At 70.7% G+C, this 53,491-nt stretch carries 60 protein-coding genes; 30 read left to right on the plus strand and 30 right to left on the minus strand.

What is annotated here, in order from left to right; all coding sequences use genetic code 11:
• Positions 1-455 precede the first annotated feature (455 nt).
• The 4 genes from QRN49_RS16155 to QRN49_RS16170 all read right to left on the minus strand — a co-directional run bounded on the left by QRN49_RS16155 (position 456) and on the right by QRN49_RS16170 (position 3,295).
• On the minus strand, positions 456-665 hold the full coding sequence (locus tag QRN49_RS16155) for a cold-shock protein (protein WP_071405807.1): 210 nt from the start codon (positions 663-665) through the stop codon (positions 456-458).
• 16 nt (positions 666-681) lie between these two features.
• On the minus strand, positions 682-1,791 hold the full coding sequence (locus QRN49_RS16160; protein WP_110864824.1) for a fatty acid desaturase family protein: 1,110 nt from the start codon (positions 1,789-1,791) through the stop codon (positions 682-684).
• 134 nt (positions 1,792-1,925) lie between these two features.
• Complete coding sequence (locus QRN49_RS16165) at positions 1,926-2,969, minus strand: AraC family transcriptional regulator (protein WP_284756664.1); 1,044 nt, start codon at positions 2,967-2,969, stop codon at positions 1,926-1,928.
• Complete coding sequence (locus QRN49_RS16170) at positions 2,963-3,295, minus strand: hypothetical protein (protein ID WP_209082355.1); 333 nt, start codon at positions 3,293-3,295, stop codon at positions 2,963-2,965. Before QRN49_RS16170 ends, QRN49_RS16165 begins: the two co-directional genes overlap by 7 nt.
• A gap of 182 nt (positions 3,296-3,477) precedes the next feature.
• Between QRN49_RS16170 and QRN49_RS16175 the strand changes: the two genes are divergently transcribed.
• The 4 genes from QRN49_RS16175 to QRN49_RS16190 all read left to right on the plus strand — a co-directional run bounded on the left by QRN49_RS16175 (position 3,478) and on the right by QRN49_RS16190 (position 6,797).
• Positions 3,478-4,266, plus strand: coding sequence for a helix-turn-helix domain-containing protein (locus QRN49_RS16175; protein ID WP_284756665.1), 789 nt, complete (start codon positions 3,478-3,480; stop codon positions 4,264-4,266).
• Positions 4,259-4,972: a GAF and ANTAR domain-containing protein gene (locus tag QRN49_RS16180; protein ID WP_284756666.1), complete on the plus strand. Its 714-nt coding sequence runs from the start codon at positions 4,259-4,261 to the stop codon at positions 4,970-4,972. The genes QRN49_RS16175 and QRN49_RS16180 overlap by 8 nt, the downstream gene beginning before the upstream one ends.
• A gap of 2 nt (positions 4,973-4,974) precedes the next feature.
• Positions 4,975-5,682 carry a GAF and ANTAR domain-containing protein gene (locus QRN49_RS16185; RefSeq protein WP_284756667.1) on the plus strand — a complete coding sequence of 236 codons (708 nt, stop codon included), beginning with the start codon at positions 4,975-4,977 and terminating at the stop codon, positions 5,680-5,682.
• 68 nt (positions 5,683-5,750) lie between these two features.
• The gene (locus tag QRN49_RS16190; RefSeq protein ID WP_284756668.1) at positions 5,751-6,797 is read left to right on the plus strand and encodes a LacI family DNA-binding transcriptional regulator; all 1,047 of its coding nucleotides are present in this window, start codon (positions 5,751-5,753) and stop codon (positions 6,795-6,797) included.
• A gap of 71 nt (positions 6,798-6,868) precedes the next feature.
• Here the strand turns inward: QRN49_RS16190 and QRN49_RS16195 are convergent, their stop codons facing one another.
• Genes QRN49_RS16195 through QRN49_RS16210 form a run of 4 tightly spaced genes read right to left on the minus strand, consistent with a single transcriptional unit; the run spans position 6,869 to position 12,563 of the window.
• Positions 6,869-9,379 (minus strand): glycoside hydrolase family 31 protein, encoded by a 2,511-nt coding sequence (locus tag QRN49_RS16195; RefSeq protein WP_284756669.1) that lies wholly within the window; start codon positions 9,377-9,379, stop codon positions 6,869-6,871.
• A 10-nt stretch (positions 9,380-9,389) separates the two neighbouring features.
• Complete coding sequence (locus QRN49_RS16200) at positions 9,390-10,298, minus strand: carbohydrate ABC transporter permease (RefSeq protein WP_284756670.1); 909 nt, start codon at positions 10,296-10,298, stop codon at positions 9,390-9,392.
• The gene (locus QRN49_RS16205) at positions 10,295-11,266 is read right to left on the minus strand and encodes a carbohydrate ABC transporter permease (protein WP_111087471.1); all 972 of its coding nucleotides are present in this window, start codon (positions 11,264-11,266) and stop codon (positions 10,295-10,297) included. The genes QRN49_RS16200 and QRN49_RS16205 overlap by 4 nt, the downstream gene beginning before the upstream one ends.
• A 25-nt stretch (positions 11,267-11,291) precedes the next feature.
• Entirely contained in the window at positions 11,292-12,563 is a 1,272-nt protein-coding gene (locus QRN49_RS16210; protein WP_284756671.1) for an ABC transporter substrate-binding protein, read from the minus strand.
• 366 nt (positions 12,564-12,929) lie between these two features.
• Here QRN49_RS16210 and QRN49_RS16215 point away from each other — a divergent pair, with 366 nt between their 5' ends.
• On the plus strand, positions 12,930-13,214 hold the full coding sequence (locus QRN49_RS16215) for a YrhK family protein (protein WP_282819514.1): 285 nt from the start codon (positions 12,930-12,932) through the stop codon (positions 13,212-13,214).
• Positions 13,215-13,268: 54 nt separating this feature from the next.
• Positions 13,269-15,098, plus strand: coding sequence for a BCCT family transporter (locus tag QRN49_RS16220; RefSeq protein WP_284756672.1), 1,830 nt, complete (start codon positions 13,269-13,271; stop codon positions 15,096-15,098).
• Between the two features lie 169 nt (positions 15,099-15,267).
• Here QRN49_RS16220 and QRN49_RS16225 read toward each other — a convergent pair whose 3' ends face one another.
• A complete protein-coding gene (locus tag QRN49_RS16225; RefSeq protein ID WP_209130567.1) occupies positions 15,268-16,422 on the minus strand; it encodes a low temperature requirement protein A in 1,155 nt (384 codons plus the stop codon).
• Positions 16,423-16,590: 168 nt separating this feature from the next.
• Between QRN49_RS16225 and QRN49_RS16230 the strand changes: the two genes are divergently transcribed.
• The 3 genes from QRN49_RS16230 to QRN49_RS16240 all read left to right on the plus strand — a co-directional run bounded on the left by QRN49_RS16230 (position 16,591) and on the right by QRN49_RS16240 (position 17,711).
• A complete protein-coding gene (locus QRN49_RS16230) occupies positions 16,591-16,947 on the plus strand; it encodes a nuclear transport factor 2 family protein (protein WP_071252423.1) in 357 nt (118 codons plus the stop codon).
• Between the two features lie 180 nt (positions 16,948-17,127).
• On the plus strand, positions 17,128-17,397 hold the full coding sequence (locus QRN49_RS16235) for a hypothetical protein (RefSeq protein WP_284756673.1): 270 nt from the start codon (positions 17,128-17,130) through the stop codon (positions 17,395-17,397).
• Positions 17,394-17,711 carry a hypothetical protein gene (locus QRN49_RS16240; RefSeq protein ID WP_284756674.1) on the plus strand — a complete coding sequence of 106 codons (318 nt, stop codon included), beginning with the start codon at positions 17,394-17,396 and terminating at the stop codon, positions 17,709-17,711. The genes QRN49_RS16235 and QRN49_RS16240 overlap by 4 nt, the downstream gene beginning before the upstream one ends.
• On the opposite strand, the gene QRN49_RS16245 is transcribed toward QRN49_RS16240, so the two are convergent.
• A complete protein-coding gene (locus QRN49_RS16245; RefSeq protein WP_284756675.1) occupies positions 17,680-18,600 on the minus strand; it encodes an NmrA family NAD(P)-binding protein in 921 nt (306 codons plus the stop codon). The two genes, QRN49_RS16240 and QRN49_RS16245, sit on opposite strands and share 32 nt — an antisense overlap.
• Positions 18,597-19,190 (minus strand): MarR family winged helix-turn-helix transcriptional regulator, encoded by a 594-nt coding sequence (locus QRN49_RS16250; RefSeq protein ID WP_284756676.1) that lies wholly within the window; start codon positions 19,188-19,190, stop codon positions 18,597-18,599. Before QRN49_RS16250 ends, QRN49_RS16245 begins: the two co-directional genes overlap by 4 nt.
• Positions 19,191-19,283: 93 nt before the next feature.
• Between QRN49_RS16250 and QRN49_RS16255 the strand changes: the two genes are divergently transcribed.
• Positions 19,284-20,465, plus strand: coding sequence for an epoxide hydrolase family protein (locus tag QRN49_RS16255; RefSeq protein WP_284756677.1), 1,182 nt, complete (start codon positions 19,284-19,286; stop codon positions 20,463-20,465).
• On the opposite strand, the gene QRN49_RS16260 is transcribed toward QRN49_RS16255, so the two are convergent.
• Genes QRN49_RS16260 through QRN49_RS16275 form a run of 4 tightly spaced genes read right to left on the minus strand, consistent with a single transcriptional unit; the run spans position 20,371 to position 23,436 of the window.
• Positions 20,371-21,030, minus strand: a complete 660-nt coding sequence (locus QRN49_RS16260) for a signal peptidase I (RefSeq protein ID WP_284756678.1) — start codon at positions 21,028-21,030, stop codon at positions 20,371-20,373. The two genes, QRN49_RS16255 and QRN49_RS16260, sit on opposite strands and share 95 nt — an antisense overlap.
• Entirely contained in the window at positions 21,027-22,295 is a 1,269-nt protein-coding gene (locus QRN49_RS16265; protein ID WP_284756679.1) for an RICIN domain-containing protein, read from the minus strand. Before QRN49_RS16265 ends, QRN49_RS16260 begins: the two co-directional genes overlap by 4 nt.
• The gene (locus QRN49_RS16270) at positions 22,292-22,843 is read right to left on the minus strand and encodes a hypothetical protein (RefSeq protein WP_284756680.1); all 552 of its coding nucleotides are present in this window, start codon (positions 22,841-22,843) and stop codon (positions 22,292-22,294) included. Before QRN49_RS16270 ends, QRN49_RS16265 begins: the two co-directional genes overlap by 4 nt.
• Positions 22,844-22,866: 23 nt before the next feature.
• A complete protein-coding gene (locus QRN49_RS16275) occupies positions 22,867-23,436 on the minus strand; it encodes an alternate-type signal peptide domain-containing protein (protein WP_111033128.1) in 570 nt (189 codons plus the stop codon).
• A 339-nt stretch (positions 23,437-23,775) separates the two neighbouring features.
• Here QRN49_RS16275 and QRN49_RS16280 point away from each other — a divergent pair, with 339 nt between their 5' ends.
• Genes QRN49_RS16280 through QRN49_RS16290 form a run of 3 tightly spaced genes read left to right on the plus strand, consistent with a single transcriptional unit; the run spans position 23,776 to position 26,338 of the window.
• On the plus strand, positions 23,776-24,423 hold the full coding sequence (locus QRN49_RS16280) for a MerR family transcriptional regulator (RefSeq protein ID WP_284756682.1): 648 nt from the start codon (positions 23,776-23,778) through the stop codon (positions 24,421-24,423).
• Positions 24,420-25,382 (plus strand): NAD-dependent epimerase/dehydratase family protein, encoded by a 963-nt coding sequence (locus QRN49_RS16285; protein WP_284756683.1) that lies wholly within the window; start codon positions 24,420-24,422, stop codon positions 25,380-25,382. Before QRN49_RS16280 ends, QRN49_RS16285 begins: the two co-directional genes overlap by 4 nt.
• Entirely contained in the window at positions 25,379-26,338 is a 960-nt protein-coding gene (locus QRN49_RS16290) for a hypothetical protein (protein WP_284756684.1), read from the plus strand. Before QRN49_RS16285 ends, QRN49_RS16290 begins: the two co-directional genes overlap by 4 nt.
• 4 nt (positions 26,339-26,342) lie before the next feature.
• Here the strand turns inward: QRN49_RS16290 and QRN49_RS16295 are convergent, their stop codons facing one another.
• The gene (locus QRN49_RS16295; protein ID WP_284756685.1) at positions 26,343-26,909 is read right to left on the minus strand and encodes a TetR/AcrR family transcriptional regulator; all 567 of its coding nucleotides are present in this window, start codon (positions 26,907-26,909) and stop codon (positions 26,343-26,345) included.
• Between the two features lie 78 nt (positions 26,910-26,987).
• Here QRN49_RS16295 and QRN49_RS16300 point away from each other — a divergent pair, with 78 nt between their 5' ends.
• The 5 genes from QRN49_RS16300 (at position 26,988) to QRN49_RS16320 (ending at position 32,693) form a co-directional block, all read left to right on the plus strand.
• Positions 26,988-27,923, plus strand: a complete 936-nt coding sequence (locus QRN49_RS16300) for a ketopantoate reductase family protein (RefSeq protein WP_284756686.1) — start codon at positions 26,988-26,990, stop codon at positions 27,921-27,923.
• A 116-nt stretch (positions 27,924-28,039) separates the two neighbouring features.
• On the plus strand, positions 28,040-29,212 hold the full coding sequence (locus tag QRN49_RS16305; RefSeq protein ID WP_260689640.1) for an ROK family transcriptional regulator: 1,173 nt from the start codon (positions 28,040-28,042) through the stop codon (positions 29,210-29,212).
• Between the two features lie 206 nt (positions 29,213-29,418).
• Positions 29,419-30,534, plus strand: coding sequence for a sugar ABC transporter substrate-binding protein (locus QRN49_RS16310; RefSeq protein WP_110864793.1), 1,116 nt, complete (start codon positions 29,419-29,421; stop codon positions 30,532-30,534).
• Positions 30,535-30,663: 129 nt separating this feature from the next.
• On the plus strand, positions 30,664-31,428 hold the full coding sequence (locus tag QRN49_RS16315; protein ID WP_111038920.1) for an ATP-binding cassette domain-containing protein: 765 nt from the start codon (positions 30,664-30,666) through the stop codon (positions 31,426-31,428).
• On the plus strand, positions 31,425-32,693 hold the full coding sequence (locus tag QRN49_RS16320) for a sugar ABC transporter permease (RefSeq protein WP_035807698.1): 1,269 nt from the start codon (positions 31,425-31,427) through the stop codon (positions 32,691-32,693). The genes QRN49_RS16315 and QRN49_RS16320 overlap by 4 nt, the downstream gene beginning before the upstream one ends.
• A 188-nt stretch (positions 32,694-32,881) precedes the next feature.
• Here the strand turns inward: QRN49_RS16320 and QRN49_RS16325 are convergent, their stop codons facing one another.
• The 5 genes from QRN49_RS16325 to QRN49_RS16345 all read right to left on the minus strand — a co-directional run bounded on the left by QRN49_RS16325 (position 32,882) and on the right by QRN49_RS16345 (position 36,935).
• Positions 32,882-33,889, minus strand: a complete 1,008-nt coding sequence (locus QRN49_RS16325; RefSeq protein ID WP_152377666.1) for an SPFH domain-containing protein — start codon at positions 33,887-33,889, stop codon at positions 32,882-32,884.
• 225 nt (positions 33,890-34,114) lie between these two features.
• Complete coding sequence (locus QRN49_RS16330) at positions 34,115-35,032, minus strand: phosphotransferase (RefSeq protein WP_284756687.1); 918 nt, start codon at positions 35,030-35,032, stop codon at positions 34,115-34,117.
• Positions 35,033-35,054: 22 nt separating this feature from the next.
• Entirely contained in the window at positions 35,055-35,423 is a 369-nt protein-coding gene (locus QRN49_RS16335) for an SdpI family protein (RefSeq protein ID WP_284756688.1), read from the minus strand.
• A gap of 49 nt (positions 35,424-35,472) precedes the next feature.
• Positions 35,473-36,072: a hypothetical protein gene (locus QRN49_RS16340; protein ID WP_284756690.1), complete on the minus strand. Its 600-nt coding sequence runs from the start codon at positions 36,070-36,072 to the stop codon at positions 35,473-35,475.
• Positions 36,069-36,935 carry an SMP-30/gluconolactonase/LRE family protein gene (locus QRN49_RS16345; RefSeq protein WP_284756691.1) on the minus strand — a complete coding sequence of 289 codons (867 nt, stop codon included), beginning with the start codon at positions 36,933-36,935 and terminating at the stop codon, positions 36,069-36,071. Before QRN49_RS16345 ends, QRN49_RS16340 begins: the two co-directional genes overlap by 4 nt.
• 70 nt (positions 36,936-37,005) lie before the next feature.
• On the opposite strand from QRN49_RS16345, the gene QRN49_RS16350 reads away from it, so the two are divergent.
• The 3 genes from QRN49_RS16350 (at position 37,006) to QRN49_RS16360 (ending at position 38,807) form a co-directional block, all read left to right on the plus strand.
• Positions 37,006-37,398 (plus strand): VOC family protein, encoded by a 393-nt coding sequence (locus QRN49_RS16350; RefSeq protein WP_284756692.1) that lies wholly within the window; start codon positions 37,006-37,008, stop codon positions 37,396-37,398.
• A gap of 63 nt (positions 37,399-37,461) precedes the next feature.
• Positions 37,462-38,511 carry an LLM class flavin-dependent oxidoreductase gene (locus tag QRN49_RS16355; RefSeq protein WP_284756693.1) on the plus strand — a complete coding sequence of 350 codons (1,050 nt, stop codon included), beginning with the start codon at positions 37,462-37,464 and terminating at the stop codon, positions 38,509-38,511.
• 95 nt (positions 38,512-38,606) lie between these two features.
• Positions 38,607-38,807 carry a hypothetical protein gene (locus tag QRN49_RS16360; protein WP_110864786.1) on the plus strand — a complete coding sequence of 67 codons (201 nt, stop codon included), beginning with the start codon at positions 38,607-38,609 and terminating at the stop codon, positions 38,805-38,807.
• 406 nt (positions 38,808-39,213) lie between these two features.
• Here QRN49_RS16360 and QRN49_RS16365 read toward each other — a convergent pair whose 3' ends face one another.
• On the minus strand, positions 39,214-40,428 hold the full coding sequence (locus QRN49_RS16365; RefSeq protein ID WP_027464806.1) for a glycosyltransferase family protein: 1,215 nt from the start codon (positions 40,426-40,428) through the stop codon (positions 39,214-39,216).
• Complete coding sequence (locus tag QRN49_RS16370) at positions 40,425-41,237, minus strand: HAD-IIB family hydrolase (protein WP_284756695.1); 813 nt, start codon at positions 41,235-41,237, stop codon at positions 40,425-40,427. The genes QRN49_RS16365 and QRN49_RS16370 overlap by 4 nt, the downstream gene beginning before the upstream one ends.
• A gap of 318 nt (positions 41,238-41,555) precedes the next feature.
• Here QRN49_RS16370 and QRN49_RS16375 point away from each other — a divergent pair, with 318 nt between their 5' ends.
• Together QRN49_RS16375 and QRN49_RS16380 are read left to right on the plus strand one after the other, a co-directional pair.
• Positions 41,556-42,095, plus strand: coding sequence for an RNA polymerase sigma factor (locus tag QRN49_RS16375; protein ID WP_083389453.1), 540 nt, complete (start codon positions 41,556-41,558; stop codon positions 42,093-42,095).
• Between the two features lie 25 nt (positions 42,096-42,120).
• Complete coding sequence (locus tag QRN49_RS16380; RefSeq protein WP_284756696.1) at positions 42,121-42,900, plus strand: hypothetical protein; 780 nt, start codon at positions 42,121-42,123, stop codon at positions 42,898-42,900.
• A gap of 61 nt (positions 42,901-42,961) precedes the next feature.
• Here the strand turns inward: QRN49_RS16380 and QRN49_RS16385 are convergent, their stop codons facing one another.
• Positions 42,962-44,032 carry a magnesium and cobalt transport protein CorA gene (locus tag QRN49_RS16385; RefSeq protein ID WP_111102966.1) on the minus strand — a complete coding sequence of 357 codons (1,071 nt, stop codon included), beginning with the start codon at positions 44,030-44,032 and terminating at the stop codon, positions 42,962-42,964.
• Between the two features lie 239 nt (positions 44,033-44,271).
• Positions 44,272-44,835, minus strand: a complete 564-nt coding sequence (locus QRN49_RS16390; protein ID WP_262132427.1) for a hypothetical protein — start codon at positions 44,833-44,835, stop codon at positions 44,272-44,274.
• Between the two features lie 100 nt (positions 44,836-44,935).
• On the opposite strand from QRN49_RS16390, the gene QRN49_RS16395 reads away from it, so the two are divergent.
• Positions 44,936-45,631, plus strand: a complete 696-nt coding sequence (locus tag QRN49_RS16395) for a helix-turn-helix transcriptional regulator (protein WP_284756697.1) — start codon at positions 44,936-44,938, stop codon at positions 45,629-45,631.
• A 131-nt stretch (positions 45,632-45,762) separates the two neighbouring features.
• The gene (locus QRN49_RS16400; RefSeq protein WP_128781368.1) at positions 45,763-46,137 is read left to right on the plus strand and encodes a VOC family protein; all 375 of its coding nucleotides are present in this window, start codon (positions 45,763-45,765) and stop codon (positions 46,135-46,137) included.
• Between the two features lie 9 nt (positions 46,138-46,146).
• Here the strand turns inward: QRN49_RS16400 and QRN49_RS16405 are convergent, their stop codons facing one another.
• Positions 46,147-46,542 carry a MerR family transcriptional regulator gene (locus QRN49_RS16405; RefSeq protein ID WP_110864779.1) on the minus strand — a complete coding sequence of 132 codons (396 nt, stop codon included), beginning with the start codon at positions 46,540-46,542 and terminating at the stop codon, positions 46,147-46,149.
• Between the two features lie 56 nt (positions 46,543-46,598).
• On the opposite strand from QRN49_RS16405, the gene QRN49_RS16410 reads away from it, so the two are divergent.
• The gene (locus QRN49_RS16410; protein ID WP_214523984.1) at positions 46,599-47,309 is read left to right on the plus strand and encodes an SDR family oxidoreductase; all 711 of its coding nucleotides are present in this window, start codon (positions 46,599-46,601) and stop codon (positions 47,307-47,309) included.
• Positions 47,310-47,679: 370 nt separating this feature from the next.
• Here QRN49_RS16410 and QRN49_RS16415 read toward each other — a convergent pair whose 3' ends face one another.
• Positions 47,680-48,162: a MarR family winged helix-turn-helix transcriptional regulator gene (locus tag QRN49_RS16415; protein WP_111030429.1), complete on the minus strand. Its 483-nt coding sequence runs from the start codon at positions 48,160-48,162 to the stop codon at positions 47,680-47,682.
• A gap of 55 nt (positions 48,163-48,217) precedes the next feature.
• Between QRN49_RS16415 and QRN49_RS16420 the strand changes: the two genes are divergently transcribed.
• From QRN49_RS16420 to QRN49_RS16430, 3 genes are read left to right on the plus strand one after another with little or no spacing between them, the layout of a single operon-like run.
• Complete coding sequence (locus QRN49_RS16420) at positions 48,218-49,408, plus strand: FAD-dependent monooxygenase (RefSeq protein WP_284756700.1); 1,191 nt, start codon at positions 48,218-48,220, stop codon at positions 49,406-49,408.
• A gap of 55 nt (positions 49,409-49,463) precedes the next feature.
• Positions 49,464-49,802 (plus strand): ASCH domain-containing protein, encoded by a 339-nt coding sequence (locus tag QRN49_RS16425; protein ID WP_284756701.1) that lies wholly within the window; start codon positions 49,464-49,466, stop codon positions 49,800-49,802.
• 52 nt (positions 49,803-49,854) lie between these two features.
• Positions 49,855-50,451 (plus strand): TlpA family protein disulfide reductase, encoded by a 597-nt coding sequence (locus QRN49_RS16430; protein ID WP_111038906.1) that lies wholly within the window; start codon positions 49,855-49,857, stop codon positions 50,449-50,451.
• Between the two features lie 113 nt (positions 50,452-50,564).
• Here QRN49_RS16430 and QRN49_RS16435 read toward each other — a convergent pair whose 3' ends face one another.
• Positions 50,565-50,705, minus strand: coding sequence for a hypothetical protein (locus QRN49_RS16435; RefSeq protein ID WP_284756702.1), 141 nt, complete (start codon positions 50,703-50,705; stop codon positions 50,565-50,567).
• A 473-nt stretch (positions 50,706-51,178) separates the two neighbouring features.
• Positions 51,179-51,523, minus strand: coding sequence for a DUF2750 domain-containing protein (locus QRN49_RS16440; RefSeq protein ID WP_111030434.1), 345 nt, complete (start codon positions 51,521-51,523; stop codon positions 51,179-51,181).
• An 87-nt stretch (positions 51,524-51,610) separates the two neighbouring features.
• On the opposite strand from QRN49_RS16440, the gene QRN49_RS16445 reads away from it, so the two are divergent.
• On the plus strand, positions 51,611-51,826 hold the full coding sequence (locus QRN49_RS16445) for a hypothetical protein (protein ID WP_111054302.1): 216 nt from the start codon (positions 51,611-51,613) through the stop codon (positions 51,824-51,826).
• A gap of 159 nt (positions 51,827-51,985) precedes the next feature.
• On the opposite strand, the gene QRN49_RS16450 is transcribed toward QRN49_RS16445, so the two are convergent.
• On the minus strand, positions 51,986-53,425 hold the full coding sequence (locus QRN49_RS16450) for a PepSY-associated TM helix domain-containing protein (protein ID WP_259588199.1): 1,440 nt from the start codon (positions 53,423-53,425) through the stop codon (positions 51,986-51,988).
• Between the last annotated feature and the right edge of the window lie 66 nt (positions 53,426-53,491).

The raw sequence follows: 53,491 nt of genomic DNA on the forward strand, positions 1-53,491 counted from the left end.
ACGGCCGTGCCGGGAGGGACGGTGCCAGCTGGCACCGGGCCTCCCGTCCGTCTCGTCGCGCGCCGGGCCGGCGGCCGCCGTCGTCACGGGCTGGGCGACACCTCACGCGCTCACGTCCGCGTGGACTGTCGCTCAGCGCGAAACACAGCCCAGCCCGCAGCCGTGGGCCGCGCGCAGGCGGACGGGAGGGGGCCCCTTCCACCGGTTCCGGCGTGACGCGCCAGCGACACGACGGCCGTGCCGGGAGGGTCGGTGCCAGCTGGCACCGGGCCTCCCGTCCGTCATGTGGGTGCGCCGGGCCGGCGGCTCCTGCCGAGACTCGGTTCCGCGGACAGGTTGCGGGTGCCGGGACGCGCGGTTCGTCCGGCGGAGCGAGGCTCGGCCAGCGACGGCGACGCGCACAACGAGCAACGCCCCGACCGGACCGGTCGGGGCGTTGCTCGTGGTTGTGCCGATCAGCGGATGATCGAGATGTTGTCCGCCTGCGGGCCCTTCTTGCCGGGTCCGATCTCGTACTGCACGTGGTCGTCCTGGGCGAGCGGCCGGGAGCCGGTCGCCGCGACGATGCTGGAAAAGTGGGCGAACAGGTCCTGGGACCCGTCGTCGGGGTGGATGAAGCCGAACCCCTTGCTGTGGTCGAACCACTTGACGGTGCCCGTGGGCATGGCGGTCAGCACGGCGTCAGTGGATGCGCAGCTGCGCGACCATGGGGCACGCGAAGGGGTCGCGGGCGGCGAGGCCGACGCGGTTGAGGTACCGGACGACGATCCCGTACGAGCGCAGCAGCGTGGTCTCGGTGTAGGGCACGTCGAGGGTGTCGCAGTGGTCGCGGACGAGCAGGCGGGCCTGCTTCAGCGCCGGACGCGGCATCGACGGGAACAGGTGGTGCTCGACCTGGTAGTTCAGGCCGCCCATCAGGAACGAGACCCACCAGCCGCCACGGATGTTGCGCGAGGTGCGCACCTGGCGGGAGAAGAAGTCGACCTTCGCGTCGTGGGCGATGGTCGGCATGCCCTTGTGGTTCGGGGCGAACGAAGCGCCCATCATCACGCCGAACACGGCCAGCTGCACCCCGAGGAACGCACACGCCATCCCGAACGGCAGGAACCAGAACACCACCGTCAGGTAGATCGCGAAACGGGCAACGAGCAGGGCGCCTTCGATGAGGCGGTGCTTCTTGTCGGCCTTGGTGCCGTTGCCGGTGACGATGGACATCACGGCGTAGCGGTGCAGGTTCAGACCCTCGAGCGTGAGGAGGGGGAAGAACAGCCACCCCTGGAAGCGCATGAAGGTCTTCATCGCGCCACCCTTGACGGCGGCGGCGTCCTCCGGCAGGAACCGGATGCCGTCGGGGGCGATGTCGGGGTCCTTGCCGACGGTGTTCGGGTTGCCGTGGTGGCGGGTGTGCTTGTTCATCCACCACGAGTAGCTGAGGCCCACGAGGAACGTGCCGAGCCAGCGGCCCGCGCGGTCGTTCCACTTCTGGGACTCGAACACCTGACGGTGCGCGGCCTCGTGCGACAGGAACGCGAACTGCGTGAACAGCACGCCCAGCGCGCCGGCCACGATGAGCTGGAACCACGAGTCGCCCAGGAACGCGAACGCGACCCAGGTGAGGGCGAGGCTGCCGACGAGTGCGCCGAACAGTGCCCAGTAGAAACCGGTACGACGGCGCAGGAGGCCGTTCTCCTTCACCTGCGCCAGGAGCGCGGAGTAGGTCGAGGTGCCCTTGCGGGCCCCCGTAGCGGGACGAGTGCGGGTGTAACCCGGAGCGAGCGGAGTGGTGGTCATGTGGACCGCCTTCCGGTACGGATCGGTCCTTCAACCGGTTCGAGGGAGTTCACGCGATTGCGCTTGCGGCGACCCTAGGGGCCCAACTTGCGTGTTCACCGTGGTGTCCGGAACACGTTGCGCACTGCACGAACTCAGCCCGCGTGGCGCTCCGGACCGTCTGCGCACCGGCCGGACGATGCACGCAACGTCTGCCCCGGGTACTCCCCGAACCGGCGGAAGTACGTGCCCGAGAACCGCCCCAGGTGCCGGAACCCCCAGGCCATCGCGGCCTCGCTCACACTCGTCTCGTGCCGACTGCTGGACTCCAGTGCCGCGCGCACCCGATCGAGCCGCATCCGCAGCAGGAACGTCATCGGCGAGACCCCGTGCTCCCGCATGAACGCCGTCTGCAGGGTCCGCGGACTCACGCCCACGGCGTCGCAGATGTCGGCGAGGCAGAGCACCTGATCGCAGTGTCCGTCGAGGTAGGCCTCGGCGAGCTCGACCGTCGACGGCGTCACCGCACGGCGGAGGACCGCGGGTGTCCGCACCCCGAAGGCTCCGAGCACGGCCTCGACCAGCGCGAGCTGGGCGGCGCTCCGAGTGCCCGAGGTGAACCCGTCGCGCGTCGCCGTGACCGCCACCTGCTCGACGCACCGGCGCAGGTGTTCGAGGGCCGCGACGGCGGGCTCGGCGCCCTGGGTCGGCAGGTCGGGCGCTGCTGCTCCCAGCGACGAACACACCTGGTCGAGGAGCGTCCGGTCGATGCTCACGAGCTGCAGCGTGCCCTTCGGGGCGTGCACGGAGAACTCCCCCGACGTCGGCATCAGGACGGGCGTGCCGGGTCGGGTCTCGAGGACGACGCCGTCCTCGACGGCGATGCGGACACCGCCGGTGCTCGACCACCCGACGACGATGCGGTCGAGGGGCTCGAAGACCCCGGAGAAGCCGGAGGTCGCCGACGCTGTGACGAGACTCACGCAACCGTCGCGGCGGGTCCGGTAGCGGAACCGGAACGGCAGCCGGAAGGCGTCGTCCTCGACGTCGAAGCGCACGTCACGACCGTGCCCGGCCTGGGCGAGCACGCGTGCGGCGAAGGTGCGGTCGGTCCCGGATCGTTCGGTGCGCCGGCGCCGGTCGTCGATCCGCGCGGTGACGGTCCGGGCGGCGTCGGTCCCGTGGACCGCGGTCAGCACGGTGCCTCGTCGACGGGCTGTCCGCAGCGGTGTTCGAACCAGGCGCGGGCGTCCTGCAGGCTCGCGCGCCGGTCGTGCTCGTGCAGCGTCGCCATGAGCGTGCAGTCGAAACCGTCCACCGTGCGCTCGATGAAGCCGAGGAGCATGTCGGGGTCGCCCCAGGCGGCCGCCGCGTCGACGACGCGCCAGCACCCGGCGTCGACCGGCTGCACCCGGATGTCGGTCGGGTCCGTTGCGGCGAGCGCACGGATCCGGTCGGTGTGGACGATCTGCTGCCAGACGGCGGCCTCGGTCATCACGGCCGTGGATCCCTGGCGGTGTCCCATCGCGCCTCCCTGTCGGTTCGATGTGGCGCACTGCTCCACCGCAGTGCGCGAGACACTTTCAGTATCGGCAGGACGATTCCGGTCATGTCAGGGGTTGACTTCGTACCGCGCAAGGTGGACCATTCGTGGCCTCGATCGGAGCCCTGGGAGCGCGCCATCGGCGGGTCCCGTACGGTCGGCACATGAGCGACGGGAGCAGCGCGACCCAGGACGGCCCGTCCCGACTCTCGCGCGCGGTCCGGGATGCGATGCGGTTCGTCCACGAGCAGGCTGCGACCCACGTCACCGTCGCCGATGTCGCTGCGGCCGTGCAGCTGTCGCCGCGGAGCCTGCAAAAGCGGTTCCAGGCGGAGGTGGGGCAGTCCCCGGGAGCCTTCCTGCGCGCCGTGCGCCTGGAGGGGGTCCGACGCGACCTGCAGGCAGCCTCCGGCGCGACGGACCGGCGGACCATCGCGGAGATCGCCGAGCGCTGGCAGTTCAGCAACGCGGGCCGCATGGCTGCGGCGTTCCGCGCGGCGTACGGCATCGCGCCGTCGGCGGCGGTGCGGTCCTTCGTGCCCGAGGACGACGAGGACGGTGCACCGAGCCTGTCGGACCGGAACCAGCGGCGGTTCCGCCTGGTGCTCGACTGCGAGGTCGACATCGACGACACGAAGGCGGTGCTCGCCGGTGCGCTGCAGCGAGCGGGGGCCGGTCCGTGGCGGGACTACCGGCCGGACGGCGGCAGCGAGGACCTGATGGCGTTCCTGCTCGGCAACGCCGTGCGGACGGCGGTGCGGGAGACCCCGGGCGTGAACCTCGTCGCCCTCGACGCGATGCTCCGGGTGCAGGACGAGCAGGGGTCCTACCCGCCCGCAGAGCTCCCGGCCTGGCGCGCCGGCCCGCCGCCGAACACGCCTGCGCCGTCCGGATCGTCCGACACCGCCCAGCGCGTAGGATCGAGAGACGGCAGGGAAGGCGCCCATGGATGACGCATTCGAGCGTGCACTCCGTGCGCTCCGGTCGGCGGAGATCGCCGACGACGAACTCAGTCGGCCGTTCGCGCTCGCGCTGCCGATGGGCGGCGTCTCGATCTCGACGTTCGGCGAACTGTGCCCGAGCGAGACCGTGTCCGCGACGGACGAGGTCGCCACCCGGGTCGACGAGATCCAGTTCGACCTGTCCGAAGGACCCTGCTGGGCCGCGCTCGCGACCGATGCCCCGGTGCTGGAGACGGATCTCGTGCAGCGTCCGAACGCCGCGTGGCCCGCGTTCAACGAAGCCGTCCGGAGCGAACCCGTCGGCGCGGTCTTCGCGTTCCCGGTCGCGTTCGGGCCGTTCCCGCTCGGCGCGATCGACGTGTACGTGCCGGAGCCCGCGACGATCGAGGACGACACCGTGCGGCAGGCCATGGCCCTCGCCTCGGCCGTCAGCCGCCGGGTCCTGCGCCGGGCGCTGCGCTCCATCGCGGACGAGGACGACGCCCTGCTCGACCGCAGCCCGTCGTCGCGGCGCGTGGTGCACCAGGCCACCGGGGTCGTGCTCGCGCAGCTCGACATCAGCCCCGAGGACGCCTACCTGCTGCTGCAGGGCCACGCCTTCGCCCGCCGGACGACGATGCGGCGGGTGGCGGAGGAGATCCTCGACGGCACGGTCCGGTTCGAGAAGCGAGGCGACCTGATCGAGGAGGTCCAGTGACGATGGCAGGCAGAGAAGCCCGGATCCTGGAGACGTTCACGTCGCTCGCCGACACCCTGGTGGACGCCTACGACGTCGTGGAACTGCTGCAGACCCTGGTCGAGACGTGCGCCGACGTGCTCGGCATCGACGCCGCGGGCATCCTGCTGGCGAACGACGACCAGGAGCTCGAGGTCGTGGCCTCCACCTCCGAGGCGACCCGGCTCGTCGAGGTCCTGCAGCTCGACGCCGAGGCCGGCCCCTGCATGACCTCGTTCGCGACCGGACGGGTCGTGACGTGCCCGGACATCGAGGTCGCGCCGGCGGAGTGGGCGATGTTCCGCACGGGTGCGCTCGCGCTCGGGTTCCGCTCCGTGCACGCCGTCCCGCTCCGGCTGGGGAGCAACGTCATCGGCACGCTCAACCTGTTCGGGGCCGGCGTCGGTGCCCTCGCGGAGTCGGACCTGCGCGTCGCCCGGGCCCTGGCGGACGTGGCCACGATCGGCATCCTGCACGAACGGTCGCTGCGCGAGCACGACGTCGTCCGCGCGCAACTGCAGCGGACCATCGGGTCGCGCGAGGTCATCGAGCAGGCCAAGGGCGTCGTGTCGTACCTGCGCGGCGTCTCGATCGAGGACGCCTTCGCGGTGATCCGCGGGTACGCGCTCGAGCACCACGAGCCGCTCTCCGAGGTCGCCCGCGCGATCGTGCAGCGCCGACTCGTCCCCTGACGACCACGAGCGAGCACGGCCCGGCCGGTCCGACGCGTCCGGCGAGTCCCGCCCGCTACGGTGAGCGGATGGGCAAGGTCACGCTGCAGGACGTCGCCGCGCACGCCGGCGTCTCGATGAAGACCGTGTCCAACGTCGTCCGCGGCTACCAGCACGTCAGCGACCCGATGCGCAGCCGGGTGCAGGCCGCGATCGACGAGCTCGGCTACCGCCCGAACGTCTCGGGCCGGTCCCTGGCGACCGGACGCTCGAACATGCTCGCCTTCGCGTTCCCCGACCTGCGGCGTCCGTACTTCGCCGAACTGGCCCACGTGTTCTCGCGGGTGTGCGCCGACCGCGGCTACCAGCTCCTGCTCGAGGAGACCGGCGGCGACCCCGACGGTGAACGCTCGGCGGTGCGGGGACGCGAGGCCGGTGTGGTCGACGGGGTCGTGATCCACCCGCAGGTGCTCACGCCCGAGGCGATCGACCGGATCCGCGGCGACACCGCCGTGGTGTTCCTCGGCGAGGACGTCCGGCCCCCGCACGCCGACCAGGTCGTGATCGACAACGCCGGGGCCGCCACCGAGGCCGTCTCGCACCTCGTGGCGCTCGGCTGCCGCCGCATCGGGTTCTTCGGGCACGAGACCGGCCCGTCGTCGCGCACGTCCAGACTGCGTCTGGACGGCTACCGTGCCGGACTCGTCGCCGCGGGCCTGCCGCTCGACGACGCGCTGCTGGTCCCCCGCGAGGTCGGCGACGCCGCCGGTGCCGAGGTCGCCTTCGGCGCCGCGCTCGACGCCGGACTCCGCGTCGACGGGCTGCTCTGCCGCGACGACCTGGCCGCGCTCGGGGCGCTCCGGGCGATGCGCCTGCGCGGCCTGGACGCCCCCGGCGACGTCGCCGTCGTCGGGTGGGACGCGGTCGGCCTCGGGTCGAGCCTGGTGCCGAGCCTGACCTCCGTCGCGCCCGACACGGTCGCCCTCGCCGACACCGCGCTCGACCTGCTGGTCGAGCGGATGGACGGCTCCGACGTGCCCGGCCGGCTGGTCACGGTCGGCCACCGCCTGCTCGTCGGCGAGAGCGCGCCGTACGCGGACGGCACGTCCGACCGGGAGGCGCACCAGGGCGCGTGAAGGGCGGACGGGAGGCACGGCGCGCGCCCGGCCACGAGCCTCCAGTCCGCCTCTTCCCCCGTCGCGTGCCGTCAGCGACCTGCGGGAGCCGACTCCCCCGGGTGCACGCTGCCGAGCAGCTCGACGACGACGTCCCGCAGGGCGTCGGGCAGGCCGACGGTGCCGAGCTCGACGATGCGGTCCGCACGCGGCAGGTCCTTCGCCACGACCTCCCACGCCTCGAGCTTCTCCGGGTTGCCGGTTTGCGCGCCCTCGAGGACCCGCCGCACGGCCTCCCGCGCGTCGACGCCGACGACCGGAGCGCCGACCAGCGTGACCGATCCGCCCGACGCCGAGTCGACGGACAGGTCGACCGAGAACCGGTCGGCCGAGCGTGCCGACGTCGGTTGCCCGTCGGCCGGCGCGGCGAGGAACGTGACCCGCCAGTCGCGGTGGGCGGGGACGACGTCGAGGGCCCCGGTGGTGGCGTGCACCCGGAACTCGGCGTGCTCTGGGTCCCAGGTCAGGCGGGTCCGGGCGGTGCGGCTGCCCTCGCCCTCGTAGTCCTCGACCAGGGTGAAGTCACCCGCCGCACCCGGCGCGACGAGGACCTCGAACACCGTCGGGTTGACGGTGGCGTCGAGCTGGTCGGCCGCCGCGAGCGGCAGGATCCCACCGGCGCGCAGCAGGACCGGCACCGTGTCGAGCGTGCGGTGCAGGTCGACGAAGCGGTCGCCCGCGTACACCGTGCCGGTGAAGACGTCGGTCCAGGTGCCCGGCGGCAGCCACGCCCGGGCGACCCCGTGCCGGCTGACCGGGTTGCGCGGCGCGACGATCGGGGCGACGAGCAGCTCCGAGCCGAACGCGTAGGTGTTCGGCACCCGGTACGCCTCGTCGCGGCGCGGCTCCAGGTGGTAGAGCGGCCGGACCAACGCGGTGCCCTCGGCGGTGCCGTGGTTCATCGTGTGCAGGTACGGCACCAGGCGGTGACGGAAGCGGAGTGCCTCGCCCATCGCGGCGCGTGCCTCGGCCGGGAACGCCCACGGCTCCTTGCGGATGAAGGGGTTGTTCGCGGAGTGCAGGCGCATGATCGGCGAGAACACCCCGAACTGCACCCAGCGGGTGGCGAGCTCGTCGTCACGGACGCCACGGGTGTGGCCACCGATGTCGTGGCTCCACCAGGGGTAGCCGATGTTCGCCGCAGTGGCGGTGAACTCGGGCTGGAACGCCAGGGACGCCCACGACACGACGGCATCACCGGAGAACCCGACGGCGTACCGGTGGCTGCCGGGGCCGGCGTAGCGCGAGAAGGTCATGCCGTCGACGGGCGCCGGGACTGCGGTTGCGTCGGTGTCTGTGTCCGCGGTCGTGTCGGCGGTTGCGTCGCCGGACGCCGCGTGTCGCGCCGAGTCGAGCAGGTGGAAGTGGTTGAGCAGCCACAGCGGGTCGACCCCGGGCAGCCCGGTCTCACGACCCTGCTGCCAGTCGATCCACCAGAAGTCGACGCCCTGCTCCTCGAGCGGGCGGTGCAGCTGCTCGAAGTAGGCCTGCAGGAACCGCCGGTCCGTCGGGTCGAACGGGATCGGCTGCTCGGTCTCCGGATCGACGCCCATCGCCCGGGCCACCGCGGGGTAGGCGTCCTCGAACGCCCGCACGCCGTCGGCCGGGTGCAGGTTCAGCGTCGTGCGCATCCCCCGGCGGTGGAGTTCGGCGAGGAACGCCTCGGGGTCCGGGAACAGCGACGGCTCCCACGAGTAGCCCGTCCAGCCGTTGCCGAAGCGCGGCGGGACCGAGTCCACCCGGTGCCAGTCCATGTCGATGACGGCGACCGAGAACGGCAGGTGTTCGTCGGCGAAGCGGTCCAGCAGCTCGAGGTACGAGGTGTCGCTGTACGGGTGGTACCGGCTCCACCAGTTGCCGAGTGCCCACCGAGGCATCCGCGACGGCGGCCCGGAGACGGCGTGGTACGTCCGGAGTGCAGCGTCGTAGTCGCGGCCGTACGCGAAGACCATGACGTCGCGGCGCCCGGGGACCCGCGTGCCGATCCAACCGTCGTCGGCGAACAGGAACGACTCGCTGTCGTCGAGCGCGGTGATGCCGTCGCGGGCCAGGATCCCCGGTTCGAGCGGCATCCGGCCGTCGACATCGTCGAGGGTGCGGCCGGTGCCGCCGAGGTCGCGCGGCTCCTGCCCCCAGCGCCAGCGGTTGGCGTCGGGGCCGGTGGTCTCGACCACCAGGCCGCTCGGGCTGAAAGGACGGCCGTCGTAGCGCAGGCGGGCGCGGTCGGTGGTGACGACGACGCCGGCGGTGGTGCCGGTGCCGGGGCCGTCGGCGCTGGCCGTCCGCTCCACGGTGAACGCCGGCACGGGCAGGCGGCGGCGCATCGCGAAGGTCGACGCGCGGTCCTCGAACCCGCCGTCGTCGCTCCACTCGATGCGGAACGCCCCGGCGTCGAGCACGGTGATGCGCCAGTGGTCGCCGCTGACGACGGCCGCGGGGTCGGCGACCGGGTCCGACCCCGGGAACGGACGGATGGTGGGCAGGACGGCGCCGGCGGTGCCGGTGGTGCCGGTCGTGCTGCTGCCGGTGGTGCTGCTGCTCACGTGGTGCCTCTCAGCTCTTGACCGCACCCTGCGTCACGCCGCTGATGACCCAGCGCTGCGCGAACAGGTAGACGATGATCGTGGGCGCCATCGCCATCAGGTACGAGGCGAAGGCGACGTTGTAGTTGGTGCCGAACTGACTCTGGAAGATGTTCTGCACCACGGGCAGGGTCTGCAACCCCGGATCCGCCGTGATGAGCGACGGCATCATGAAGTCGTTCCACGATGCCAGGAACGCGAAGATGCCGACCGTCGCGTTCATCGGGCCGAGGAGCGGCAGGATGATCCGCCAGAAGATCTGCCACGTGGACGCCCCGTCGATGCGGGCGCTCTCCTCGAGTTCGACCGGGATCGACCGCAGGTACGCCGAGTAGAGCAGCACGCTGAACGACAGTTGGAACATGGCGTGCAGGATCCCGACGCCGATCGGGTTGTCGAGGCCGATCTCGGCGGTCAGCTTGATCTGCGGCAGCGCCACCACCGGGAACGGCAGGAACATCGCCGCGAGCAGGTAGACGAACGAGTACCGGAAGAACCGCTTGTGCCAGTTCCGGACGATCGCGTACGAGGCGAACGAGCTGAGCAGCAGCGTCGCGACGACGGTGAGCGCCGCGACGCCCAGGGACACCGAGAAGGACACCGGGAACCGGGTCAGCTGCCAGGCCTCGGCGAACGAGCCCGGGTTGAACGGGAACGGCAGCGAGAGCGCGTTGCCGTCGACGGACTGCTCGGTCGTCTTGAACGCCATCGAGAGCGTCACGTACAGCGGGATGAGCACGGTCAGCGACGCGAGGCCGAGGACCACGGTCAGCGTCCAGTTCGTGCCGCCCAGCCGTCGGCGGGGGCCGCGGGCGGAACGTCCGCCGCCGGTGGTCACGGCGCGGGTGTCGGTCGGGGGTCGTGTGTCGGTGGCGGTCATGCGAGTCGCAGGTTCCTTCCGCGGGTCGCCGCGAGCTGCAGCACGGAGATGAGGACGGTGATGATGAAGAACACGGTCGCGTTCGCCATCTGGTAGGCGTAGTCGCCGCCGGTGAAGCCGCCGAAGATGGTCATCGCGACGCTGCTCGTCGCGCTGCCGGGGCCGCCGTTCGTCAGACCGACGATCACGTCGTAGGCGCCGAGGTAGCCCTTCACACCGAGCACGGTGTTGATGACGATGAAGCCGCCGAGCAGCGGGAGCGTGATCGAGCGGAGCTGCTTCCAGCCGGTCGCGCCGTCGAGCGCACTGGCCTCGTACAGCTCCTCGGGGATGGACGTCAGGCCCGCCGTGTAGATGAGGAGCGCACCCGGCACGGTCTGCCAGGCGGACACGATCACGATCGCGAGCCAGGCGAGGTTCGGGTCGCCGAGGATGCTCTGCTCGAGCGGGCCGAACCCGACGCTCGTGGCCAGGGCCGGCACAGTGTTCGAGAACAGGAAGTTGAACACGTAGGCGACGATGATCCCCGAGATCACCATCGGGATGACGAACACCGACCGCAACCCGGCGGCGAACCGGATCTTCTTCGCCAGGGCGATCGCCAGGGACAGCGCGACGACCTGCGTCACGACGACGGTGACGGCCGCGAAGCCGAGCGTGAAGCCGTACGACGCCAGGATCGCCGGGTCGGAGACGAGCGCCTTGTAGTTCTCGACGCCGATGAAGTCCCACTGCCCGAACCCGAGGTAGTCCGTGAAGCTGTAGAAGACGCCGACGCAGGCGGGGGCGACGACGAACGCCGTGAACAGCACGAGTGCCGGCACGAGGAACAGGTAGTACATGCCCTCGGTGCGGCTGAGTGAACCGACACCGCGGGAACCCACACGCCGGTGTGTGCGGGCTGCGTCGGTCGCCGGCCCGGAGGTCTCCGGGTCGGTGTCGCGGGAGAGCGGGGTCTGCATGGTCATGGTGACTCCTGTGTCCTGGTCCGGCTCAGACCGTCGCGGAACGGCCGGCGAGCCGCCGCCAGTCCGAGTCGAGCCGCTGCAGCATCGAGGTGAAGTCCCCGCTCCGGATCGCCGACTGCAGGTAGTTGCCGAGCGGGATCGACGTGGGGATGAAGGTGCCGGCACCCTGGTAGAACGCGGCGTCGTCGACGTACTGCTGCAGGCCGGCGAGGCGCTCGTCCTGCTGCGGGGGTGCGTCGATGCGGGGCGAGTACGCCAGGTTGTCGCGGTTGTAGGCGTCGATGACGTCGGGCTGCATGAGGAACTCGACGAGCTCCTTCGCCTGCTCCGGGTGCTCGGACGCCGTGGGGATCCAGAGCCCGAGGTCGATGTTGACCCGGGCCTTGCGGTCGGCCGGGTCGTTCGACACCGGAAGGGCGAAGGTGCCGACGGGCAGCTTGTCGTCGATCAGCGCGATCTGCCCGAGCGCCCACGGGCCCTGCAGGTACATCGCGGCCTCGCCCTTGCCGAACGCCAGGTTGCCGTCGGCGTAGGCCCGGGTGGCGTGGTCGCGGTTGAAGAACGACGAGATGGTCTTCGCGCGCTCCATCGGCACCGCGAAGTCCTTCTCGAACGACACCTCGGAGTCGGGGCCGACGTCGGCGCCGAGGGCCTTCATCTTGCGGAAGAACGAGCCGGTGTCGACGAGGCTGCCCACCGAGTAGTCGAACAGGCCTTGCCAGAGCGTCCACGTGTCGCGGTCGGTGGCGTAGATCGGCGTGATGCCGGCCTTCTGCAGTGTCCGACAGACCTCGACGAACTCGTCCCACGTCGTCGGGACCGGCAGGTCGTGCTCGGCGAAGATCCGCTTGTTGTAGATCACCCCGGCTGCGGCGAGCGAGTACGGCAGCACGCTCGTGCGGTCCTCGAACTTCGCGTACTGGTTCGTCAGGGTGTCGATGTCCGGTCGGACCCGCGCTGCCGACGGCAGGTCGCTGAGGTCGCTGAGCACGCCGCGTGAGATGTACCGGGCGAGCTCGAGGTTGTCGTTGAAGCACCCGACGTCCGCCGGTTCACCGCGGACGAACTGCGGGGCGATGGCCGCCGTGCTGTCGTGCACGACCGACAAGCCGGCGTGCTCCCCCTCGAACTTCCGCAGCAGCTTGTCGAAGTACCCGATGACCTCCTGCTTCTGTTCGTAGAAGCGGAGCGTCGTGGCACCACCGGCGGCACGCCCCGGGGTCGCGCACCCGGCGAGCGCCATCGTGCCGAGTGCGATGCCACCGGCCGCGCCCGCGAGGAACCCCCGCCGACTCACCGCCGCCTGGAGTGTTGCGGTCCTGCTTCCCACCATCGGGTCTCTCCCTCGTTGCGCATCGTCGCGCAGGCTCCTGTTTACAGCGCTGTAAAGCGTACGTCAACGTTGTAATCGCATGTGGCAGTGGTCGGTGGCCCCACGGACGGGAGGCACGGTGCCAGCCCGCCCCGCGCCTCCCGTCCGCCGTGCAGCGCGTCCACCGCCGCGCGCCGCCACTTGGTGCGAGGTTGCGCACTCCGTGCGAGGGCCGGAGCGCCGCACGGAATGCGGAACCTCGCACGGGGCGTGCCGCACGCATGACGCGAGCACGGCCGCGCGCCGCCGCCCACCGGGACGGACACGGCACGGAGCTGGCAGGATCGTCTGATGGCTGAGGACGAACGGGACATCGCACTCCGGGTGGGGCACGAGGAGCTCCGCATCCGCGGGGTCTACGAGACCATCAGCATCATCAACGACGTGATGGTGGCGCTCTGGTTCATCGTCGGCAGCGTCCTCTTCTTCTCCGAGAGCACCACGACGGCCGGCACCTGGCTGTTCCTGATCGGGAGCATCCAGCTGCTCATCCGTCCCGTCATCCGGCTGTCACGGAGACTGCACCTGGGGCGGGTCGGCCGGGGGAACCCCACGGATTCCGCGCGCGATTTCTGAACCACGACACGCCTGGGCGAACACACAGGAACGCGAGCAGGCACCATGGACTGCATGGCAAGCACCACTCCTCCCCTGCCCGGACCCGTGACCGCGACACCGCAGTTGCGGCGGTGGGTGTTCTGGCCCGCCGCCGTCATCGTGCTGGGGTTCGTGGCGTTCACCCTGATCTCCCCCTCGACCGCCGAGGCGCTGTTCCTCGGTCTGCAGGACGGGATCGTCAAGAACTTCAGCTGGTACTACGTGCTGATCGCCGCGTTCTTCGTCGGCTTCTCGCTGTTCGTCGGCTTCAGCCGCTTCGGTGACATCAAGCTCGGCAAGGACCAGGACGAGCCCGAGTTCTCGACCGGTTCCTGGTTCGCACTGCTCTTCGCCGCCGGCATGGGCATCGGCCTCGTGTTCTACGGCGTCTCCGAGCCCCTCAGCCACTTCGCCTCCCCGCGCCCCGGCGTCACCGGCACCGAGAAGGAGCTCGCGCAGCAGGCACTGACCCAGACGTTCCTGCACTGGGGCCTGCACGCATGGGCGATCTACGTCGTCCTCGGCCTGGCCCTGGCGTACGCGATCCACCGCCGGGGTCGCCCGGTGTCGATCCGCTGGGCCCTCGAACCGCTGCTCGGCAACCGCGTGCGCGGCGGCTGGGGCAACCTGATCGACGTGATCGCCCTGGTCGGCACGCTGTTCGGTGTCGCGACCTCGCTCGGCCTCGGGGTCATCCAGATCGGTGCCGGACTCGAGAGCGCCGGCATCGCCGACAGCAGCATCGTCAGCCAGATCGCGATCATCGCGGTGATCACCGCCGTCACGATCGTCTCGCTCGTCACCGGTGTGACCAAGGGCATGAAGATCCTGTCGAACTTCAACCTGCTGCTCGCCGCCGCACTGCTGCTGTTCGTGCTCATCGTCGGCCCGACGCAGTTCCTGCTGCGTGACTTCGTGCAGTCGATCGGCTCCTACCTGCAGAACATCGTCGGCCTGTCGTTCAACGTCACCGCACAGCAGGGCGCCGAGGGCGAGGCCTGGCAGGGTGCCTGGACCACCTTCTACTGGGGCTGGTGGATGTCGTGGGCGCCGTTCGTCGGTGTCTTCATCGCCCGCATCTCCAAGGGCCGCACGGTCCGCCAGTTCGTGTTCGGCGTCCTCCTGGTGCCGACCGCGCTCACGTTCCTGTGGTTCGCCGTCCTCGGTGGCACCGCGATCCACCGCCAGACCGACGGCTCAGGTGGCCTGATCGGCGCGGACGGGTCGGTCGACATCGAGGGCTCGCTGTTCGCGGTCCTCGGCGACCTGCCCGCCGGCATGGTCCTGACCTACGGCGCGATCCTGCTCATCGGCGTGTTCTTCGTGACCTCGTCGGACTCCGGGTCGCTCGTGATGGCGATGATCGCGTCGGGCGGTGACATCGAGCCGAAGAACTGGCTGCGGGTCTTCTTCGCCGGTGTCGCTGCACTGCTCGCCGTCGCCCTGCTGCTCAGCGGTGGACTGAACGCGCTGAAGACAGCGGCCATCACGACCGCGTTGCCGTTCAGCATCGTCCTGCTGCTCACCTGTTGGTCGACGATCATCGCCTTCACCCGTGAGCGCCGTGCCTACGACAAGGCCGAGCGCGAGGTGTTGCTCGAGCACGTCGGCGCCTACTACGGCCTCGAGGTCGAGGCACCGACCGAACGTCCGGCACGGTCCGGCCTCGGCCGTCCGTGGGCCGCGGTGAAGAACCGCGTCCGCGGCGGCCGCGGAACCGCGGCCCCGACGGTGGGCGCGGGAGCGCTCGAGGACTTCCCGGTGCGGCCCGAGTCGATCTCGGCCGACCCGGCGGTCGACCCGAGCCTCGACGCACGTCCGGCGTCGGCCGACGGGCCCGCGACGGAGCAGCCCGAGCGCTGACGGGCCGCGCGCCACGGGCCACGCGCGCCGTGTGGTGCGAGGTTCCGTAGTCGGTTCGACCAACGCGCCCTCGCACCAGAGACGGAACCGCGCACGGGCGGTCGACGCGACCACCTGACGGACGGGAGGCACGGTGCCAGCTGGCACCGTGCCTCCCGTCCGTCGTCCGTCAGGTGTCGGTCCGTGCGGACGCGACCTCGAGGGTCACGACGACCGCCACCACGGCGAGCGCCGTGACCGGCAGCGACACCGCCGGCACCGCGATCGACGCGAGGACCACGAGCACCAGGGCCACCACGACGGCGTTGGCCCGTGCCGACAACGACGGCCGGATCGCGAGCGCCCAGATCGACAGCACGAACACCGCGACCGGCACCGCGACGGTCGCGGCGACCGAGGCGGACGACAGCGCGACGTGTCCGGCGTCGGCGCTGACCGCGACCTCGATGCCGGCGGGCAGGGCACCGGCGGCGGCGAAGACGAAGTAGTGGCCGTAGCCGAAGACGAGCGCGGTGGGCAGCGAGCGGATGTGCGCGTGCTGCTCGCGGGAGAAGTAGATCCACCACATCCCGACGGTGATCACCAGCCCGCACCCGGCGAGCGCCAGCAGCGCTCCGAGGTGCTCGGTGTGCGCGAGGGCGTCGATCACCGCGCCGGCCGAGGCCACCAGCCCCTCGCCCAGGACGATGAGGGTGAACAGGGAGAACCGCTCGGCCAGGTGCCGGGTGTGCCACGGGGCCGTCCCCGTCGAGGTCTGCGCCCAGATCGGCACGGACAGCTCGGCGAGCACGAGGAACGGTGCCGCGTACGACCAGACGTCGTCGGGCAGGGCCAGGGAGACGACCCAGAGCACCTGCACGACCGTGATGCCGACCGCATGCAGGACGGCGGTCCGGCGGTAGCGGGTGGAGGACGCGGCGGCGCGGATCCACTGCGCGACCAGGGCCAGCCGCATGACGACGTAGCCGATGACGCCGATCGTGAAGTCGTTCTCGACCATGGCCGCGTGCACCCCGGCGGCGAGGACGAGCACCCCGGCCATCTGCACGAAGGTCATCACCCGGTAGAGCCAGTCATCGGTGTCGAACGACGTGGCGAACCAGGTGAAGTTCATCCACGCCCACCAGATCGAGAAGAACACCAGCCCGTAGGCCAGGACGGCGGAGGTGACGTGTCCCTCGAGCTCGATCTCGTGCAGGTTCGTCGCAGCGAAGCCCACCGCGACGACGAACACCAGGTCGAACAGGAGCTCCAGCGGGCTCGCGGCGCGGTGTCGCTGGTCGGGGTCACGCGGCACCATCCGGCGCAGTCCGATGGTCGGCATGGGGCCAACGGTAGGGCCCGGCCCGACGACGTGCCAACGCGCGTGTCGCGGGTCGGTCGAAGCCCGTCGGCACGGGTCGGGTCCGGCCGGGTCCCGCCGACGATCCGTCGCAGCGAACCGGTGTTTGCCACACACTTGACCGAACAGCCGACCACCGACGGAGACACGATGTCGCAACCGCTCGAATCGCTCATGCACGCCAACCTGTTCGAAGTGTTCGGGGAGCGGGACCCGGAGCGTCGCCGCGCCGCGATCGAGCGGACGTACGCCCCGGACGTCGAGTTCCTGGACCCCGACGAGGTCGTCACCGGCCACGACGCCCTGCACGCCAAGGCGCAGCGCCTGCTCGACGAGGCGCCCGGGTTCGTGTTCTCGCCCGCCGGCCCGGTCTACGAGAACCACGGGATGGGGTACCTCGCCTGGCACTTCGGCCCCGAGGGAGCACCGCCCGTCGTGTCCGGCATGGACATCTGCTTCATCGAGGGCGACGTCATCGCGAAGGTCTACACGCTGCTGACCGCTTGACCACCGCCCGCAGGCGGTGGCGATCCTTGGGGGTGAGCGATGCGGACACCGCGACCGACTGACGGACGGGAGGCCCGGTGCCAGCCGGCACCGGGCCTTCCGTCCGCCTGTCGGGACGGCCGCTTTGTTGCCGGATCGAGACACCGGTCCGGCCCGTCGTACGGCATGGTTGAGCCACCGATGGCAGGCAGGACGGAGCGCACGGTGGAACGAGTGGTGGGGTGGGCCACGGTCGCGGTGGTCATCACCGTGACGGTGTCGATGTTGCTGGTGGTCCAGACGACCACCTGTCTCGACGCCGTCCCCGGAGCGGGCACGAGCCCCTGCACGACCACGCCGGTGGTCGGAGTCGCCGGCACGTGGGTCGCGGCTGTCACCGGCGTCGTCGTGCTCGCGGTCTGCGTGTGGCAGATCGTCCGGGCGGTCCGGTCGGACGGGGCCGTCCGATGACGCGCACGGGTCCTGCAGAGAGTCCGCGGCAGTGGACCCTGATCGCCATCGTGGTGCTGGTGGGCTGGGCGGTCGTGACGGCACTGCTGTTCCCGGTCACGGGGATGGACGAGCACGAGGGGCCCGGCGACCAGGTCTGGCGGACCTCGTCGAGCGCGCTCGGCGTGCCGCTCTCCCCGGAGTGGGACGTCCTCGTCTGGCTCGGCGCGCTCGCGCTGGTGCCGGTCGTCGTCGTCGGGCTCGCGTTCCTGCTCCGCCGCCGACGACCGCACACCGCGCCCGTCAGTCCGTCGCCGGGCGGCCCTGTCCACTGAGGTGTGCGCGGAGCACGTCACGGACGCTCGTCCACGACTGCACGCCGTAGCGGTCGTTGTCGACGTGGTGCAACTGCGCCTGCCCGCTGAACATGCTCACGAAGTACTGCATCCCCTGCCACGCCGGGAACGTCTCGTCGGGGTCCTTCGACAGGCGCCTGCCGACGGCGCTCATCGCGGACAGGGTGCCGGTGGTGCCGGCCCACTGCAGCCGGAAGCGCTCCCCCGTCAGCTCGCTCATGGTGCGTGCGACGTCGCGTGCGGTGACCTGATCGCCCGCCATCTCGATCACCCTGGGAGCGTCGTCGTCCAGTGCGGCGAGAGCCGTGACCCTGGCGACGTCGTCCTTCGTCGTGAAGTCGAGCACCTGGTCCGCCGAGGACCAGAACAGGACGAGCCGACGGCCGGACAGGATCATCGGGGCCTCGCCGGTCAGCAGGTCGGTGAACATGCCGCTCAGGATCGAGGTCGCCTGCACCGGGGCCGCATCGAGGTCGGCGGCGAACTCGCGCCGCAGCTCGAAGTTGCGGTTGGTGCCGGGTGCGATCCGCCGGTAGTCGGCCGAGTAGTCGGACGGGATGAACCGCCGGACGCCCGCCGCCACGGTCGCCGCGAGCAGCGCGCGCTGGGCGTCGACGATCACCGGGCGGGTCCCGCTCACGGCGGAGACCACGACGTCGGCCCCGCTCACGGCCCGGGTCAGGGCGTCGTGGTCGCCGTACTCGGCGGCGACGACGTCGACACGGGGGTCATCGCCGAAGCGCTCTCCGGCGGTCGTGCTGCCGGGCCGGGTGAGGACCCGTACTCGCACGTCGTGCTGGGTGAGCTCGCGGACGATGCGGTGCCCGAGGTCGCCGGTGGCACCGGCGACGAGGATGGTGGTGGTCATGGGCGGGGCCTCACTGCAGTGGCGGTCGACGTGGTCGTCGCGGTGCGCCGTCGGGATCGCTCCGGGACGGCGAGGGGGTGTTGGAACGTGGGGTCCGCCTGGTCCGGTCCGGCGGTGCCGAGCCCGGCGGTGAGCGCGACGCGGGCCAGCAGCCGGCGCAGTGTCGTCTGCTCGTCGTCGTCGAGGTGCCGCATGAGCACGCCCTCGGCGCCGCGCAGGGCGGACCGCGTCCGGGCGAGCAGGGCACGTCCGGCGTCGGTGGGGTGGACCTGCCGCACCCGCCGGTCCGTCGGGGCGGGGCGGCGTTCGACGAACCCGCCCGCCTCGAGCGCGTCGACGATGTAGGTCATCTGGGTCTTGTCGATACCGAGGCGCTGCGCGAGCCCGAGTTGCGACGACGGCTCCTCGGTGGTGGTCGCGACGAGCACCTGGTAGCCACGGGGACCACCCGGCACGTCGGCGACCGCCTCACTGCCCAGCCGTGTGAAGCCCTGGAGCGCCAGCGGCAGCGCCCACCCGAGTTCGGATTCGATGCCCTCGGCACCCCAGTCGATCTCGGGGAGTGCGTCGGTCGGCGTCGGACTGTCCATACCGGAGACCGTACCGGAACAAGATCGTCTTGTGCAAAGATCATCTGCGATCAAGACGGACAGCCGTCACGACGCCGAGCACCCGAGGACCCCATGTCGGACACCGCAGCCATCACCCCGTTCACCCTCGACGTCCCCCAGGCGGAACTCGACGACCTGCGCCGCCGTCTCCTGACCACCCGCTGGCCCGATGCCGAGACCGTCGAGGACACCTCGCAGGGACCCCGACTCGAGAAGGTCCGCGCCCTCGTCGAACGCTGGACGACGGAGTACGACTGGCGCCGGACCGAGGCACTGCTGAACGGCTGGGGCCAGTACACGACCCACATCGACGGGCTCGAGGTCCACTTCCTGCACGTCCGGTCCGCCGTCCCCGGTGCCCGCCCGCTCCTGCTCACCCACGGCTGGCCCGGTTCCGTCCTGGAGTTCCGCCACGCGATCGGTCCGCTCACCGACCCGGTGGCGCACGGCGGCGACGCGGCGGACGCCTTCAACGTCGTGATCCCGAGCCTGCCCGGGTTCGGCTTCTCCGGGAAGCCGACGACGACCGGGTGGAACACCGCCCGGACCGCGAGGGCCTGGTCGGTACTGATGTCACGGCTCGGGTACACGGACTGGTTCGCCCAGGGCGGTGACCTCGGCGCCACCGTCACCGCGGAGCTCGCAGCCCTGGAGGCCGCCGGGGGCATCGGGCTCGCCGGGATCCACCTCAACATGGCGCTGTTCATGCCGACCGACGACGAAGCCCGGAACGCCTCCCCCGACGAGCAGGTCATGCTGCAGGAGAGCAGCCACTACTGGCAGGAGCTGTCGGCCTACTCGCAGCAGATGTCGACCCGCCCGCAGACCATCGGCTACTCGTTGGCGGACTCCCCCGTCGGGCTGGCGTCGTGGATCTACGCGATGTTCCAGGACGTCGGCGGCTCCCACGACGAACACGGCGACGCCGAACGGCTCTTCCCGCTCGACGAGATCATCGACGACGTCATGCTGTACTGGCTGCCGAACACCGCCGCGTCCGCGGCGCGCATCTACTGGGAGGCGACGCGGACCGGCTGGGCCACCCCGGGCACCGTCGAGGAGCCGCTGACCCTGCCCGTCGGCCTGAGCATCATGCCCGGCGAGTACGTCCGCCGGTCGCGCCGCTGGGCAGCGTGCCGGTACACCGACCTGGTGTTCTTCAACGAGGTCGCGCGCGGCGGGCACTTCGCGATGCTCGAACAGCCGGAACTGCTCGTCGACGACGTCCGTGCGACGTTCCGCGGGCTCCGGTGACGGCGACCGAGCGGATCACCAGCAGCAGGGCGTAGCCGATCATCACGCCGCCCAGCGTCGGCACGAGCCAGGCCCGCGTGTCGCCCGCGACGGCGGTGTTCACGAACCCCAGGCCGGGGATCGAGTACCAGACCCGGCCCATGACCTGCGCGGCGACGACCCTTTCGGGATCGACGGCGGAGTTGTTGTCGCCCTTGAACGTGAACAGGCGGCGACCGTCGGCGCCGATCGCGACGGCGACCACGCGGTGCGAGATCACGCCGGGCCGATCGACCCGGATCTGGTAGGTGACGATGTCGCCGACACCGATGTCCGAGGGGTCCACCGGGCGGACGACCGCCAGGGTGCCCGGTGGCATCCCCGGTTCCATCGAGCTCGTCAGCACGGTGAGCGGCACCGAGCCGGTGATCCGCGGCACGAGGATCGCCAGCGCCGCGAGCCCGACCACGGCGATCAGGAGCAGGACCGCGGCCGTCTGCCCCAGCAGCCGGAGGGCGCTCGACCAGCGGGCACCCTGCGGCTGCGGCTCCCGCTCCGGCTTCGCCTGCGGCACTGCGGTCGTCACGACGTGGCCCGGAGGGAGAACAGCTGGAGTCCGGACGTGCTGCAGTCGGCGACCGTCATCGGGTTGGTGGTGGCGGACCCGTTCGACGCCGTCAGGCAGAGGTCGTTCCGGTTGCGGAACCGGAAGAGCCCACTGCCCGCGCCGACCGCTTCGGCCGTCCACTTCTGGGCACTGATGTCGTTGTCGGGACGGAGCAGGGCGGAGCGGTCACTCGGGGCGTCCCAGTACAGCGACGGGTTCGACGGAGACGTGATCCGGAGCCAGTCGTCCTCGGGCGTGAATCGCCAGGTCTGCGCCGCGCTGGTCGTGCAGGACGTCGTGGTGATCGGCGAGCCGGAGGCCGACCCACCACTCGCGACGCACGTGCCGGTGGCGTCGTTCCGCAGGACGTACCGGCTCGTGGACGTGTACCAGCCGGTGGCGTGCTGGATGCCCTGGGACGCCGGCGACGCGTGGCCGCCCGTCCCGCTGGCGACCGCTCGCACCGTGTACGCGTAGTACTTCGAGACCTGCAGACCGGTGTCGGTGAAGGACCGGACGGACGGCGACGTCACGCTGACCAGGACGCCGTCGCGGTACACGGCGTAGGACCCGATGCCGCTGGCGTCCGCGGGCGCTGCCCAGGTGACGGTGATGCTGCTGTCGGTCTCGGCGGTCTTCGACGGCACCGACGGGGTGACGGTGTCGGCGACGCTCTGGGCGGCGCGGGCGTGGGCGGTGCCGACCCAGGCCCCCTGGCGGGCGGTGACGGTCGCGTCGAGGGTGGTCGCGCCTCCGGAGAGGTCGAATCGCTGGCCCTGGCTGACCGACGTCCGCACACAGGTCGAACGGCTCGCGCCGGCGGCGAGGGTGGCGACCACGGGGGCGATCGTCGTGCCCGAACCGGTGACCGCGGCACTCGACGGAGCACCGGAGCAGGGGTTGGCGTTCGTGGACTGCCAGACGTCGACCCGGACGGCGTTCGACACCGCTGACCCGGCGGTCGCTGCGAGCGAGAGCGAGGTGGTGGCGGGGACGGACCCCGAGTTCGACACCGTGACGAGCGCCGTGTGGGACAGCGCGGCCGAGGAGTACGTGGTGGCGAGGTCTTCGACACCGCGGATGCCGACCGAGACGGAGCCGGTCGTCGCGGCGGCCCGGACGGACTGCGCCGGGGCGGTCCACGTCGCCCACGCCGTCCCGCCGCTCACGAGTTCGAGCACGACGACCGCGGCGGCCGTCACTCCGAGCAGGAGCACGCGTCGACGTGGAGTGCGGTCGGTCATGATCCTGCCTGCGTCCCGCTGATGGTCGTGGTGAAGTCGGTGGAGAGGCCCTGCTGCGATGCGGCCGCGTCGGCCGGCATCGCGACGGCGAGGCAGAGGACGACGGCGGCACCCGGGAGCAGCGCGATGCCCGCGGACCGCGGCGAGGTCGAGTCGAGCGTGCCGGACCACGTGGGGCGCACGCTGCCGGCCCGGCACACGGCGGCCGACGTCGCAGCGCCGACGGTCACCCGCAGGTCACTGCGGACGCCGGAGGCCGACGTCGTCGTGCCGGCTCGCGCCATCGCGACGCCGAGGTCGAGGGGGACGTCACCGGTGTTGGTCGCGGTGACCACGCCGAACTCGGTGGCACCGGGGTAGAGGGGTGCGGACGGCAGCGCGAGACCGCTCAGCGACAGGTCCGCGGACCCGGCGGTGATCGTCGCGGGCTCGGTCGAGGACCGGGCGCTGAGGAGGGCGAACGTGCCACCGTCGGTGGAGATGGCGACGACCGCCACGATCCCCACCGCGGCGACGGCGAGCAACGTCGCCGTCGGCCAGCCGGTCATCGCGCCCCCTCGGCGCCGGCGGTTCACGCCTGGGTCAGGGTCACGGCGATGGCGTCGAGGTCGACCGACCCGTTCTGCGTGCCGTCCTCGACACCGGGGGTGGTGCTCTTCGGGAAGGCGATGGTCACGCCGACGCGGACGTCCTGCTGCGAGCCGGTCTGCCCGGTCACCGTGTACGGCGCAGCGGCACCGGAGACCCCGTCACCGGACGCGGTGAGCACCGCGTTCGCCGACAGGTACTTCGCCAGTGCGACGTCCGCCGGGGCCGACGTCGAGGTGGCCTCGACCGATGCCGGGTCCACGGCCAGGGTGGCCTTCAGGCCCTTGCCGTTCGCGGTGACGACCATGTCCTGCGAGTAGGTGACGACGTCGCCCGGCACGATCGGGTAGCCGTCCAGCGTCGAGAGCGGCGACCCGCCGTTGACGGTCCAGCTCGCCGCCTGCGTGGTCGGCTTGATCGAGAGCGCGCCGGCGACGATGGTGCCCCCGGCGGTCTCGGCGCTGGAGTTCCAGAGCGCGAAGGTGCCGGCGCCTCCGAGCAGGAGGGCGACGCCCGCTGCGCCGATGATCGAGGCGGTGATGATCTTCTTCATGGTGTGCTCTCTGCGACGTCGAACGTCGGATCTGCGTCGACCACGTGCGGGCGGACAGCTCGATGAGCTGCCGGCAGCCAGGCCCCGGGGAAGGGCGCGGCGCATCGACCGGAGAACGTGGTGCTCGACCTGCTGGGAGCGGCAAGTGCAGGCGACGAAGCCCTGCGAGCAGGGACCCGCCGACGGCCGGTCGTGCTGCTTCGCTGAGTATGACATGACAATGACCCACGTGCCGATCTGCGCGGAGACACAGGCGGACTGGCAGGTTGACACACCCTCACTTGCCCACCCAAGGGCGAGAGCCTTGTGGACACAAGTAGATACCGCTACTCTCCGATAGTGCGAATATCTGAACTTGCCCGAGCGGCATCCACGCCGGTCACCGCCGTCAAGTACTACCAACGCGAAGGCCTGCTGCCTCCCGGCGAGAAGTCGGCGCCGAACCAGACCGCCTACGACGACCGGCACGTCGAACGGGTCCGGCTCGTCCGGGCACTCCTGGAGACCGGCGGGCTCTCGGTCGCCGTGACGAAGCAGGTCCTGGCCGTGCTCGATGCCGAGACCGCACCGCTGGCCGAGGTCTTCGCCGTCGCCCAGTACGCGATGACCACCCCGCGCTCCCCCGAGTCCGAGGCGACCCCGGAGGCCCGTGCCCGGATCGAGGAACAGGTGTCGGCCGCCGGCTGGTGCGCGACGTCGGACAACCCGGGACTCGAGACCGCGGCCCGGGCGCTCGACGGGCTGCGCACCATCGGGTTCGACGCCCCGGACGACTACCTCGATGCCTACGTGTCGGCAGCGGCGAGCGCGGCACGGGCCGACGTGGCAGCACTGCAGCACCGCGACGGCCGGACCGCGATGGCGGAGCTGATGGTGATCGGCACCGTCCTCGGCGATCCGCTCTTCGCGGGACTCCGGCGCCTGGCGCAGCAGGACGCCACCCACGACCTGTTCCCCGTTGCCGAGACGGACGAGGCCGGCGCATGACCGCTCCGCTGCACGTCGTCCTGGGCGGCAACGGTGTCGTCGGGCGCGAGACGCTCCGAGCCCTCCGCGAGCACGACGTCGCCGCCGTGTGCGTCGGCCGGCGCCCGTCGACACCAGCAACGGCAGGCAACAGCGAGAGCGAGAGCGCCAACGCCCGCACCGACCACGTCATCGCCGACCTGCTCGACCCCACCGCGGTCCGCCGCGCACTGCACGGCGCCGACGTCGCGTACCTCGTCGCCGGACTGCCGTACTCGTCGGGGGTCTGGGCCGACCAGTGGCCGCGGATCGTCGACAACACCGTCGAGGCAGCCCTGGCCGAGGGCACCCACCTGGTGTACCTCGACAACGTCTACGCCTACGGCCGCGTGTCCGGGCCGATGACCGAGGCGACCCCGATCAACCCCTCCGGCCGGAAGGGTGCGGTGCGCGCAGCCGCCCTCGAACAGCTGCGGACCGCGGCCGACCGCGGACTGGCCGTCACCATCGGGCGGAGCGCCGACTTCACCGGCCCCGGGGCGACGACGAGCGTGTTCAACGGGTTCGTCGTCGACCGGATCGCCGCCGGCAAGCGGCCGACCTGGCTGCTCGACGCCGACCAGCCGCACTCCCTCACCGCCACGACCGACATCGGCGACGCGCTCGTGGTCCTCGGCACCGACGACCGTGCGACAGGCCGGACCTGGCACCTGCCGACCGCCCCGGCGCTGACCGGGCGGCAGTACGTCGAGCTCGCCGGGGTACCCGCCGCTCGCACAGCCGTGATGTCGTCGGCCACGCTGCGCTTCGGTGCGCTGTTCAACACGTCCGCCCGCGAGACGCTCGAGCTGCGGTACCAGTACACCGACCCCTACGTCTTCGACTCGTCGGCGTTCGAGCAGACCTTCGGCGTGCACCCGACCCCCACCGCCGACGTGGTGGCCGCCGCCCTGCTGCACGCCCGGAGCGTGACCCGGTGATCGCCGCCGTCCGCCGAGCGGTCGCGTGGCACCCGGCACTCATGGCCGTGGCCGGCCTGATGGTCGCGTCCACCGTGGTCTGCCTCGTCGGACTCGTCGTGGATCCCCGGACCATCCTCGGGGTGCCGGCGTGGGCGAAGCCGCTGAAGTTCTCGCTGTCGATCCTGCTCTACGCCGTCACGTGGGCGTGGCTCATCGCCCACCTGCCGAAGTGGCGGACGCTGGCTCGCCGACTCGGCACCGTGGTGGCCGTGGCCCTGGTGGTGGAACAGGTGCTCATCGTGTGGGCCGCCGCGACCGGTACGACGAGTCACTTCAACGTGTCGAACAGCGTGCACGTGGTGGTGTGGGCGGTGATGGCGGTGGCGATCACGACGCTCTACCTCTGCACCTTCGTCACCTCGATCGCCCTGTTCTTCCTGCGTCTGCCGACTCCGGCGCTGACGATCGCCGTCCGGGCCGGTGCCGTCATCGCACTCGGCGGCATCGGGGTCGCCTTCCTGATGACCGGGCCGACCCCCACCCAGCTCACCGCTCCGGACGGCATCGTCGGCGCCCACACGGTGGGGATCGCGGACGGCGGACCCGGGGTTCCGCTGCTCGGGTGGAGCACCGTCGGCGGCGACTACCGGGTCGCCCACTTCGTCGGCATGCACGCCCTGCAGGTGCTCCCGCTGGTGGCGCTCCTGGTCGCCGCCGCCGGTCGGCGCCTGCCGTGGCTGGCGCACCCGACCACGCAGGTTCGGATCGTGGTCGTCGTCGCGGTCGCGTGGGCGGCGGGCACCGTGCTCCTCACCGTGCAGGCCGCGGTCGGACAGTCGGTGGTCCACCCCGCCGGCGCGGTGGGCGCGGTGGCGTGGTCCCTCGTCGTGCTCGCCGCAACTGCGAGCGCGGCCGTGCTGCTCCGTGCCCGCCTGCTCCGTGCCCGCACCGCTCCGGCGGCGCGACCGCGCTGACGGATCAGCGGACCCGGAGCCCTCGGGAGATCAGGTCGGCGGCAGCACGGGCTTCCGTCGCCCACCCGGGGCGATCGATCCCGGCCCCGATGCCGTGCAGCAGCATGAGCACCGTCCCGGGGTCGACGTCGGACCGGATGGTCCCGTCGGCGGCAGCGCGCGCCAGCAGCTCGGCGAGCGTCCGCTCCAGGTCTCCCCCGCCCTCGGCCTGCGTGGTGGCGTCGACCACGGCGGCGAGGGTGCGCGCGAGCCCCGCGTGGTCGACCACGTACTCCACGAACCCGTGCAGGAAGTCGTCGAGGCTCGCAGCGGCGGGGCGCGTCGAGTCACGAGCACGGCGGCAGAGGACGTCGACCTCACCCCGGTAGACCGCAGCCGCCAGCGCTTCGCGTGTCGGGAAGTGTCGGTACAGGGTGCCGACGCCGACTCCCGCGCGTCCGGCGAAGTCGTCGAACCGGAGCTGCTCGTCACGCTCGAACGCCGTCCGGGCAGCGGCCACGATCGCGTCGCGGTTCCGGCGGGCGTCGGCGCGCATCGGCTTCTCTGCAGGCAGGGGTTCCTCGACCGGCACGGGCGCTCCTTGACAAGTGGAAACAATCTCCATATCTTCCAAGTGGAGATCGTCTCCAGACTAGCGGACAGGTGCCTGATGCGGATCCTCATGCTCGGCCGGGGCGTCATCGCCACGATCTACGGCCAGGCCTTCCAGCACTCCGGGCACCAGGTCGACCACCTGGTGCGGCCGGGGCGTGCTGCCGAGTACGGCGACAGCGTGCAGACCGACGTCATCGACGGTCGCCGCGGACCCCTGGGTCGGCGCACCCGATCGACGTCGCCGACGCGACTGGTCGAGTCGGTCGCCACAGCGGACGCGTACGACCTCGTCGTCCTCAGCGTCGGTCACCACCGGCTGCAGGAGGCCGTGGCCACCCTGGCACCGCACATCGGCGACGCCACGGTGCTGGTCCTCGGCAACGTGTGGGACGAACCCCTCGCCGCGGTCGCACCGCTCGCCGCGGACCGGGTGCTGTTCGGGTTCCCGGGAGCCGGCGGCGGGTTCGACGCCGACGGGGTCCTGCACGGCGCCGTCCTCCGTTCGGTCCGACTCGAGACGTCCGGCGCGACTCCGGACCGACGGGAGCTGGTGCGGTCGGTGTTCGAGCGGGCGGGCTTCACCGTGCAGGACGAGGACGACATCCGCGGATGGCTGTGGCTGCACTTCGTGCTCGACGCCGGCATGTTCGCACAGGCACTGCGCAGCGGCGGCATGGCGACGATGGTCGGGGACCGGCGCGCGCTCCGCGCCGCGTTCCTGACCGGCCGCGAGCTCCTCCCGGTCCTGGAGGCGCGGGGCGTCGACCTCTCCCGACACCGCCCCTCGACCCTGCCTGTCCGGCTGCCGGGGACGACGGCGACACTCGTCGCCGCGGCCACGGCACTGGTGCCGATCGCCCGCGCGAGCCTCGCGGCACACGACGACCCCTCCGCCGCCGAACCCCTGGCGGTCCTCGAGGACGTCCGCCGCACCGCCGGCGCGCTCGGCATCCCGACCCCGCGCCTCGACCGGACGGCGCCACGCGTCTGACGACAGGCGCGGGCCGTGGACGCGACCGCCCACGGCCTGGAGGCACGGTGCCAGCTGGCACCGTGCCTCCAGTCCGTCACGGCGAGCGTTCCGGACCCGCCCGTTACGCTGTCCCCGTGTCAGAGCCGCGCCGCAGTCCGGGGAACCAAGCTTCACTGCGTGAAGCCAACCGGGGCCGGGTCGTCAGCGCGGTGAAGCGGCACGGCGGGCTGACGCAGGTCGAGCTCGCCGGGGTGACCGGGCTCTCCCCCGCAACCGTCTCGAACATCGTCAAGGAACTCGTCGCGACCGGTGCCCTGCACGCGACGCCGAGCACCTCGAGCGGCCGTCGGGCGCTCCGCGTGACCCTGCCGCACGGCCTCGGACTGGTCGCCGGGGTGCACGTCTCGCCGCGGCACCTGCGGCTGGCGCTGTCGGACCTGAACGGCGCCGTCCTGGCCGAGCGGCACATGCCCCTGGCCCGCGACCACCGCGCCGACGCCGAGCTCGACAAGACCGCGCTGCTCGTGCTGGACATGGTGGAGTCGATCGAGTCGTCGATGGACGAGGTGCTCGCCGTCGGCCTCGCCGTGGCCGCCCCGATCGACGCCCGCACCGGGATGACGGCCCGCGGCGGGATCCTGCGCGGCTGGGACGGCGTCGCGCTCGGCCAGTCGCTCGCCCGGCGGATGGACAAGCCCGTGCAGGTCGACAACTCCGCCAACCTCGCCGCCCTGGCGGAACACCGGAGCGGCGCCGCCCGGGGTCGCGACACCGTCGTGACGCTCGACGTCGGCAACGGCATCGGCGCCGGACTCGTGCTCGGCGGGCACCTGTTCCGCGGGCACCACGGCATCGCCGGCGAATTCGGGCACACCCCCGTCCTGCCGAACGGGCCCCTGTGCCGGTGCGGGAACCGCGGGTGCCTCGAGGCGATCGCCGGCGCGCCCGCCGTGCTCGAGGGCGTCCGCGACGAGGTCGGCACCCTGAAGCTGGCGGACCTGATCCTGCGCGCGATGGGCGGTGACCAGGTCTGCATGCGCGCCGTGGCCGACGCCGGGCGGGCGATCGGCTCGGCGGCGGTGGGCCTGTGCAACGTCCTCGACCCCGAGCGGGTGGTGGTCACGGGCGAGTTCGCGCGGGCCGGGGAACTCCTGCTCGGCCCGATGCGGCAGGCCCTCGAGTCGTCGCTGATCGTCGACGTGGACGGCACGCCGGACGTGGTGCAGGGGCAGCTCGGCGAGAAGGCCGCGGTGACCGGCGCGCTGGCCCTGGCGATCGAGGCCGTGGACGTGACGCGCGCACGCTAGGCGGAGACGCGCCGGGCCGTGCCGGCCGGGGCGCCCCGTGCAGGCCGGGGCGCTCCGCGCTGCGCCGGCCGTGCCGCTCCGCGCCCTCCGGATAACGTTTTCGTCACGGCGCGCGGTCCTTGCGTTCAACTCTTGCAGCCAAGAACGCTCGCTGTCACACTCAGGGCACCGCCGATGGGGGCGGTCCACTGTTGGAGGACGTTTCAATGAAGAAATCCACCACACGAGCGATGCTGGGCGTCAGCGCCCTGCTGCTCGCGATCACCACCCTGGCGGGCTGTTCCAACGGCGCGGACGCCGGGACCGGTTCCGGCGGAGGCGGCGGAGACGCGTCGAAGGCCAAGATCGGCCTGCTCCTGCCCGACTCCGTCACCGCCCGCTACGCCAGCGCCGACCGTCCGCTCTTCACCGCCGAGGTGAAGAAGCAGTGCAGCGGCTGCTCGGTCATCTACGCGAACGCCGACGGCGACGCGTCGAAGCAGCTGCAGCAGGCCCAGTCGATGCTCACGCAGGGCGTCAAGGTCCTGGTCCTCGACCCGTTCGACGGCGAGGCCGCAGCGTCCATCGTCCAGCAGGCGAAGGCGAAGAAGGTGCCGGTGATCTCCTACGACCGGCTCATCAACAGCCCCGACCTGAGCTACTACATCTCGTTCGACAACGAGAAGGTCGGTGAGCTGCAGGGGCAGGCCCTGGTCGACGCCCTCAAGGCGAAGAAGGTCCCGGAGGGCTCGGGCATCATCATGGTGAACGGCTCCCCCACCGACAACAACGCCTCGCAGTTCAAGAAGGGCGCACACTCGGTCATCGACGACAGCGGCTACAAGGTGCTCGCCGAGTACGACACCCCCGGATGGGACCCCGCCAAGGCGCAGGACTGGGCAGCCGGCCAGATCAGCAAGCTCGGCAAGGACAAGATCACCGGCGTCTACGCGGCGAACGACGACACCGGCGGCGGCGTCATCGCGGCCCTGAAGTCGGCCGGCGTCACCGAGCTCCCGCCCGTCACCGGGCAGGACGCCTCGCTCGCGGGCATCCAGCGGATCCTCGCCGGTGAGCAGTACATGACCGTCTACAAGGCCTTCAAGCCCGAGGCGTCGAAGGCCGCCGACCTGGCGATCCAGTTCGCCAAGGGTGAGACCCCGAAGGGCGACACCACCGTCGACACCGCCGGCGGCGCCAGCGTCCAGTCGACGCTGCTCGACCCGGTCGCCGTCACCACGGACAACGTCCAGTCGACGGTCGTCAAGGACGGCCTGTACGAGGTGTCGAAGATCTGCACCGCGCAGTACAAGTCGGCCTGCGACAGCGCCGGCATCAAGTAGGTCCGACCCCCTCTGCCCGCCCGGTCCGACTGCGGACCGGGCGGGCCTCACCGATCGAGGACGACACCCGTGAGCACGACACCCGTGAGCAACGCGTCACCAGCAGCACACCCCTCCGCCGACCCGGTGATGTCCCTGCGCGGGATCACCAAGCGGTTCGGCGCCGTCCAGGCCCTCAGCGACATCGACTTCGACGTCTACCCGGGCGAGGTGGTCGCCATCGTCGGCGACAACGGCGCCGGCAAGTCGACGTTCGTGAAGATCCTCGCCGGGGTCTACACGCCGGACGGCGGCACGATCACCTTCGGCGGCGACGAGGTCACCGTCCCGAACCCCGCGGCGGCCCAGACCCTCGGCATCGCCACGGTGTTCCAGGACCTCGCCCTCGCCGACAACCTCGACGTGGTCTCGAACCTGTTCCTCGGGCGCGAGATCGCCCACCCGTTCCTCGACGAAGAGGAGATGGAGCGCCGCTCGTGGGAGCTCCTGCAGCAGCTCGCCGCCCGGATCCCGTCGGTACGGATCCCGATCGCGTCGCTGTCCGGTGGGCAGCGGCAGACCGTCGCGATCGCCCGCTCGCTGATCGGCGACCCGCAGGTGGTCGTCCTCGACGAGCCCACCGCCGCACTCGGTGTCGCACAGACCGCCGAGGTCCTCAACCTCGTCGAGCGCCTGCGCGAGCGCGGGCTCGGCGTCGTCCTCATCAGCCACAACCTCGCGGACGTGCAGGCCGTCGCCGACCGGGTCGCGGTCCTGCGACTCGGCCGCAACAACGGCACGTTCCGCATCGACGACGTCTCCTACGAGGAGATCATCGCAGCCATCACCGGCGCCACCGACAACGCCGTCACCCGTCGTGCCGCCGCCCGCACCGAGCAGGAGACCAGCGCATGAGCAAGACCGACGAGACCCTCACCGCAGCGACCCCGACCCCCTCGGCGGCCGACCTGCAGGACGAGCGGCTCCTGCGCGACCAGGGGATCGGCGGCGCGGCGAAGGCGTTCGTCCGCCGGGTGCGCGGCGGTGACATCGGCTCGCTGCCGGTGGTCGTCGGGCTCATCGTCATCTGGGCGGTGTTCCAGGCGCTCTCCCCCGACTTCCTGTCCCCGGGCAACCTGGTCAACCTCGCCCTGCAGTGCGCCGCGGTCGGCACCATCGCGATCGGCATCGTCCTCGTGCTGCTGCTCGGTGAGATCGACCTGTCCGTCGGCAGCGTCAGCGGGCTCTCCGCCGCGATCCTCGGCCAGGGCCTCACGACGCTCGGCTGGCCGCTGTGGCTCGTGCTCACCGTCGCCCTGGCCGTCGGTGCCGCCGCCGGCCTGCTCTACGGCCTGCTGTTCACCCGCTTCGGGGTGCCGAGCTTCGTCATCACACTCGCCGGTCTGCTCGGGTTCCTCGGGCTGCAGCTGCTCATCCTCGGCCCGAACGGCTCGATCAACCTGCCGTACGACTCCCCGATCGTGCAGTTCGCCTCGGCCTCGTACCTGCCGCCGTGGCTCGCCTACCTGCTCGCCGTCCTGGCCGCCGGAGGACTCTTCTTCACCGAGGTCCGCCGAGCTGCCCGTCGTCGCCGTGCCGGGCTGTCGACCGGAGCGATGTCCCTGACCGTCGTGAAGGCCGTCGCCCTGTTCCTCGGCCTCGCGCTGATGGTCTGGTACCTGTCGCGCGACTTCGGCACCGGCACCTCGTTCGTGTTCTTCGTCGTGCTGGTCGTGCTGATGAACTTCGTACTGAAGCGGACACGCTGGGGCCGTTCGGTCTTCGCGGTCGGTGGCAACGTCGAGGCCGCACGGCGCTCCGGCATCCGGGTGAACCGCATCTACATCTCGGTGTTCATGCTGACCTCGCTCTTCGCCACCGTCGGAGGCATCCTCGCCGCCGCCCGCCTCAACTCCGCGAGCCTGTCGTCCGGCGCCGGGGACACGAACCTCAACGCGATCGCCGCAGCCGTCATCGGCGGGACCAGCCTGTTCGGTGGCCGAGGCAGCGCCTGGTCGGCGCTGCTCGGCATCATCGTGATCCAGTCGATCTCGAACGGGCTCACCCTGCTGAGCCTCGACTCGTCGATCCGCTACATGATCACCGGCGCGGTCCTGCTGCTGGCCGTCATCATCGACTCGCTCTCGCGGCGCAGCCGCGCCAGTCACGGCGCGGCCTGAGCGGGGCCCTGGACCCCGCCACGACGACGGACGGGAGGCACGGTGCCAGCTGGCACCGTGCCTCCCGTCCGTCTCGGCGCGCGTCTCGGATCCGGAAGACGCCGTCGTGTTCCCCCGACGCCGCCTCGTGCGCGAGACGCCTCCGAAAACGGAGGCGTCTCGGCGACTGGGCGGCGTCTCGGCGAGCGCTACTTGCTCTTCGAACCCGAGGTCCCCGGCAGGCTGAGGATGTTGTCGGTGCCCTGCGGCACGACGATCAGGGAGCCGTTGTCGCCGGCGCTCTTGAGCGCCTCGATCTCGCGCTGCTTGAGCGCGGCGTCGGAGAGCGGGTGCTCGTTGAGGACCTCGTTCGCGTCGGCCTGACCCTGCGCCTCGGCGACCTGCTGCTGCGCCTGCACCTTCTTGGCATCCAGGAGCGCGCGCTCCTTCGTGACCTGGATCTGCGCCTGCTGCGCCGTGGCGTACGCGTCGATGACCGACTTCGGCGGGGTGATCTCCTGCAGCGCGAAGTTGTCGACGTGCACGCCCGAGCCCTTCCAGCGCGTCTCGAGCGCCTGGATCATCGCCTTCTCGACCGTGCCGCGCTTGGTGATGAGCTCGATGGTGGTGAAGTCGTTCGGCACCTGGCGGACGACGCTGCGCACCGAGTTGCCGATGAACTGCGTCTTGAAGTTCTCCTCGGTCTTGTACGACCGGTAGATGTCGGTGACCGACTTCGCGTCGATGCTGTACTGCAGGTTGAGGCTGACGTTCGACGAGACGCCGTCCTGGTCCTGCACCGTGACGTACGGGCCGGAGCGGACGTTGCCGTTGTTGTCCGAGTCGGAACCGTTGACCGCGTTGATGTAGGTGACGGTCTGGTTCCGGATGTTGAACGTGTGGAGCGTCGCCCACGGTGCCTTGAAGTGGAACCCGGAGTCCGTGGTCTGCCCGACGATGTTGCCGGAGATGTCCACCTGCACCTTCGACTCGCCCGTGTCCTGCGCGTACAGGGTGCTGCCGAGCGTGAGCCCGACGAACAGGACGCCGGCGGCTGCTGCAGTCCACGTCGCGATGAGGTTCGGGCGGCGCGTCGGGACGGCGGGACGTGCCTCGCGACCGGGTGTGGCCGGTCGGGCGGGGGTGGAGTAGGTGCGTGTTCGGAAGAAGAGCGCGACGAGCGCGATGACGAGGAAGACGATGGCGGCGACGAACATGACGATCACTCCTGGATGCTTGTCCGTGCAGTCTGCCGTACCCGGAGGGGTGCGGGTGACCCGGGTGCGCGTGGTGGCGGGCGGTGCGCGCCGTCCGTGTCGCCCCTGTCGCCTGGCGCCGGTTCCGTCTGGTGCGAGGTTGCACACGTGGTGCGACCCCGGATGCCTCGAACCACGTGTACAACCTCGCACCGCGCGGACGCGCTCGGGTCGGGGCCGCGTGGGCTAGGCCGGTCCGACGATCTCCTCGATGCGCTCGAGTCCGCTGCGGCAGCGTCCGAGGTACTCGTCGTACAGGTCCGGTCGCCGGTCACGCGCCCACCGTGTGACGTCGAGCAGGTGCAGCGCAGTCATCGACGCGAGCCGCCGGTGGTCGTCGTCCGACGGGAGTCCGGCAGCCGTCATGAACTCGTCGTGGTCCGCGCGGGTGACGGACCCGTCGATGAACGTCCACGTGAACACCCGGCGGGCATCCGTCCACGGTGCCGGCCCGGTCTCCGCGGCGCCCCAGTCGATGAGCACCGGCCGCTGGCCCGGACCGCGGGAGATCAGGTTGCGAGGTGCGAGATCGCCGTGGGCCAGCCCGAACTCGAACTGCGCCTCCGACAGCGGAGCGAGACGATCACGCAACCGGTCCGGCGACGCGTAGGCACCGTCACGGAGCAGCAGATCGTCGTCGCCGAGCGCGTCGAGGTTGTAGTCGAGGTGCGCCGTCCAGGCGAGCCGGAGGTCGTCGCCGAACCTCGTGAACAACGACCGAGGCGCATCGACGAGCGGGATCATGGCGACGGCTCGCGCGGAGCGACCGAGCCACCGCCACGGGCGGTCGATCGGTCGTGGGTCAGGTGCGACGTACTCCGACACCGAGAAGGGGACACCGCCCTCCGACCCGTGGGCGAGCGGTTCGGGGACCGGGATGCCGACCCGGCTCGCACTCCGTGCGGCCCACGACTCGACGGGGTACTCGTCCTGCCGGAGCGGGTCAACCGGGAAACGCAGCACGACCGGAGCAGCACCCGCACGGTCCACCCGGTAGGTGTGGTTCACCGCCCCGCCGTGCAGCCGTTCGATCCGGTCGACTGATCCGCCGACGGAGCGCAGGACGACTCGGAACCACTCCTGCTCGACCACCTCGTCCGACATGGGACCAGCATGGCCGCTCCGATCAATCGTCGCGAGGAACGCTGTTCGCGGCGCGGGATGCCGAAACCGCACCGATGACGAGCGCCGCCAGCGTGGTCGCCAAGGACAGCCCGAGCAGCACCACGTAGAGCGCCGGGATGAGCTGGGCCGGAACGGACACGATCGCCACGACCGCGGCACCGATCAGGAGCGGCCGCATGGCCCGGCGGGCGGCGAGGTGCCCAGCGCGCCAGGCCGCGTCGCTCCGCATGAGTGACGGCAGCCGGATGCCCGCTGCACGGTTCCGCCCGAGGCCGTCCGTAGCGATCGACACGATGCCCCAGATCGCCGCGTCGACGATGAGCAGGAGCACGGCACAGCCGATCGCCGCCCACCAACCTGGACTGTCCATCACGACCTCCCCGCACCACGCTAACGCGGTGGAGGCAACGCGCACGAGGTCAGGAGACGGGCGCCCCCGCCCGATCGATCTCGGCCAGGACTCGGCGGCTTCGACGCACGCCGATCACCGTCGCGACCGTGACGAACACCACGACGACGGCGATGAACACCAGGAACGCCCAACCCCAACCGAACGTCGTGGCCGAGGCGCCGCCGAGTCCCAACAGGCTCAACCCGGTGCCGATCAGGGTCGGGGCCGAGGTCCGGGTGGAGCGTCGCTGCCACGCGAGCATCGCCCGCACCAGCGGCACGGCATCGGGCGCCACTGGTGCCCTCCCGCTGACCTGTCGGGTCACGGACTTGCGGTCCTCCGGGGCGAGCGCGCCGAGCGGCTGTTGCGGCGTCTCGACGAGGTAGGGCAGCAGCCTGCGGTGGCGTCGAGCACGGACCCATGCGGTCACGTTCACGACCGCTCCGGCCAGGGCGAACAGGAACCAGATCACCGAGTCGGTGCGGAGCACGGAGGGAACGCTGATGAACGCCCACAGGATCGACAGGCCGGCGAACCCCGCCTGCTGCGACATGACGACCACCGTCGGCCCGTGCTCGACCAGGTACTCGGCACGACGCGTCGCCTCGGCGAGGTCGCTCGGGTTCACCACCCGGGGACCTCGACGCGCACCGAACTGATCCGACCGGCGCGCGTCGTCGCCGTCACGGCCGGGTCGTAGCTGTCGGCGGTCGCCAGGTAGAGGGTGCGGCCGTCCTCGCCACCGAGCGCACAGTCGATCGCGCAGTCCCCGGGTGCGTCGATGCGGTCCGTCACCTCGCCGCCCTCGACGACCCGCAGGAACTCGCCCGTGTCGACCGAGCAGACCCAGATCGCGCCGTCACGGTCGACGGTGCTGCCGTCCGGGGTCACGCCGCCGGGCAGGGCTGCCCACTCGCGCCGCCCGGTCAGCGAACCGTCGTCCTCGATGTCGAACGCGGTGAGCCGGCCGCCCCACGTCTCGCTGACCACCAGGGTCCGGGTGCCGGGCAGGATGTTGGCGCTGTTCGGGAACACCAGGCCCTCGGCGGCGAGGCGGACCGAACCGTCGGGGTCGATCACGTAGAGCGGGCCGGGGCGCAGTTCCTCGCCCGCGTACAGGTCGTACCCGAAGGCACCGATGTAGGTCCGGCCGGTCTGGGCGTCGACGACCAGGTCGTTCACGAGCGACGACTCGATCGTGGACAGGTCGGCGAACACCGAGGTGCTGCCGTCCGGGTCGACGGCGACGACCGTGCGGGACTCCATCGAGCTGACGATCAACCGCCCGTCGGCGAGCCACCCGAGCCCCGACGACTGCCCGTCGACGGTGGCCTCGAGCCGGGGGCCGTCGGTCGAGGACGGGTCGACCGAGAACACCTCGCCGGTGTGCATGTCCGAGTACCAGAGCCGTCCGTCGTGCCAGCGGTTCCCCTCCGGGAAACGGATGCCGGAGATGACGATGTCGGTCGCGGAGTCCAGGGTGATGTGCACGGATCCAGCCTGCCAGCGGGACCGGGAAGCTGCCCGGACGGATGCCGTGACGGCGGCCTAGGGTCGTCCCATGCCGGGTCGTCACCTCATCCACCACCTGGGCATCTTCGCCAGCGACTTCGCCGCGAGCGACGCGTTCTACACCGCCGCCCTCGCGCCCCTCGGCATCGGAGCGGGCTACCGCACGGACGCCGTCGCCGAGTTCTGGCAGCACGGGGACGACACCCCCAGTGTCTCGCTCGAGACCGCCCGGACCCCCGAGGCGACGACGCGCGGACTCCACCTGGCGTTCGAGGCCGGGTCACGGAGCGAGGTCGACGCCTTCCACCGCGAAGCCGTCGCCGCCGGCGGGGTGTCACGGCACGAGCCGCGCTACTGGCCGGAGTACGGCGCGTACACCGCGTTCGTGTCCGACCCGGACGGCAACAACGTCGAAGCGCTGATCAAGGAGAGCGGCGACTGACCCGGCGGCTGCACGACGGTCATCGACAGCCGCAACGGACGACGCATCTGGCACGATCGACCCATGCCCCTCGACGGAACTCCCCTGCACCGGCTCGGCTTCCTGACGATCGGGTCGTTCGACCCCGCCCGACCGTCCGAGGGCCACGAGGACACCTTGCGCGTGATCGAGCGCGCCGAGACCCTGGGCTTGGACAGCGCCTGGCTGCGGCACCGGCACCTGCAGCACGGCATCTCCTCCCCCGTCGCGGTGATGGCGGCGGCCTCGCAGCGCACCTCGCGCATCGATCTCGGCACCGCCGTCACCCCGATCGGCGCGGAGAACCCGTTCCGCCTGGCGGAGGACCTCAGCACGGTGGACGTCCTGCTCGGTGGCCGCCTGAACCCCGGGTTCTCGGTCGGCACGCCGATGAACTTCGACCTGTACCGCGACGCGATCTACCCCGACACCCTGGAGCACGAGGACCTCGGCAACGACCGGCTCCTGCGCTTCCGTGACCTCGTGCGCGGCGACCCGGTGACGGCGACCGAGACCGTCGAACGCCGCGGCATCGAGGAGTTCGCGAGCACCGTCCAGCCGCACAGCGCCGGCCTGGCCGAACGGATCTGGTACGGCACCGGCAGCACGAAGTCGGCCGTGTGGGCGGGCGAGAACGGCTTCCACCTGCTCACCTCGAGCGTCACCCGCAGCGAGGTCGGCACGGACTTCGCCACGAACCAGCGCGCCCAGATCGACGCCTACCTCGACGTCCACCCCGACCCCGCTGCCGCCCGCATCTCGCAGGGCCTGGTCGTCATCCCCACCGACACCGCGACCGCCGAGCAAGCGGCCCGCTACCGCGCCTACGTCGACAGCCGCTCGGGTCGCGTCGGCGTCCCGCAGGGCCCCGCCGGGATGCTCTTCGCCGCCGACCTGGTCGGCACGTCGGCCGAGATCGCGGACCGGCTCCGTGCCGACGTCGGCTACCAGGCGGTCACCGAGGTCGCCTTCGCGCTCCCGTTCTCGTTCGAGCCCGACGACTACGCGCAGATCATCACCGACATCGCTGAGCGTCTCGGTCCGGAACTCGGTTGGGCGCCAGGATCCGACGGGTGGGACCCGCAGCACGGATGACGAGTCGGCCGATTGCACCGGTGGTGGTCAAGGCACCCGATGTCGGGCAAGATCGACGGGAGGGTCATCAGCACCCGACGACTCTGGGGGGTCACATGCACGACCAGCGTCCCGAAGAACCGGTCCGACAGCACTCGACCGACTTCCTCCCCGGGGTCAGCGGCAACCCGGTCGCCCCGTTCCAGCGAGACCATCAACCGGGTAGCGCGCCGATCCGGAACGACTGGATCTTCTTCGTTCCCATCGGCGGTGTCGTCGTCCTCGGGGTCGTCGCGTACGTCATCTGGGGCTCGTGATGCGGCTCCGGGTGGGGTTCGCAGAGTCAGAGCCCGGCAGCACGCCGACGATCGAACACGATGAACGGCTCGTCCGGACCTTCCGGCACACCGCGAGCCGACTGTTGTTCTGGGGGTGTGTGCTGTGTGCGCTCGGCGGCGCCTCGATCGGCTGGTCGGTAGTCGGTCCGATCCGATTTACGGGGCTGGCTCTGGCGGGCTTCTTCGTCCTCGTGGGCTCGGGCTTCCTCGTCTTGCGGAGCCGCGTGATCCGGCGGGCTCGGCCTGCCGTGGCAGCCGCGCAGGGGCGCATCGACCGTTTCCGATCGTGGCAACGCTCGCAGCCAGGGTGGGTCCCCCTCGACGGCTTGCGCCGGTCTGGTCGCTGAAGGCTTCGTCGACGCCGTCACCCGGTCGAGCGAACCGGTCAGTCCTGCTGGTCCGCCTCCACCGCGTCCCGCAGCCGGTCGAGCACGTCCGGAACCGCTGAGCGCACCCGGCTCCAGCTCGGGATGAACGGCTTGTCGTTCGGCCGCGCCGTGAAGGCGCCGCCGGCGTCGAGGATCGCCTTGGTGAAGAGCTCCACGGCGGCTTCCTCGGCGTGCTGGTCGAACGCGAGCCCGCTCATCTCGGCTTCGTGCCGGTAGACCTCGACGATGTCGAGCGCGTTCCGGTAGTACGTCGCCTTGAGCACCCGGAACGAGTCGGACGTGAGCGGGACGCCCATCGTCGCGAGCTTCCGGAGCAGCGACTGGACGATGTCGTTGCCCATCCGGGCGAGGCCGCCGGTGCCGTCGGCCTCGGCGAGGGGCTGGTGCTTGTGGTCGTACGCGTCGGCGATCTCCACCTGGCACACCTGCCGGGTCGCGTAGTCGCGGTAGACCTCGGAGAGCATGCCGATCTCGAGTCCCCAGTCGCCGGGGATCTTCAGCCCGTTCAGCACGTGGGCGCGCATCGCGAACTCGCCGGACAGCGGGTACCGGAAGCTGCTGAGGTACTCCAGGTACTCGGACTCCCCGTAGACCTGGCGGAGCGAGCGGAGCAGCGGCCCGACGAGCAGCCGGGCGGCGCGACCGTTGATCCGGCCGTCGGCGACGCGGGCGTAGTAGCCCTTCGAGAACTCGTAGTCGAACGCGGGGTTCGCGACCGGGTAGAACAGCCGCGCGAGCATGCCCCGCTCGTAGGTGGTGATGTCGCAGTCGTGCAGGGCTATGCAGTCCGCCCGCTCCGATGCCAGCGCGTACCCGGTGCAGTACCAGACGTTCCGGCCCTTGCCGGGCTCCCCCGGTGCCAGACCCGCGCGCTCCAGTTCGGCGTCGAGCTCGCGCAGTCGCGGCCCGTCGTTCCACAGGATCCGGTGCCGCTGCGGCAGCCGCGAGAAGAACTCGCGGGCGTGCTCGAACTGGGAGCGGTCGGCGCGGTCGAGCCCGATCACGATCTCGCTGAGCCAGTCGGCCTCGGCCAGCTCGTCGACGATCCGCGACAGGGCCGGACGCTCGAGCTCGGAGTACAGCGCCGGCAGGATCAGGCTCATCGGACGCTTCTCGGCGAAGCCCCGCAGGTCCTCCTCGAGGCTCGCGGTGCTGCGGCGACCGAGGTCGTGGAACGTCGTGATGACGCCGTTCTGGTGGAAGTCGCTCATCGGTGGCTCCTGACGGACGGGGTGGTGAACCGGGTGAGGCCCTCGGTCCAGCCCTGCGGGCCGGGGACGGTCGTGCGGTGGACGCGCTCGGGGCGGTCGTCGGCGAGCGGTCCGGGTGCCGGGCCGTGCCCGCGGACCACGACGGCGAAGTCGACGGCGTCGAGCAGCGCCGTGTCGTTCGGGCCGTCACCGAGTCCGATCGTGCGCGGGACCCTGCCCGTCCGACGCTCGTGGTCGGCGATCAGCGTCCGGACCGCCGCGCCCTTGTCGCGGCCCGCCGGCAGCACGTGCCAGAACCGACCGCCGCGCACCAGGTCGAGGCCGACCGCGGCGAGCGCCGCGCGGAACGCGTCCGACCGGTCGTCGTCCTCGGCGTGCCAGAGCAGCACCTCGGACGCCTCGCGCTGCTGCGCTCGTCCGGCCGCTTCGAGGTCGAGGCCGGTCCACGCGGCGACGACCGCGTCGGTCACGCCGCCGAAGGTCTCGAACCGCAGCTGCAGTGACTGGCGGACGCGGTCGAGTTCCGCGTGCAGCCGCTCGAGCTCACCGTCGACCGGTCCGACCAGCACGTCGCCCACCGGTCCGACGACAACCGCGCCGTTCTCCGCCACGAACGCGTGTCCGTCGAGCCCGGTGCGTGCCTGCAGCGCCGTGATCTCGGCACGCGTCTTGCTGCTGCAGAACACCACGGGGACGTCGTCCGCCCGCAGCTGTTCCAGCATCGGCAGGGCCGCGTCGAACGAGTAGTCGTGGTGGTCGAGGAACGTCCCGTCGAGGTCCGTGACGATCATCAGGTCGGGTGTTGGCATCGTGCTCCGCTGGCGGCTGGCTGGGCTGCGGGCGACGATGCCCCGGACCACCCTGCCACGCGCATGCGTCGGTTGGGTGAACAAGCCGGCGTCGGTCGCGCGACGCGACCAGCGGACGGACAGGAGGCACGGCGCCAGCTGGCACCGTGCCTCCAGTCCGTCACGGCGTGGGGACCACCGCGCCGTCACCAGGGCAGGGTGCCCTCGCGATCCGTGACGGTGCCGGTCGGAGCGCCGGCCCCGGTCGCGACACGCCCGGCGACGACCGATCTGTGAGGATGTCCCCTCCGTGCACACTGCGGAGTGAAGGGGGTGGACATGAACCGATCAGCCGAGCCGGACAGCGCGCTCGTGGCGGCAGCAGCGCGCGGCGACCGCAGTGCGGTCACCGCGTTGTTCGACCGTCACGCCGAGACCATGACCCGGTACACGTGGGCACTGGTCACGCGGCGCATGGACGTCGAGGAGATCGTGCAGGACGCGTTCCTGACCCTCTGGCAGAAGGCCGACACCGTGGAGGTCCCCGGGGAGTCGCTCCTGCCGTGGCTGCTCGTCGTGTGCCGGAACCACGCCGCGAACCTGCGGCGACAGCAGCGACGACACGAGGGTGTCGACCTGCCCGACGAGCTCGCGGCGCCCGAGCCGGACGACGACGCCCGCGAGCGACTGCGGTGGGTCCGCGCCGAGATCGACGCGCTCGCACCACTCGATCGCCAGGTGTGCGAGCTCTGCCTCATCGAGGGCCGCTCCTACGCCGAGGCCGCCGACCTGCTCGGCATGAGCGTCGGCGCCGTCACCCAGCGCGTGTGGCGGTCCCGTGCACGGATCAAGAAGGCGGTGACGAACGATGAACGATGAACGACGAACCGACCCCGGGTCCCCGATGAGCAACGAGCCGCCCGGTGGCGACGAGATGCAGCGGATGCTCGCCGGCATGCGGCAGCAGGTCGTCCGGGGCATGCACGACAAGCCACGCCCGGCCTCAGCACGCCGTCGCGTCGGCCTCATCGTGGCGTTGATCGGCGTGCTCGGCCTCGGCACCGCGAGCGGTTCGGTGGCGCTCGGACTCGTTCCGACGCCCTTCGCCGCAGCACCCGCACCCGTGCCGTCCTCTGCACCGCCGACACCGACACCGACCGGGTCACCGTCACCGTCCGCGGCCCGCATCACGCCGACCCCGGCGCCGGCCGACACCACGGCGACGATCCCCGGGGCGTGCACCGACGCCGTGCCGGCCGCCGATGCTCCGCGCTTGTTCGGTTCGCTGGAGATCACCCAGTTCCGACCCCAGGTACCGGGCGGCAGGACCGACTACTACATCGACCCCGAGACCCCGTTCAAGGAGGACGCGGAGCTGGTCTGTTCCTGGACACCGGGCGGTACCTCCGAGGGCGACGAGGGGCTGTTCCTCGAGATGGGCACGGCAGATCGTGACGTCCTGCAGGCTCGCCTCCGCGTCGTCGCCGACAAGGACTGGACCTGCACCGACACGCTCGGTGGACGTTCGTGCCAGCACACCGAGACGTCGATGTACTACTCGGATCAGGTGGAGACGACGCACACGTTCTTCGTGCGCGGCGACACCTGGATCTCGATCACGCAGTCGAACGTCCCGACCGACGGCCTCCTGAAAGCGCTCGTCCAGCAGACCTGGACGGACTGACCGGCGGACTGGAGGCGCGGCGCCAGCTGGCACCGCGCCTCCAGTCCGTCGTCACGCACGCTCAGAGCCAGTGCCGCCGCTTGAACACCGCCCACAGCACGACCGCCAACAGGACCATCGCGACGATCGCCGCCGGGTACCCCCACACCCACCGCAGCTCGGGCATGTGCTCGAAGTTCATGCCGTAGATCGACGCGACCAACGTGGGAGCGAACAGGATCGCCGCCCACGACGAGATCTTCTTCACCTCTTCGCCCTGCTCCATCGACGCCCGCGCCAGCCGCCGGCTCTCCTCCCCCTGTGCCAGGCTCGCGCTGGTCATCCGGCGCATCGCGTCGTTCTGCTCCTGCGTCACCAGGGTCGAGTGCAGGGTGAGGGCGTTCTCGAGCAGCGTCCGGAACGTGTCCACGCGCTCGGTGACGCGGATCGCGTGGTCCAGCACGTTCCGCAGCTGGTTCTGCACCTCGGTGTCCGTGCCGTACTTCTCGGCGCCGCGCAGCAACGCGTTGAGCATCCCGGGCAGCGGGCCGATGGCGCGCTGGAACCCGATGACCTCGCTGAGCAGCTGGTAGATCCGCCGCGAGGACGCCGGGTCGACGTCCCCGTCGAACAGGTCGTCCTCGATGTCGTCGATGTCGTCCTGCAGCCCGGCGACGACCGGGGCGTAGCTGTCGATGACCTCGTCGAGGACCGCGCAGAGCACCGCCTCGGACCCGCGCCCGAGGGCGTCCGGATCGGCTTCGAGTCGCTTCCGCACGTCGGCGAGGTTCGGCTGCTCCGCATGCCGGACGGTCACGACGAAGTCGCGCCCGGTGAACAGGTGTACCTCACCGAACTCGACGGTCTCCTCGTCCTCGTCGTACCAGGCGGGTCGCAGCACCACGAACAGGGTGTCGCCGTAGCGCTCGAGCTTCGCCCGCTGGTGCCCCTTGTGCGCGTCCTCGACCGCGAGCGGGTGCAGCCCGAACTCGTCCGCGACCGAGGCCAGTTCGGCGGCCGTCGGTCGGAACAGCCCGATCCAGGCCATCGCGCCGCTTCCGGCAGCGTCGAGCGCCTCGTCGGTCAGGCTGAGGTCCTGCGGCGACTCCGTTCGGGTTCCGTTGACGTAGATGCCGTTGTCGATGAGGGCCACCGGTGTCCTCCTGGTTCCGTGGTGCATGCGGGCAACCTGCCGATCATGCCGGACCGCCGACGGCGCGAGCCCTTCCCTGACGGAGCCCTCACGCTGCGCGCCGGATTCCTGTCGGAGTCCTGACACGCCCTGGGCACGACCCCAGGACGGACTGGAGGCACGGTGCCAGCTGGCACCGTGCCTCCAGTCCGGCAGCCGTCGCGTTCAGGACCGCCGGCAGTCCGATCCGCTCGTTGCGTTCAGGGCACGTCCTCGCCGAAGGCGAGCAGCGTCCACGGCTCCAGGTCGTGCATCCCGACGCTGGTCTCCCACTCGGTACGATCCGGCCGGAACTCACGCTTGACGTAGTCGACGAGATCATCGCCGTAGATGACCACGTCCGTCTGGTGCACCGAGAAGACCGGCGCCCCGCTGCCGAGCGGCGCGGCAGGCAGGTAGCGGTGCGAGTACAACGGCACCAGCTGCGGCCACTGCCGAAGGTGCCGCTCAGCCACCTCGAGACGCTGCGACTCGTCGCCGGGTCGCTCGCCCCACGACCCGGGCCAGAAGGCGTCGTGACGGACGTCGAACAGGGCGCCCTCGACCGGCCACCGGATCGCTCGCCGCAGTCGTTCGTCGTTCCGCGCGCGCCAGTCGAACCAGCCGTCCCCGCTCGGCAGCGCGAGGGAGAGCAGGGCTCGGTGGTCCGCGCCGAACCGGACGCCGTACCGACGCTCAGCCCGCGCCAGTTCCCGTTCCGTCAAGCCGGGTTCGAGAGCAACACCGAACGTCCGGAGGAGTTCGACGGTCAGGGCTGCGGACACCCTCGCAGCCTAGGCCGACGGACACGAGCCCCACGAGCACGTGGCAGACGGGACGGCGTGGATCTGACGGAACCCTCGGCACGACAGCGAAGATGGCGAGGTGAATCGCACCGACCGGCTCTACGGCCTCGTGGAGGAGTTGCGCGCCGTCGCCCCGCAGCCGCGGAGCGCGCGTCGTCTCGCGGAGCGGTTCGAGGTGTCGGTCCGGACCATCGAACGGGACATCTCCGCGCTGCAGCAGGCGGGTCTGCCCATCTGGGCGGAGCCCGGCCGGACCGGCGGGTACGTCATCGACGCGTCCGCGACGCTCGGCCCGGCGGGTTTCACGCCGGACGAGGCCCTCGCGGTGCTGATCGGGCTCGGCTCGCTGGGGCGGAGTCCGTTCCGGCACGCGGCGCAGACCGCGGCCAGGAAGACGCTCGCGGTCATGCCCGCCGGGGATGCCGCACGAGCCAGCGCACTGGCGTCCCGGGTGCACTTCCTGGAGGACGACGAGGACACGGTCGCCCCGGCCGAGTTCGCGGCGGCCCTGCGCGCGGATCGGGTGGTGCGACTCCGGTACCGGGACGCTGGCGGAGCGGAGTCCGTCCGCGACGTCGAACCGCTGGGGTCGATCGGGAAGGACGGTCAGTGGTACCTGATCGCCTGGTGCCGGACCCGCGACGGGGTGCGGGCGTTCCGGGGCGACCGGATGCTGTCGGTCGAGGTCACCGACAAGCGGCCGGCGCAGCGCGTCCTGCGATCCGAGGACCTCGCGATCCAGTACGGACGACTCCGGCCGGTCCTCGACGACTAGCGCGGTCGGTTTCCGGAAACGCGGTCGGTTTCCGGAAACGCGGTCGGTTTCCGGAAACACCGACAGGACGGTGTCGCGGCGGCCGGTGAAGCTGGTCGCTCCGAGTCAGCAGCACCACCGTGAGGAACCCCATGTCGTTCGCATCCGTCCGCATCATCACCGACGACCTCGAGGGCATGGTCGCCTTCTACGAGCGGATCACCGGCCAGCCGGCCGAGCGCCCCGCACCGGTCTTCGCGCAGTTCAGCGGCCCGGGTGCGACCCTCGCGATCGCCAGCACCGCCACGGTCGCCATGCTCAGCGGCGCGCTGACGCCGGCCACGAACCGTTCCGTGCTCATCGAGTTCGAGGTCGCCGACGTCGACGGCGACTTCGCCGGACTGCAGCTCGGCAGCGACGACGTCGTCCTGGAGCCGACCACGATGCCGTGGGGCAACCGTTCCGCACTGGTCCGCGACCCGGACGGCAACGTCGTCAACCTGTTCAGCAGGCCCGCCGCCAGCTAGTCGGCGTGCTCAGGCGGCGGCGGCGTTCGCCGACGAGCGGCACTCCTCCGGCGGCCGCCCCGCGACGGACTCCGCCGCGATGTCGCGGAGCCGCGCGAGGCGGTCGTGGGTGGCGCCGAGGGCCTCGATCTGGCGTCGGATGCGATCGCTCTCCTCGTCGAAGTGGTCGAGCATCGTCCGCGTCGCGACCCCGGTGTCGAGGAAGGGCAGGATCTCGACGATCCGACGACTCGGCATGCCCGCCGCGTAGAGCATCTGCATGAAGCGCACCCGCGCGACGTCGGGCTCGCGGTACTCCCGGTGTCCGCCCGCGGTCCGCTCCGACTCGAGGAGCCCCTGCTCCTCGTAGTACCGCAGTGACCGGACGCTGACGCCGGCCCGTTCTGCGAGTTCACCGATCCGCATCGTTCTGTCCCTCGGGCTTGATCCTCACGTTGACGTCAGGTTCTACCGTAGCGGGCATGAACCTCTCTGGAGCCACCGCCCTCGTCACCGGCACGAACCGCGGTATCGGACGCCACCTCGCCGCACAGCTGATCGCCCGCGGGGCGAAGGTCTACGCCACCGCCCGACGCCCCGAACTGATCGACCTCGAGGGCGTCGAGCGCCTCGCCCTCGACATCACCTCCCCCGCGTCCGTCGCAGCGGCCGCTGCGGTCGCGACCGACGTCGATCTCCTGATCAACAACGCCGGGATCGCGACCACGGCGACCCTGCTGGGCGACCTGGACGCAGCGCACGCCGACATGGACACGAACGTCTGGGGCACCCTGTCCGTGATCCGCGCGTTCGCACCCGTCCTGGCGGCGAACGGCGGTGGGAGCATCGTGAACATCGCCTCGGGTGCCTCCTGGCTCGCCATGCCCGGAGCCTCCGCCTACGCGGTGTCGAAGGCCGCCCTGTGGAACATGGGCAACGCGTTGCGCCACGAGCTGGCCAGCCAAGGGACCGCGGTGATGTCCGTGCACCTCGGAGTGGCCGACACCGACATGACCGCGGGGATCTCGATGGCCAAGACCGACCCGGCGGACGTGGCGCGCGCCACCCTGGACGGGGTCGAACGTGACGACTACGAGGTCGTGGTGGACGAGCAGGCCGCGTTGATCAAGCAGATGCTCGCCGGGGACCCGAAGGAGCTGTACGCGGTGGTGGCGCAGATGCTCGCGTCGTAGGAGTCGGCTTCACGCAGCCTTCGGCACGGCCGCCAACGTGCGGCCGTGCCGGGCCGCCTGCTGCGGACGCGCTCGGTGTCGCCGACGTGCGCTCGGACCCGGGCTTCGCGGCTGCGGCGACGGCGACGCCCGAGATCGATGACGACAACCCTGACACCCGGCCTCCGGTCGGCTCCTGAGATGAAGGGAGAGCACTGGCACCCGAGTTCAGGAGGCGAGGGGCTCCAGCTCCCGCGCCTGGTCCGCTGACGGGTGCTCCTCGACGTACCGGCGCTCAGGTTGCGTCGACACCCTGCCCACGCTCCACCCGATCATGGTCGCAAGAGAGCGCATCGAACCGAACCACGCGGCTCCCCGCAATCGACGGCCGCTACCTGCGGAGCCGGTCCGCGGCGTCCGTCGCGGCACCGACCATGCGGCGGATGAACGCGGCGTGGTGCTCGAGCTCCGCTGCAGGCACCTGTTGCAGGGCGGCAGCAATCTCGGCGGTCGACCTCTCCGTGAACGCCCGCGCACGTTCCCGTGCCGCCGGTGTCGGACGGAGCGTCACCCGGCGCCGGTCGGTGTGCTCACGGCTGCGTGCGAGCAGACCGGCCGCTTCCAAGCGGTTCAGCAGCACCGTCACGGAGCCGGAGGTCATACCGATCCGCTGCCCGAGCCGTGCGGGCGACAGCGGGTCCCCGGACGAGTCGGCCCAGAGCACCTGTCCGAGAGCGTTCGCATCTGTGGTCGGCAGGTCGAGCCAGGAGGACATCAGCTGGTTGAGCTCCGCGAACGCCACCGCCCAGGTCTGGAGCGCTTCCATCACCTCGACCTGGGGTGCATCCCACTCCGCCTCGAACACGTCGTCCATCAAATTCCTTTACTGTGTAGTATCTTTATTGTAAAGCTCACAACGGAGGAACACCATGGCAAGCCGCACCGCTGTCATCTCAGGAGCCAGTATCGCTGGCCTGTCGACCGCATACTGGCTCCGCCGGACCGGATGGGACGTGACCGTCATCGAACGCGCCGCTGCGTTCCGTGACGGCGGACAGAACGTCGATGTTCGAGGCGTCGCGCGCGACGTGCTTCGCAAGATGGGCTTGTTCGACGCCGTGAAGGCACGGAACACCACCGAGACGGGCACCGTGCTCATCGACGGGCGAGGGGCCGTCACCGCCGAACTGCCCTCCGACGGGGCCGGCGGTGCGACCGCGGAACTCGAGATCCTGCGCGGCGACCTCGCTCGAACGATCCTCGACAACCTGCCGGCCGGCGTCTCCTTCATCTACGGGGACACCGTGTCGGACGTCGCCGACGACGCTGCGGGAGTCACCGTGACTACCGCGAATGGACAGCGCCTCAGCGCGGACCTGTTCGTCATCGCCGAGGGTGTGCGGTCTCGGACCCGTGCGATGGTCTTCGCCGAGAGCGACGTCGACCAGCGCGACCTCGACGTCACCATGGTGTTCGGGACCATCCCGCGGACCGACAGCGATGACGACCGTTGGCGGTGGCACAACGCCGTTCGCGGACGCCAGGTCCACCTGCGACCCGACCCGTACGGCACCACCCGCGCGATCCTCGCCTACTCTCCCGGGGACGACCTCATCGGTCTGACTCGTGAGCAGACGCTGGCGGCGGTGCGGCGCAGGTACGACGGAGTCGGGTGGGAGGCGCCACGGGTCCTGGACGCGCTCGACACGTCCCCGGACGTCTACATCGACCAGCTCCAGCAGATCCGGATGCGGACCTGGCACCGCGGCCACGTCGTGATGGCCGGTGACGCCGGATGGTGCGTCACACCGATGGGTGGCGGCGGCGCCTCACTCGCGCTCACCGCCGGGTACGTCCTTGCCGCGGAGCTCGCCGACGTGACGCAGGACCAGGAAGCAGCGCTGACCGCGTACGAGACGTGGATGCGCCCGCTGGTCGACGATGTGCAGGACCTCCCTCGCGGACTCAAGGCACTGGCGTACCCGCAGTCCCGACTGGCGCTCGCGCTCCGCGGGCTCCTCAACAAGGTGTTGATGTCACGGCCGCTCCGACCAGTCGCCATGAAGCTCACCCAGGTCGCCGAGACTGATCGCGAGTTGCCGGTCCTCCTCGATCGTTGAGTCCTCAGCGTGACAGGGGACGCACTCACTCCGCGACGTCCGGCAAGCTGGGAGCATGGCCGACACAGCCCCAGGTACCGTCCACTTCCACCAGAAGCACCACGAAGCGATCATCCGCGGCGACAAGGTCACCACCGTGCGGTGGAACGAGTCTGTACAGGTCGGCGCGGCGACGTTCGTCTTCGACGATCACCCGACCGCCGAACCGTTGACCGGCGCGATCACCGCCGTGCACCGGTACCGGCTCGACACCCTCACGGCAGAACAGGCGCATCAGCCTCCGGGGACGGACATGCGGAGCTTCGGGGAACAGCTCCGCGAGAACTACTACCCCGAGATGCCGGACGACGCGGTCGTCGAAGTGGCAGAACTCATGACTCGGCCATCTCTGTAGGGCATCTGCTGACGGACACCAGAGTGTGCGCCAGCGCGCATACCCTGGCGCAATGAGGCAACGTCGAGTCGGGGGTCCTGCACTGTTGGTCGGCGTCGCCGTCGCGGTCGCGGTGACGCTCACCGGCTGCACGGGAGGCAGCGACGGCCTCGCGAAGCAGTACCGCGAAGGCGGCACGCAGAACTACATCTCGGGAGACGGCGCTGTCACGGAGTTCGCCGCGAACGATCGTGGTGAACGGGTCACTTTCGAGACCCATGACCTCGACGGCAAGGTCATCCGTGCCGATCAGTACCGTGGCAAGGCGCTCGTCCTCAACTTCTGGTACGCGTCGTGCGCACCCTGCCGCGTCGAGGCGAAGGACCTCCAAGCCGTCAGCGATGATCGGCACGCCCAGGCGTCGTTCCTCGGCGTCGATGTCCGGGACTCGGCAGCGACGGCGCGTGCCTTCGTGAAGGAGCACGACGTCTCGTACAGCAACGCCGTTGATCAGGACGCGGCCGTGCAACTCGCGTTCTCCGGGACGAACGCCCCCAACTCGACGCCGGCAACCATCATTCTCGACAAGGAGGGCCGGGTGAGCGCCCGCATCCTCGGGCCGATCAATCGCAGTGTGTTGACGACGTTGATCGACGAAGCCAACAAGTGACGACGTGACGTCGGACTCCTGAACAACGAGCCAGTCAGTGCGCCGAGCGCGGACGGCGGGGTGCCCCGTGAAGGTATCGCCTGACGGTCCGGCAGGAGTGACGGGCGTCGTGGCTACTTCTTCTCGAACTTTTCCCAGTAGCGGGCGAGAGCCGCTTGGCCCGGTCGAGCCGTGGTGAACAGGACTACAGCGAACCCGATGAAGATGACGAGAAACGCGACCAGAAGGTCGAGCGTGCCGTCCGAGTGGGCCATCAACACGAAGCCGATGACGATGACCAGCGCACCCAGTGTCGCGAGTACGACGCGTCAAGGGGTCATGAGTGCGAATCTATCGTCACCGTCGTAGATCCGTATCAGCTCGCCTCGCGGTCAACGGCATTCGTTCAGTGACGAGGCCGGTGGAGACCTCCCGTGAGCCGATCGGCTTGCGGTACTGCTTCCATCGCTTGCGCTGCGCGACTGCGCTACGCCCAGCGAGGTGGGCACGTTCTTGATGGGCTGGCAGTGATCGGCGTCACATGGGGCTGTGTTCTCGTACTCTTCCCGAGGCCAATCTCCCGCTTCGCGCGGAAAGTGCAAGGGGAGTTCTGGGGAGGGCAGTTGACTCCGGAGCTCACACGATTCGTCGGCTGTGGTTTTGTTCTCGGAGGCGTCATCGCAACTGGGACGTTCGTCGCCGAGTTCCTCAGGCGCTGAGGGCCGGAGGAACGCCGCGTACGGGATCGCTAGGCGGTCAACCGGGCTCGGAGCTCTTCTGGCGTCAGGTCGTAGCCCGTCGCACGAGGTCCCGACCAGTTCAGGCCTGCGTTCAGTCCGTCCTTCTCGATTCCCGGAAGCCATCGGCTCTCGAAGTCAACCCGCGAAATCTCCAGGGGTCGAAAGCCCTTGTAGGCCGGAACCTGTGCGATGACGCGCTCCGCGCGCGACCGCCGAGACCAGAACGGCATTGCCCGGCGGCCATCGGCTGCCTTCGGTGCCGGCACACCGTTGTTGTCTTCGACCGTCCACACCGGACCGTTGCTGCCGATCTCACGAAAGAACGACGACGCCTGTGCAGCACTGACAGTCACACCACAAAACTAGCGCAGACCCTCGTGCCGGTAGCCGATCGCCCATCGGGACGTCGGTCGGGTGGTTCCACGGGTAACTTGAGCATCATGACGACTCACGAGTGGCTGGGCCGACGCCTGCCGCTGTGGGCGCTGGTCCTCGTCGGTGTCGTTCTTCTCGGCGTCGCCGCGTCGCTGTTGGTCCTCGTCGACTCGATGTTGGTCTTCTTGGCTATCTCACCACTCACCATCGTGGGGCTGTACACGCTCGCCTACGCCGGCGGGGAGTGGCGACGACGAAGCGACAAGCAGAGCTCTCGGTAGCCGATCGGCCACCGGGCGCTCCTCTTGGAGTCCGCCCGAGCTCCCGCGGCTTCGAGGAGCGCCAGCCCACCCTCCCCCGTCGATGTGACGGGCAAGACCACCGACGCTCCGCTCGAATCGCAGAACTTGGCACCTGCACCGGCGCAAGACCACGCGCGCTCAGGTACTCCGCCTCCGAAACGTCACCACGAGCGCATCCACGACGAGGAAAACGAGCAGACTCACGCCGAGAGCCGGGAGCGCCAGGCTGAGTCCAGCCGCGACCAGGAACACGGCGGTGGTTCCCCACCATGGTGCCCGGGCGATGGCGCCAGCAGCTGGTGCTCGGCCGACGCGTCCGCCAGTCGGGCGCCGCTTCCACCACATGAGGTAGCCGAGGACAACCATGGTTGCGATCCCGAGCGCGGTGACGAAGAGCAGGATTTGATTCGGCAGTCCCCACATCGTCCCCATGTGAGTGTCGATGCCCCACCTGGCGAGCTTCGCAGGGATCGAGTACGAGCTGAAGTCGGTGCGGGACACCACCGACATGTTCGTCGGGTCGATCGCAACTGACGACACCGCGGTGGGATACGACCGCTTGATCTCGGCGACGGTCCACGCCTGATCAGCGGTCACTGGCGCGGTGATCTGGACCTCCGCGGCGTGGATGTTGACCGTCCTGGCCTTGGCGAGGACCTCGTCGAAGAGCGTCGGAGCGAGCGTCGCAGGACCGGCGTTGCCCGCGACCTCCGCGGCGCCGTGATGCTCAGCATGCTCGCCTGCAGACGCGGCGGGATCCTGAGACAGGGTCGTCGTCAACGAGGGGGTGCTCCACCCCCAATCAGCTCGGAGCGCATCAACGTTCGCACCGCCGAACTGCGACCAGGTGATCCCGGTCGCGGACAGGAACAGCGCACCGAGCAGCAGCCAGAGACCGGTCGACGCATGCCAAGAGAAGAGCCGGCGGTACCCACGAACTCCGCGGGCGGGACGGAGGAGATCTCGCTTCGCGCGTGCTCGTTGGATCCGTACGATCCAGAGCCCGAGCCCGGCCAAGGCGACGACACCCAACCACGATGCTGCCGTCTCGCTGTAGAGGCGGCCGGCGTCGCCCAGGAACAGCGACCGGTGGAATGTGTCGACCCAGGTGCGGAACGGGAGCGCGCCGGACGTGCCGTACACGAGGAGGTCACCTCGAACCTCGGCAGTTCCAGGGTCGATGAAGATTGCGCGCGACTGCGATTCGAGGAGCCCGTCCTCGGTGTACATGACACGCGTCGATGCGCCCGGTGCCGGCGCGGGACGAACGGCGGACAGTGAGTCGTTGGGATGATGGCGGTTGACGTAGGCCTGCGCGGCGTCGATCTGGTCCGCGAGCGGGAGTGGTGCGGCCGATGAAGGTGCCGTCAACTCGTGCTTGTAGACGACCTGCTCGATCGAAGGGCCGAGGGCGTAGGCGGCGCCGGACAGTGCAGCGATCAGGATGAACGGTCCGACGAATAACCCTGCTGTGAAGTGCAGGCGGAGCAGCAGCTGAACGAACCACCCCCGGCGGGCCTCCCGACCGGGAGGAGTCGCGATCAGTGGGTTGACGGGACGATCGTCGACGGCGGTCATCGGGTCCTCGAGTGGTCTTCAGAATCGCGCACTGTGCACGACGGCAGCCACTCTACAACTTGTAGA

It is taken from the genome of Curtobacterium sp. ME-Dv--P-122a (genome assembly GCF_030209645.1).
Lineage (GTDB): Bacteria > Actinomycetota > Actinomycetes > Actinomycetales > Microbacteriaceae > Curtobacterium > Curtobacterium flaccumfaciens.

What these genes read in the sequence shown, in the direction of transcription:
- QRN49_RS16335 (WP_284756688.1), bottom strand. Translation starts at nt 35,423, where the DNA reads ATGGACAGTCCAGGTTGGTGGGCGGCGATCGGCTGTGCCGTGCTCCTG.
- QRN49_RS16375 (WP_083389453.1), top strand. Translation starts at nt 41,556, where the DNA reads ATGAACCGATCAGCCGAGCCGGACAGCGCGCTCGTGGCGGCAGCAGCG.
- QRN49_RS16360 (WP_110864786.1), top strand. Translation starts at nt 38,607, where the DNA reads ATGCACGACCAGCGTCCCGAAGAACCGGTCCGACAGCACTCGACCGAC.
- QRN49_RS16190 (WP_284756668.1), top strand. Translation starts at nt 5,751, where the DNA reads ATGGGCAAGGTCACGCTGCAGGACGTCGCCGCGCACGCCGGCGTCTCG.
- QRN49_RS16245 (WP_284756675.1), bottom strand. Translation starts at nt 18,600, where the DNA reads ATGACCACCACCATCCTCGTCGCCGGTGCCACCGGCGACCTCGGGCAC.
- QRN49_RS16300 (WP_284756686.1), top strand. Translation starts at nt 26,988, where the DNA reads ATGCGGATCCTCATGCTCGGCCGGGGCGTCATCGCCACGATCTACGGC.
- QRN49_RS16225 (WP_209130567.1), bottom strand. Translation starts at nt 16,422, where the DNA reads ATGCCGACCATCGGACTGCGCCGGATGGTGCCGCGTGACCCCGACCAG.
- QRN49_RS16265 (WP_284756679.1), bottom strand. Translation starts at nt 22,295, where the DNA reads ATGACCGACCGCACTCCACGTCGACGCGTGCTCCTGCTCGGAGTGACG.
- QRN49_RS16200 (WP_284756670.1), bottom strand. Translation starts at nt 10,298, where the DNA reads ATGACCGCCACCGACACACGACCCCCGACCGACACCCGCGCCGTGACC.
- QRN49_RS16230 (WP_071252423.1), top strand. Translation starts at nt 16,591, where the DNA reads ATGTCGCAACCGCTCGAATCGCTCATGCACGCCAACCTGTTCGAAGTG.
- QRN49_RS16215 (WP_282819514.1), top strand. Translation starts at nt 12,930, where the DNA reads ATGGCTGAGGACGAACGGGACATCGCACTCCGGGTGGGGCACGAGGAG.
- QRN49_RS16445 (WP_111054302.1), top strand. Translation starts at nt 51,611, where the DNA reads ATGACGACTCACGAGTGGCTGGGCCGACGCCTGCCGCTGTGGGCGCTG.
- QRN49_RS16415 (WP_111030429.1), bottom strand. Translation starts at nt 48,162, where the DNA reads ATGGACGACGTGTTCGAGGCGGAGTGGGATGCACCCCAGGTCGAGGTG.
- QRN49_RS16240 (WP_284756674.1), top strand. Translation starts at nt 17,394, where the DNA reads ATGACGCGCACGGGTCCTGCAGAGAGTCCGCGGCAGTGGACCCTGATC.
- QRN49_RS16255 (WP_284756677.1), top strand. Translation starts at nt 19,284, where the DNA reads ATGTCGGACACCGCAGCCATCACCCCGTTCACCCTCGACGTCCCCCAG.
- QRN49_RS16350 (WP_284756692.1), top strand. Translation starts at nt 37,006, where the DNA reads ATGCCGGGTCGTCACCTCATCCACCACCTGGGCATCTTCGCCAGCGAC.
- QRN49_RS16285 (WP_284756683.1), top strand. Translation starts at nt 24,420, where the DNA reads ATGACCGCTCCGCTGCACGTCGTCCTGGGCGGCAACGGTGTCGTCGGG.
- QRN49_RS16420 (WP_284756700.1), top strand. Translation starts at nt 48,218, where the DNA reads ATGGCAAGCCGCACCGCTGTCATCTCAGGAGCCAGTATCGCTGGCCTG.
- QRN49_RS16330 (WP_284756687.1), bottom strand. Translation starts at nt 35,032, where the DNA reads ATGTCGGACGAGGTGGTCGAGCAGGAGTGGTTCCGAGTCGTCCTGCGC.
- QRN49_RS16160 (WP_110864824.1), bottom strand. Translation starts at nt 1,791, where the DNA reads ATGACCACCACTCCGCTCGCTCCGGGTTACACCCGCACTCGTCCCGCT.
- QRN49_RS16235 (WP_284756673.1), top strand. Translation starts at nt 17,128, where the DNA reads ATGGCAGGCAGGACGGAGCGCACGGTGGAACGAGTGGTGGGGTGGGCC.
- QRN49_RS16365 (WP_027464806.1), bottom strand. Translation starts at nt 40,428, where the DNA reads ATGAGCGACTTCCACCAGAACGGCGTCATCACGACGTTCCACGACCTC.
- QRN49_RS16405 (WP_110864779.1), bottom strand. Translation starts at nt 46,542, where the DNA reads ATGCGGATCGGTGAACTCGCAGAACGGGCCGGCGTCAGCGTCCGGTCA.
- QRN49_RS16430 (WP_111038906.1), top strand. Translation starts at nt 49,855, where the DNA reads ATGAGGCAACGTCGAGTCGGGGGTCCTGCACTGTTGGTCGGCGTCGCC.
- QRN49_RS16410 (WP_214523984.1), top strand. Translation starts at nt 46,599, where the DNA reads ATGAACCTCTCTGGAGCCACCGCCCTCGTCACCGGCACGAACCGCGGT.
- QRN49_RS16275 (WP_111033128.1), bottom strand. Translation starts at nt 23,436, where the DNA reads ATGAAGAAGATCATCACCGCCTCGATCATCGGCGCAGCGGGCGTCGCC.
- QRN49_RS16270 (WP_284756680.1), bottom strand. Translation starts at nt 22,843, where the DNA reads ATGACCGGCTGGCCGACGGCGACGTTGCTCGCCGTCGCCGCGGTGGGG.
- QRN49_RS16310 (WP_110864793.1), top strand. Translation starts at nt 29,419, where the DNA reads ATGAAGAAATCCACCACACGAGCGATGCTGGGCGTCAGCGCCCTGCTG.
- QRN49_RS16175 (WP_284756665.1), top strand. Translation starts at nt 3,478, where the DNA reads ATGAGCGACGGGAGCAGCGCGACCCAGGACGGCCCGTCCCGACTCTCG.
- QRN49_RS16180 (WP_284756666.1), top strand. Translation starts at nt 4,259, where the DNA reads ATGGATGACGCATTCGAGCGTGCACTCCGTGCGCTCCGGTCGGCGGAG.
- QRN49_RS16250 (WP_284756676.1), bottom strand. Translation starts at nt 19,190, where the DNA reads ATGGACAGTCCGACGCCGACCGACGCACTCCCCGAGATCGACTGGGGT.
- QRN49_RS16325 (WP_152377666.1), bottom strand. Translation starts at nt 33,889, where the DNA reads ATGTTCGTCGCCGCCATCGTCTTCCTCGTCATCGCGCTCGTCGCGCTC.
- QRN49_RS16380 (WP_284756696.1), top strand. Translation starts at nt 42,121, where the DNA reads ATGAGCAACGAGCCGCCCGGTGGCGACGAGATGCAGCGGATGCTCGCC.
- QRN49_RS16185 (WP_284756667.1), top strand. Translation starts at nt 4,975, where the DNA reads ATGGCAGGCAGAGAAGCCCGGATCCTGGAGACGTTCACGTCGCTCGCC.
- QRN49_RS16435 (WP_284756702.1), bottom strand. Translation starts at nt 50,705, where the DNA reads ATGGCCCACTCGGACGGCACGCTCGACCTTCTGGTCGCGTTTCTCGTC.
- QRN49_RS16220 (WP_284756672.1), top strand. Translation starts at nt 13,269, where the DNA reads ATGGCAAGCACCACTCCTCCCCTGCCCGGACCCGTGACCGCGACACCG.
- QRN49_RS16450 (WP_259588199.1), bottom strand. Translation starts at nt 53,425, where the DNA reads ATGACCGCCGTCGACGATCGTCCCGTCAACCCACTGATCGCGACTCCT.
- QRN49_RS16205 (WP_111087471.1), bottom strand. Translation starts at nt 11,266, where the DNA reads ATGACCATGCAGACCCCGCTCTCCCGCGACACCGACCCGGAGACCTCC.
- QRN49_RS16355 (WP_284756693.1), top strand. Translation starts at nt 37,462, where the DNA reads ATGCCCCTCGACGGAACTCCCCTGCACCGGCTCGGCTTCCTGACGATC.
- QRN49_RS16370 (WP_284756695.1), bottom strand. Translation starts at nt 41,237, where the DNA reads ATGCCAACACCCGACCTGATGATCGTCACGGACCTCGACGGGACGTTC.
- QRN49_RS16315 (WP_111038920.1), top strand. Translation starts at nt 30,664, where the DNA reads ATGTCCCTGCGCGGGATCACCAAGCGGTTCGGCGCCGTCCAGGCCCTC.
- QRN49_RS16155 (WP_071405807.1), bottom strand. Translation starts at nt 665, where the DNA reads ATGCCCACGGGCACCGTCAAGTGGTTCGACCACAGCAAGGGGTTCGGC.
- QRN49_RS16425 (WP_284756701.1), top strand. Translation starts at nt 49,464, where the DNA reads ATGGCCGACACAGCCCCAGGTACCGTCCACTTCCACCAGAAGCACCAC.
- QRN49_RS16320 (WP_035807698.1), top strand. Translation starts at nt 31,425, where the DNA reads ATGAGCAAGACCGACGAGACCCTCACCGCAGCGACCCCGACCCCCTCG.
- QRN49_RS16170 (WP_209082355.1), bottom strand. Translation starts at nt 3,295, where the DNA reads ATGGGACACCGCCAGGGATCCACGGCCGTGATGACCGAGGCCGCCGTC.
- QRN49_RS16400 (WP_128781368.1), top strand. Translation starts at nt 45,763, where the DNA reads ATGTCGTTCGCATCCGTCCGCATCATCACCGACGACCTCGAGGGCATG.